This is a genomic window from Pradoshia eiseniae (genome assembly GCF_002946355.1).
GTDB lineage: Bacteria > Bacillota > Bacilli > Bacillales > Pradoshiaceae > Pradoshia > Pradoshia eiseniae.
The window spans coordinates 57,672-105,731 of record NZ_PKOZ01000010.1 but is presented as its reverse complement, the minus strand read 5'-3'; the positions used below and the strand labels follow the sequence as shown (position 1 = coordinate 105,731).

General features: G+C 42.1%; 48 protein-coding genes, 1 pseudogene and 1 riboswitch (1 of these 50 cut by a window edge). Of the genes and pseudogenes, 43 read left to right on the top strand and 6 right to left on the bottom strand.

The genetic code is table 11. From position 1 onward, the window contains the following. Window positions 1-174: 174 nt before the first annotated feature. Entirely contained in the window at window positions 175-816 is a 642-nt protein-coding gene (locus CYL18_RS14730) for a 3-oxoacid CoA-transferase subunit B (protein ID WP_104850290.1), read from the bottom strand. After that, on the bottom strand, window positions 813-1,499 hold the full coding sequence (locus CYL18_RS14725) for a CoA transferase subunit A (protein ID WP_104850289.1): 687 nt from the start codon (window positions 1,497-1,499) through the stop codon (window positions 813-815). Before CYL18_RS14725 ends, CYL18_RS14730 begins: the two co-directional genes overlap by 4 nt. 267 nt (window positions 1,500-1,766) lie before the next feature. On the opposite strand from CYL18_RS14725, the gene araB reads away from it, so the two are divergent. The 17 genes from araB (at window position 1,767) to CYL18_RS14640 (ending at window position 16,484) form a co-directional block, all read left to right on the top strand. Next, entirely contained in the window at window positions 1,767-3,452 is a 1,686-nt protein-coding gene (gene araB / locus CYL18_RS14720) for a ribulokinase (protein WP_104850288.1), read from the top strand. A 29-nt stretch (window positions 3,453-3,481) separates the two neighbouring features. Next, entirely contained in the window at window positions 3,482-4,189 is a 708-nt protein-coding gene (gene araD, locus CYL18_RS14715) for an L-ribulose-5-phosphate 4-epimerase (RefSeq protein WP_104850287.1), read from the top strand. 26 nt (window positions 4,190-4,215) lie between these two features. Then, window positions 4,216-5,700 carry an L-arabinose isomerase gene (gene araA / locus CYL18_RS14710; RefSeq protein WP_104850286.1) on the top strand — a complete coding sequence of 495 codons (1,485 nt, stop codon included), beginning with the start codon at window positions 4,216-4,218 and terminating at the stop codon, window positions 5,698-5,700. A 156-nt stretch (window positions 5,701-5,856) separates the two neighbouring features. Then, entirely contained in the window at window positions 5,857-6,174 is a 318-nt protein-coding gene (locus CYL18_RS14705; protein ID WP_236636493.1) for a hypothetical protein, read from the top strand. Window positions 6,175-6,233: 59 nt separating this feature from the next. Continuing rightward, window positions 6,234-6,920, top strand: coding sequence for a VOC family protein (locus CYL18_RS14700; RefSeq protein ID WP_161497149.1), 687 nt, complete (start codon window positions 6,234-6,236; stop codon window positions 6,918-6,920). A gap of 216 nt (window positions 6,921-7,136) precedes the next feature. Then, window positions 7,137-7,559 carry a hypothetical protein gene (locus CYL18_RS14695; RefSeq protein WP_104850284.1) on the top strand — a complete coding sequence of 141 codons (423 nt, stop codon included), beginning with the start codon at window positions 7,137-7,139 and terminating at the stop codon, window positions 7,557-7,559. Window positions 7,560-7,740: 181 nt separating this feature from the next. Continuing rightward, complete coding sequence (locus CYL18_RS14690; protein ID WP_104850283.1) at window positions 7,741-8,361, top strand: histidine phosphatase family protein; 621 nt, start codon at window positions 7,741-7,743, stop codon at window positions 8,359-8,361. A gap of 123 nt (window positions 8,362-8,484) precedes the next feature. Beyond that, on the top strand, window positions 8,485-8,619 hold the full coding sequence (locus CYL18_RS19630; RefSeq protein WP_269089197.1) for a hypothetical protein: 135 nt from the start codon (window positions 8,485-8,487) through the stop codon (window positions 8,617-8,619). A 216-nt stretch (window positions 8,620-8,835) separates the two neighbouring features. Further along, window positions 8,836-9,429, top strand: coding sequence for a DUF2441 domain-containing protein (locus tag CYL18_RS14685; RefSeq protein ID WP_104850282.1), 594 nt, complete (start codon window positions 8,836-8,838; stop codon window positions 9,427-9,429). Between the two features lie 132 nt (window positions 9,430-9,561). Further along, on the top strand, window positions 9,562-10,053 hold the full coding sequence (locus CYL18_RS14680) for a DUF5662 family protein (protein ID WP_104850281.1): 492 nt from the start codon (window positions 9,562-9,564) through the stop codon (window positions 10,051-10,053). A gap of 659 nt (window positions 10,054-10,712) precedes the next feature. Next, entirely contained in the window at window positions 10,713-11,048 is a 336-nt protein-coding gene (locus tag CYL18_RS14675; protein ID WP_104850295.1) for a PadR family transcriptional regulator, read from the top strand. Between the two features lie 19 nt (window positions 11,049-11,067). Then, the gene (locus CYL18_RS14670) at window positions 11,068-11,820 is read left to right on the top strand and encodes an HAAS domain-containing protein (protein ID WP_104850280.1); all 753 of its coding nucleotides are present in this window, start codon (window positions 11,068-11,070) and stop codon (window positions 11,818-11,820) included. A gap of 660 nt (window positions 11,821-12,480) precedes the next feature. Beyond that, a complete protein-coding gene (locus CYL18_RS14660) occupies window positions 12,481-13,158 on the top strand; it encodes a DUF1919 domain-containing protein (RefSeq protein WP_104850278.1) in 678 nt (225 codons plus the stop codon). A gap of 403 nt (window positions 13,159-13,561) precedes the next feature. Then, window positions 13,562-14,362: a hypothetical protein gene (locus CYL18_RS14655; RefSeq protein WP_104850277.1), complete on the top strand. Its 801-nt coding sequence runs from the start codon at window positions 13,562-13,564 to the stop codon at window positions 14,360-14,362. Window positions 14,363-14,386: 24 nt separating this feature from the next. Next, window positions 14,387-15,466 (top strand): toxic anion resistance protein, encoded by a 1,080-nt coding sequence (locus CYL18_RS14650; protein ID WP_236636492.1) that lies wholly within the window; start codon window positions 14,387-14,389, stop codon window positions 15,464-15,466. A gap of 14 nt (window positions 15,467-15,480) precedes the next feature. Further along, the gene (locus tag CYL18_RS14645; RefSeq protein ID WP_104850276.1) at window positions 15,481-15,849 is read left to right on the top strand and encodes a hypothetical protein; all 369 of its coding nucleotides are present in this window, start codon (window positions 15,481-15,483) and stop codon (window positions 15,847-15,849) included. 182 nt (window positions 15,850-16,031) lie between these two features. Further along, window positions 16,032-16,484: a hypothetical protein gene (locus tag CYL18_RS14640; RefSeq protein ID WP_104850275.1), complete on the top strand. Its 453-nt coding sequence runs from the start codon at window positions 16,032-16,034 to the stop codon at window positions 16,482-16,484. A 380-nt stretch (window positions 16,485-16,864) separates the two neighbouring features. Here CYL18_RS14640 and CYL18_RS19125 read toward each other — a convergent pair whose 3' ends face one another. Next, window positions 16,865-17,080 carry a hypothetical protein gene (locus CYL18_RS19125; RefSeq protein WP_146102850.1) on the bottom strand — a complete coding sequence of 72 codons (216 nt, stop codon included), beginning with the start codon at window positions 17,078-17,080 and terminating at the stop codon, window positions 16,865-16,867. Window positions 17,081-17,329: 249 nt separating this feature from the next. On the opposite strand from CYL18_RS19125, the gene CYL18_RS14630 reads away from it, so the two are divergent. The 11 genes and pseudogenes from CYL18_RS14630 (at window position 17,330) to CYL18_RS14585 (ending at window position 28,423) form a co-directional block, all read left to right on the top strand. Continuing rightward, on the top strand, window positions 17,330-17,605 hold the full coding sequence (locus tag CYL18_RS14630; protein WP_104850273.1) for a hypothetical protein: 276 nt from the start codon (window positions 17,330-17,332) through the stop codon (window positions 17,603-17,605). 498 nt (window positions 17,606-18,103) lie between these two features. Continuing rightward, window positions 18,104-18,520, top strand: coding sequence for a hypothetical protein (locus CYL18_RS14625; protein ID WP_104850272.1), 417 nt, complete (start codon window positions 18,104-18,106; stop codon window positions 18,518-18,520). Between the two features lie 138 nt (window positions 18,521-18,658). Next, window positions 18,659-19,078: a YndM family protein gene (locus CYL18_RS14620; RefSeq protein WP_104850271.1), complete on the top strand. Its 420-nt coding sequence runs from the start codon at window positions 18,659-18,661 to the stop codon at window positions 19,076-19,078. 706 nt (window positions 19,079-19,784) lie between these two features. Next, window positions 19,785-20,621 (top strand): AhlS family quorum-quenching N-acyl homoserine lactonase, encoded by an 837-nt coding sequence (ahlS, locus tag CYL18_RS14615; RefSeq protein ID WP_104850270.1) that lies wholly within the window; start codon window positions 19,785-19,787, stop codon window positions 20,619-20,621. 57 nt (window positions 20,622-20,678) lie between these two features. Then, window positions 20,679-22,103: an aldehyde dehydrogenase family protein gene (locus tag CYL18_RS14610; RefSeq protein ID WP_407984563.1), complete on the top strand. Its 1,425-nt coding sequence runs from the start codon at window positions 20,679-20,681 to the stop codon at window positions 22,101-22,103. 14 nt (window positions 22,104-22,117) lie between these two features. After that, window positions 22,118-23,245, top strand: a complete 1,128-nt coding sequence (locus CYL18_RS14605; RefSeq protein ID WP_104850268.1) for a zinc-dependent alcohol dehydrogenase family protein — start codon at window positions 22,118-22,120, stop codon at window positions 23,243-23,245. A 382-nt stretch (window positions 23,246-23,627) separates the two neighbouring features. Then, window positions 23,628-24,962, top strand: coding sequence for a hemolysin family protein (locus tag CYL18_RS14600; RefSeq protein WP_104850267.1), 1,335 nt, complete (start codon window positions 23,628-23,630; stop codon window positions 24,960-24,962). Window positions 24,963-25,086: 124 nt separating this feature from the next. Further along, window positions 25,087-25,767 (top strand): annotated as a pseudogene (locus CYL18_RS19535) (Type 1 glutamine amidotransferase-like domain-containing protein); the annotation flags it as partial. 33 nt (window positions 25,768-25,800) lie between these two features. Then, entirely contained in the window at window positions 25,801-26,289 is a 489-nt protein-coding gene (locus CYL18_RS19530) for a GNAT family N-acetyltransferase (protein WP_269089196.1), read from the top strand. Window positions 26,290-26,351: 62 nt separating this feature from the next. Next, window positions 26,352-27,503 (top strand): acyl-CoA dehydrogenase family protein, encoded by a 1,152-nt coding sequence (locus tag CYL18_RS14590; protein ID WP_104850293.1) that lies wholly within the window; start codon window positions 26,352-26,354, stop codon window positions 27,501-27,503. Further along, complete coding sequence (locus tag CYL18_RS14585; protein WP_104850265.1) at window positions 27,500-28,423, top strand: nucleoside hydrolase; 924 nt, start codon at window positions 27,500-27,502, stop codon at window positions 28,421-28,423. Before CYL18_RS14590 ends, CYL18_RS14585 begins: the two co-directional genes overlap by 4 nt. Window positions 28,424-28,443: 20 nt before the next feature. Here CYL18_RS14585 and CYL18_RS14580 read toward each other — a convergent pair whose 3' ends face one another. Further along, on the bottom strand, window positions 28,444-28,626 hold the full coding sequence (locus CYL18_RS14580) for an alternative ribosome rescue factor ArfA (protein WP_104850264.1): 183 nt from the start codon (window positions 28,624-28,626) through the stop codon (window positions 28,444-28,446). Between the two features lie 766 nt (window positions 28,627-29,392). Between CYL18_RS14580 and CYL18_RS14575 the strand changes: the two genes are divergently transcribed. Beyond that, window positions 29,393-30,058, top strand: coding sequence for a nucleotidyltransferase domain-containing protein (locus CYL18_RS14575; protein WP_104850263.1), 666 nt, complete (start codon window positions 29,393-29,395; stop codon window positions 30,056-30,058). A gap of 138 nt (window positions 30,059-30,196) precedes the next feature. Here the strand turns inward: CYL18_RS14575 and CYL18_RS14570 are convergent, their stop codons facing one another. Beyond that, the gene (locus tag CYL18_RS14570) at window positions 30,197-30,547 is read right to left on the bottom strand and encodes a VOC family protein (RefSeq protein WP_104850262.1); all 351 of its coding nucleotides are present in this window, start codon (window positions 30,545-30,547) and stop codon (window positions 30,197-30,199) included. Between the two features lie 141 nt (window positions 30,548-30,688). Between CYL18_RS14570 and CYL18_RS14565 the strand changes: the two genes are divergently transcribed. The 4 genes from CYL18_RS14565 to CYL18_RS14550 all read left to right on the top strand — a co-directional run bounded on the left by CYL18_RS14565 (window position 30,689) and on the right by CYL18_RS14550 (window position 33,010). After that, window positions 30,689-30,868, top strand: coding sequence for a hypothetical protein (locus CYL18_RS14565; protein WP_104850261.1), 180 nt, complete (start codon window positions 30,689-30,691; stop codon window positions 30,866-30,868). A gap of 242 nt (window positions 30,869-31,110) precedes the next feature. Then, entirely contained in the window at window positions 31,111-31,548 is a 438-nt protein-coding gene (locus CYL18_RS14560; protein WP_104850260.1) for a helix-turn-helix domain-containing protein, read from the top strand. Then, entirely contained in the window at window positions 31,548-32,282 is a 735-nt protein-coding gene (locus CYL18_RS14555) for an ABC transporter ATP-binding protein (RefSeq protein WP_104850259.1), read from the top strand. The genes CYL18_RS14560 and CYL18_RS14555 overlap by 1 nt, the downstream gene beginning before the upstream one ends. Continuing rightward, window positions 32,279-33,010, top strand: a complete 732-nt coding sequence (locus tag CYL18_RS14550; protein ID WP_104850258.1) for an ABC transporter permease — start codon at window positions 32,279-32,281, stop codon at window positions 33,008-33,010. Before CYL18_RS14555 ends, CYL18_RS14550 begins: the two co-directional genes overlap by 4 nt. A gap of 95 nt (window positions 33,011-33,105) precedes the next feature. Here the strand turns inward: CYL18_RS14550 and CYL18_RS14545 are convergent, their stop codons facing one another. Further along, the gene (locus CYL18_RS14545; protein ID WP_104850257.1) at window positions 33,106-34,275 is read right to left on the bottom strand and encodes a pyridoxal phosphate-dependent aminotransferase; all 1,170 of its coding nucleotides are present in this window, start codon (window positions 34,273-34,275) and stop codon (window positions 33,106-33,108) included. 98 nt (window positions 34,276-34,373) lie between these two features. On the opposite strand from CYL18_RS14545, the gene CYL18_RS14540 reads away from it, so the two are divergent. The 10 genes from CYL18_RS14540 to CYL18_RS14495 all read left to right on the top strand — a co-directional run. Next, window positions 34,374-35,156: a carbon-nitrogen family hydrolase gene (locus tag CYL18_RS14540; RefSeq protein ID WP_104850256.1), complete on the top strand. Its 783-nt coding sequence runs from the start codon at window positions 34,374-34,376 to the stop codon at window positions 35,154-35,156. A 124-nt stretch (window positions 35,157-35,280) separates the two neighbouring features. Further along, window positions 35,281-35,389: riboswitch (SAM riboswitch) on the top strand. A gap of 83 nt (window positions 35,390-35,472) precedes the next feature. Continuing rightward, a complete protein-coding gene (locus CYL18_RS14535; protein WP_104850255.1) occupies window positions 35,473-36,486 on the top strand; it encodes a methionine ABC transporter ATP-binding protein in 1,014 nt (337 codons plus the stop codon). Next, on the top strand, window positions 36,476-37,147 hold the full coding sequence (locus CYL18_RS14530; RefSeq protein WP_104850254.1) for a methionine ABC transporter permease: 672 nt from the start codon (window positions 36,476-36,478) through the stop codon (window positions 37,145-37,147). Before CYL18_RS14535 ends, CYL18_RS14530 begins: the two co-directional genes overlap by 11 nt. Window positions 37,148-37,168: 21 nt before the next feature. Next, window positions 37,169-37,993: a MetQ/NlpA family ABC transporter substrate-binding protein gene (locus tag CYL18_RS14525; RefSeq protein WP_104850253.1), complete on the top strand. Its 825-nt coding sequence runs from the start codon at window positions 37,169-37,171 to the stop codon at window positions 37,991-37,993. 119 nt (window positions 37,994-38,112) lie between these two features. Further along, window positions 38,113-39,213 (top strand): iron-containing alcohol dehydrogenase family protein, encoded by a 1,101-nt coding sequence (locus tag CYL18_RS14520; protein ID WP_104850252.1) that lies wholly within the window; start codon window positions 38,113-38,115, stop codon window positions 39,211-39,213. An 84-nt stretch (window positions 39,214-39,297) separates the two neighbouring features. Further along, complete coding sequence (locus CYL18_RS14515) at window positions 39,298-40,263, top strand: bile acid:sodium symporter family protein (RefSeq protein WP_104850292.1); 966 nt, start codon at window positions 39,298-39,300, stop codon at window positions 40,261-40,263. A 503-nt stretch (window positions 40,264-40,766) separates the two neighbouring features. Further along, a complete protein-coding gene (locus tag CYL18_RS14510; protein WP_161497148.1) occupies window positions 40,767-42,257 on the top strand; it encodes a TIGR02677 family protein in 1,491 nt (496 codons plus the stop codon). A 4-nt stretch (window positions 42,258-42,261) separates the two neighbouring features. Beyond that, a complete protein-coding gene (locus CYL18_RS14505) occupies window positions 42,262-43,656 on the top strand; it encodes a TIGR02678 family protein (RefSeq protein ID WP_104850250.1) in 1,395 nt (464 codons plus the stop codon). 4 nt (window positions 43,657-43,660) lie between these two features. Then, window positions 43,661-47,899: a TIGR02680 family protein gene (locus CYL18_RS14500; protein WP_104850249.1), complete on the top strand. Its 4,239-nt coding sequence runs from the start codon at window positions 43,661-43,663 to the stop codon at window positions 47,897-47,899. A 20-nt stretch (window positions 47,900-47,919) separates the two neighbouring features. Beyond that, window positions 47,920-48,060 carry the 5' portion of a TIGR02679 domain-containing protein gene (locus CYL18_RS14495; protein WP_104850248.1) on the top strand. It continues 1,188 nt past the right edge of the window, so only the first 141 of its 1,329 coding nucleotides appear in the window; it begins with the start codon at window positions 47,920-47,922; its stop codon lies off the right edge, out of view.

Genomic DNA, 48,060 nt, shown 5'->3' with positions numbered 1-48,060 from the left:
CCTCTTCAGTGAATTTAGCCAAAAGAAAAGCACCTCCAAATGTTAGATGATTTGTCTAACATTTGGGGTGCACTTCATGTTCAGCTCTTTTTCTATGTTGAATTCCTAATTAGGATATTAATCAAAAGTCTAAAAATAGCCTATCCCAGTTTTTTAGGCTGGGAGAGGGGAACCTCAATCCCCAGCCAAATCAACCGTAAAATCTGCTTCGGTTTTATTCTGTACGTGTTCTAAATCAACGTCTGGCATCAGCTCAATCAGATGCAAGCTTTCTTCTTTCACGGCGAACACCGCCAAATCCGTAATGATCAAATCAGCATTCCGCCGTCCGCTGAGCGGATAATTACATTCCTTCACGAGCTTGCTGGCCCCATTCTTGGCGGTGTGGGTCATCGTGACGATCACGGACTTGGCCCCAGCAAGCAAATCCATCGCACCGCCTACGCCCAAGATGCTTTGGCCTGGTACTGCCCAATTCGCAATCCGCCCGCATTGGTCGACCTGCAAGGCACCTAATACAGCGACATCGACATGTCCGCCCCGAATCATCCCGAAGGAATCCGCGCTGTGGAAGAAGCTTGAACCAATTCCTTCACCTACAGGCAGCTTGCCCGCATTCACTAGATTCGGATCGATTTGGTCAGCATCAACCTTCGTCACACCAAGCAGCCCGTTTTCGGTATGTAGACAAACAGCATCATCATCTAAGTAGTCCGCAACTAGAGTGGGAATCCCAATCCCGAGGTTCACGATTCTGCTCCCGGCTAATGCCATGGCGGCGCGCTTGGCAATCATCTCATAGGTCTTGTTCTTCATTTAATCATGACTCCTTCCTTCGTGAGGATATGGCGGGCGAGGATAATCGCATCCACATAAAGGTGAGGGGTGATGATGGCTTCTGGGTCAAGAACCCCAGCAGGCACCATTTCATCCACCTCGGCGATGACATACTTGGCAGCCGTGGCCATGATCGGATTAAAATTGCGGGCGGTTTTATAATAGGTCAGGTTACCGAGCGTGTCAGCCTTATGAGCACGGATGAAGGCGATATCCCCGCGAAGAGCCTTTTCGAAGATATAGTGTTTGCCATCAATGATCCGTTCTTCCTTTCCTTCTGCGAGCTTCGTGCCTACCGCTGTCGGAGTATAGTAGCCGCCCAGTCCGGCGCCGCCGGCACGGATCGATTCAGATAAGGTGCCCTGCGGAAGAAGCTCGACCTCTAATTCTCCCTTCAAGAATTTCTCTCCGACATCTCGATTGCTCGTGAAATAGGAGCCGATGGCTTTTTTGATTTTCCCCTGATTAAGGACAATTCCAAGTCCCTTGCCGGATTCGCCGAGATTATTGCTGATGATTGTTAGGTTTTGGACATTTGTTTTTGTAAGCTCGTTGATGAGTGTAAGCGGAGCCCCGATTAATCCGAATCCGCCGACGAGGATGGTTTGCCCGGATTGCAGGGGCTTAAGCGCTTCTTTAGCGCTCAGGTTTAGTTTAGACATAGCATTCATTGCTCCTTTCCTTTTAACTATATGCAAGCCATAGTAAAAGTAGATTTAAGAAACTTGTATGTATAAGTTGTGGCGCTATTTTGATAAAAGTTTTGAGAAAACATAGATTTCTCTTGAAAATTTGTTAGATAATGCTAAAATTTAGTTGTGGTTATACGGATAAGTTGGAAATTTTTTTATCATTATGCAGGAGATATACGCAAATATCCGGTTTGCTTGTACGGATAATTTGCCATAAATAAGGAGTGGATGAGGACAATGGCTAAGTATTCAATTGGAGTGGATTACGGTACACAGTCAGGAAGAGCGGTATTGGTGGAAATCGGGACAGGCCGTGAAGTGGCGACTTCTGTGAAAGCGTATTCACACGGGGTGATGGATGAATTTCTGCCGGATGGCGTGACACGATTAGAGCATGACTGGGCCTTGCAGCATCCAACGGATTATATCGAAGTGTTGGAATACACGATTCCCGCTGTATTGAATGATGCCGGGGTGGCAGCAGATGATGTGATTGGAATCGGAATTGATTTCACGGCATGCACGGTCCTGCCGATTGATGGGAACGGAACGCCTCTTTGTTTCTCGGAAAAATACCAGCAAAATCCTCATGCATACGTAAAGCTATGGAAACACCATGCGGCCCAGGAGGAGGCCAATCGTTTAAATGAAATCGCGGAAAAACGAGGGGATGCATTCCTGCCAAGATATGGCGGCAAGATTTCCTCCGAATGGCTCTTCCCTAAGCTTTGGCAGATTGCCAATGAGGCGCCGGATGTTTATGAGGAAATGGATCAATTCGTAGAAGCGACCGATTGGGTCATCTCTCAATTGACGGGTCAATTGAAGCGGAACAGCTGTACGGCCGGATACAAGGCCATCTGGCATAAGCAGGACGGGTATCCATCGAAGGATTTCTTCAGGAGTCTTGATGAAAGGCTTGAGAATGTCGTTGAGGAGAAGCTGTCAGGCGATATTTATGCAATCGGCGATAAGGCTGGTGAGCTAACAGAATGGGCAGCTGCCTTAACGGGCTTGAAACCGGGAACGGCTGTGGCTGTGGCTAATGTGGATGCTCATGTGGCGGTGCCGGCTGTAGGTATTACGGAACCAGGCAAGCTATTGATGATCATGGGGACATCGACGTGCCATATCCTGCTTGGAGATGAGGAGAAGATGGTGCCAGGCATGTGCGGCGTGGTAGAGGATGGCGTCATTCCAGGCTTCATGGGCTATGAGGCAGGTCAGTCATGTGTCGGCGACCATTTTGAATGGTTCACGAAAAATGCGGTTCCGAAGGCTTATCATGAGGAAGCAGAAGTTCGCGGAGTCAATATCCATCAGTTACTAACGGAAAAAGCAAGCCGTTTGGCTGTCGGTGAAAGCGGTTTATTGGCACTTGATTGGTGGAATGGCAATCGTTCAACATTGGTGGATGCTGATCTGACCGGTGTGCTGCTCGGCGCGACCCTGCAGACAAAGCCGGAGGAAATCTATCGTGCGCTAATCGAGGCGACTGCCTATGGCACAAGAACGATCGTTGAAGCCTTCCGAGCCAGCGGCGTACCTATCCATGAGGTGTATGCATGCGGGGGAATCGCTGAGAAGAATGCTTTGATGATGCAAATCTATGCGGATGTGCTCGATATGGAGATCCGCATCTCGGCATCCTCCCAAACCCCAGCGCTTGGGTCCGCGATGTTCGGTGCGGTCGCTGCGGGGAAAGAGCGGGGCGGCTATGATGACATAAAAGACGCAGCCAAGGAGATGGCGCGATTGAAGGATGTCGTCTATCGTCCAAGAAAAGAGGAGGCAGAGGTTTATGACTTGCTGTTTGCGGAATACACCCGCCTTTATGATTATTTTGGCCGCGGGGAAAATAATGTGATGAAAAACCTGAAGGCCATCAAAAAAGCGAGCCGTAAACCGATTGTGACAATGTAAGAGATTAAGAGGGGAAGGGAGAGAGGTATATGCTCGATTCATTGAAGCAGCAAGTGCTTAAGGCGAATCTTTTACTGCCGGAGTATAAGATGGTCACCTTCACATGGGGAAATGTGAGCGGGATTGACCGGGAGGAAGGATTGGTAGTCATCAAGCCGAGCGGTGTTCCCTATGAGGAGCTGAAGGCGGAGGACCTTGTTGTCGTCAGCCTGGAAGGGGAAGTGGTGGAAGGGGACTTGCGTCCATCATCTGATACGGCGACCCATCTCGAGCTCTATAAGGCATTTCCCGATATCGGCGGCATCGTTCATACGCATTCGCCATGGGCAACAAGCTGGGCCCAGGCTGCGCGCCCGATCCCGCCGCTTGGCACGACACATGCCGATTATTATTATGGGGAGATACCGTGCACGCGTGTCTTGACCGAGCGTGAGATTGCGAGCGGCTATGAGCTTGAGACAGGGAAGGTGATCATTGAGACCTTCACCAACAAAGGGCTAGACCCTGTCGCCATGCCTGGGGTGCTCGTCTCAGGGCATGCTCCATTTGCCTGGGGGAAGGATGCGATGCAGGCCGTTCATAATGCGGTTGTGCTCGAGGAAGTGGCAAAAATGGCGCTGCAGACGTACCAATTAAACCCGGATGCAGAGCCGATTGATCAATATTTGCTCGATAAGCATTATTTGAGGAAGCATGGAAAGAACGCCTATTACGGGCAAAAGGCAACAAGGAACTAACATTTTACTAGTATGGGGGAATGAATATGTTAACAGTGAAGCCTTATGAATTCTGGTTTGTAACCGGGAGCCAAAACTTGTACGGGGAAGAGACATTAAGAGAGGTAGAAGCGAACACGAGGACGATAGTGGAATCACTTGATAAGGATTCAGCATTATCCTACCGCATCATTTTCAAGGATGTATTGAAGGAGTCAGACTCCATTCTGCGCCTGGTCAGGGAAGCGAATGCGGATGAAAACTGCGCGGGAATCGTGACATGGATGCACACATTCAGCCCGGCTAAAATGTGGATCGCAGGCCTTTCTGCTTTGCAAAAGCCGCTGCTGCACCTTCACACGCAATTCAACCGTGACATCCCGTGGGACGGGATTGACATGGATTTCATGAACACCAATCAATCGGCGCATGGCGACCGTGAATTTGGTTTCATGGGCAGCCGCCTTCAAATCAAACGCAAGGTCGTTGTCGGCCATTGGGATAGCGAGGACGTGAAAGCCAAAATCGGGGGCTGGATGAGAACGGCGGTCGCTTTCTCAGAAAGCAAGCAACTCAAGGTTGCCCGCTTTGGCGATAATATGCGTAATGTAGCCGTAACCGAGGGTGATAAGGTCGAGGCGCAAATCAAGCTTGGCTGGACGGTTGATGGCTATGGAATCGGTGATTTGGTTGACAGCATGAATGAGGTTACCGAAGGGCAAGTAGACGAGCTCATGAGCGAATATGAAGAAACCTACACAATCGTTCCGGAGGGGCAGGAAGACGGAGAAGTCAGAGACTCCATCCGTTACCAGGCGAAGATTGAGCTAGGCTTGAAAGCCTTCCTCGAGAAAGGCAATTACACTGCGTTCACGACGACGTTTGAGGACCTGCATGGCATGAAGCAGCTGCCAGGGCTCGCTGTGCAAAGATTGATGGCTCAGGGCTACGGCTTTGCCGGTGAAGGGGACTGGAAAACGGCCGCACTCGTACGTTTGGGGAAAATCATTGCCGATGGGGAAGATACATCCTTCATGGAGGACTATACGTATCATTTCGAACCAGGTAAGGAGATGGTCCTTGGGGCCCATATGCTTGAAGTATGCCCAACCATTTCAGCGACCAAGCCGACGATTGCTGTACACCCGCTTGGCATTGGCGGCAAGGAAGACCCTGCCCGCTTGATTTTCAACGGAAAGAGCGGGGCAGCTTTGAATGCTTCCATCGTGGACCTTGGCCATCGTTTCCGCATCATCATCAACGAAGTAGATGCCATCGAGCCTGAGATTGATATGCCGAACCTGCCAGTGGCACGCGTCCTATGGCGCCCGCAGCCTTCCTTGAATGAAGGGGCAGAGAACTGGATCCTTGCCGGCGGCGCGCATCATACGCTCTTCTCCTATAAGGTAACAACTGAGGAGCTGCGTGACTTTGCGGAGCTTGTCGGAATGGAATGTGTCATCATTAATAATGACACGAACAAGCATGCATTTGTGAATGAACTAAGATGGAATGACGTTGTGTATAAATAGGTATCAGAAGTGCAGTGGTCCATGGTGACCACTGCTTTTTTTTATTGAACCTGTTTCGATAAAGCTGACAAGACATTGAAGGAATAATGCCTTTTTATGTTGAACTTCTTATTTAGGCAAAATGAAGGATGAAAAGTGATGAGAGGAGGTATAAAGTTGATAAGAAGACTATTGATAAACGGCTTGCTGGCGGTATTAGCGATCATTATACTTCCTCCTATATTAGGACCCTTCATACATAATGATCATTCGCCAAGGTCTGCGATAAGAGAAGACATATTAAAAGATGGGCATCCTTATCAAAGTTTTTTTGCAATCATAACGAAGAAGGATTTTATCGATCCTGAATTAGGACAGCTATACGATGTATATTGGTTTGACCATGATAATCCGACTGGAATGACACCAACCTTGTGTTACGCACCAAAGACAAAAAGTAAAAAGCATGAGGTTTCCTGTGGGACAGGTCCATGATTGCATGGGGGAAAATAGATATTCATTATACATAGAAAGTTAAAGGGGGAGGTTGTTTTATGGAAATTAAAAAGCTTACGTTACAAACAGATAAATTACATACACTGAAGTATTTTTATACAAAAGTATTAGGATTTTCCCTCGATGATGAGCATCATGACCGTTTTCAGATCAAAGCGGGAAGCAGTATCATAGAGTTTACGGATAAAGATGTTGCAGGAAGCCCCTTTTACCACTTTGCCCTAAATATTCCGTCCAACCAATTTCGAGAAGCAAAGGAATGGCTGAAAGAGAAATTAACCCTTTTAGTAGAAGAAGGGAAAGACGAAGCGGATTTCTCGTTTTGGCCTGCGCATTCCTGCTATTTTGAAGACCCGGCAGGAAACATTGTTGAACTCGTAGCCCGATATAAGGAAAATCCCATAAACCATGCACCATTTTCAGTAAATAGTATATTAAATATAAGTGAAATTGGCCTGGTTGTGAAGGATGCCAAAAAGGTCGGCGAACAACTCGAGGAAATCGGAATCCTCGCAAGTGAAGGAGACCACATTAGCAATTCATCGCTAAATTTTATGCAAGAAAATAAAAACGGCGTCTTTATTCTTTTGACCAACACAGGAAGACGTTGGCTGTTTTCAGACAAGGAATCGGAAATCTTCCCGCTAAAGATAACGCTGGATAAGGATATTGTTTTAGGAGTAGATGAAGGGTTGGAGTTTTTTATTGAAAGAATAATAGAATGACTCGTCAATTCAATGAGTTGATGGAATGAAATAAAAAAGCCACAATCTAAACAGAAACAACTTAAAGAAAAAGAATGTGTTCGCACCGATTGTTGCTAAGAATTAAAAGAGATTTATATTCATTTTGCTGTCCCATACAGAGAAGATGAATTACTCAACTAAAGAAGCGGCATAAGTGACATCCAGCTCCATGAAGGGGTGGGCGGCATTCAAAAGGTGACTGAAATATTCCTTGATGAAGAAATAGATAAACAAGAATTTGTAGATATGATTAATGCTCTTTATAAGCAAGACTGTTATATATATACAATTATTCCTGAGTGGGAAATAGATTTGTTAAACCAACTTTCAGATGATTTTATTTTAATAAAAAAGGTTAAATTCCCTTTAATTCGGATTTTCCCAAGAACTACGGGGTTCGTAGGATTTGTGAAGGATAGTAAAAAACAATATATTTTTGAGTTTTATTTAAGGTCTACAACAATGGACTTTTTAATTTTTTCAGAGGTAGATGTAGGTCAACATTTAAATAAAATAAACAAGAAAAATATTGATATATATCAAATTTTTGAAGCAAATAAAATTCCTCACATAACAATAGGCCCTGATGGACAATGGCTAAATATAATAGAGTATTGAAATCGACCTCTATGAGCTTACAGTGGCTTTGATCTAAGAATGATTAACGCTCTTTTTGCTGAAGTCCTTATTGGACCAACGGGTAGTTTAGCTGAATAAGGATTAATAACCTTTTCTGTTGAATTATGGGATTATATTAAGAGGTACTCAATGTGCAATATCCTTGTGGGAGGAGAATATAATGAGCAACATTATTTTGATACAACATTGTCAATCAGAGCATCATATTAATAATATGTCAGGTGGATGGACAGACACTCCTTTAACCGAATTAGGCAGAAAACAAGCAGAAATTATAGGTGAAAAATTAATAAACTATGTGGGTTATAACGACTATGTCTTATATTCTTCTGACCTATTGAGAGCGTCACAAACAGCTGAAATCATTGGGACAAAATTAAGTTTAAAGGTGATTCAGGATAAAGGACTACGAGAAATAAATACGGGTGTTGCGGCTGGGAAAACAAAAGAATGGGCAAGAGCGAATAGGCAGCCTCAAGCAAGAAGTGGATTTGATTTAGATTATCAGGAATTTCAAAATGGAGAGAGCTGGAGAGAATTTTATAATCGAGTTTGTGATTGCATGGATCGGATATATGAATTGGAAAAGAATAAAAATTTGCTAATTGTCACACACGGAGGAACTTTAAGTAACATACTCGCTTGGTGGATGAAGTTTGAGTTACATATGATTGGTAATGCGTACTTTTCCTCTTCACCAGGGGGTATTTCAGTTCTTAGCCAAAATAGTATTCAGCAAAATATTGTCAATAAATTCAATGACACCTCTTATTTTGATTGATTACTATAACAAAGGCATTTGCAGAAAATCAAGACCTTCAAATAGACGTTCTTTTTTCATGTACGCTCGCAATTTCCTGTATATGATGAGAACCAAGGGGATAAAACAAAGGGGATTAGGCTTGTGATGATCTTTATTATTGTGATTTTATTCGTATATCTCTTTGATTTCGTAAAACTAAGAAAGCAAAATGAAACCATGATTGCACAGAACGAAAAAATTATTGCTCTTTTGGAGGAAATCAAAAACAAAAAGTGATGGGTTAGAGGGGCATAAACGAATATGCCCTTTTGTTATGCCGCTAATGCTTTGCATATAAAGGGAGGTTAGCGGAAGAAGGATTAATGGCCTTTTTGTTGAACTATTCTATTAGTAACGTAACAGGATCTAGAACATTGAAACAACTATTCTTAATGGATTGAAGGATGGTTTCATTATAGACCTAACTTATATGGTTTAACTGGAGGCAGATTTATGAAGGGGACGGAGTTTTATGCTTATCACATTGTTACAAATAAAGAAATGACTATCGGACAGATCATTAACTTTGATAGGAACCAAAAAAACACCTTATATCGTTTCTTTTTTGAAAGAGAAATCGTTAATTCTAGAGACGAAGATATTATCCAAATTTTATCCAGTCATTTCTCAAATGATGGACTGCACTTGGAGAAAGAGGATGCTAAGACAGTTGCAGATTATACGGATCAAACAATTAGAGCTATCAGAGAAGTGATAACAGAGTTGGTTAGGCTTCAAGAATATCCTGAATATCCGTCAAGATTATCGTGCTTATACGCAGCCAAAAGCTATGAAGAAGCTCTGAAATGGAAAGAATTATTTGATACTTACAATCGAAAAGTTATTCAGATTGTAAAGCTAAGAGTAATAGGAAGTTATTTCGAGGGTGATGGAGAGCTTTTACCAAAAGCAGATGGCGTTTCTTTTTCTAGAAAAATGGAGCAAGCCAGAGAATATTGGAAAGGTAATGTGAAAAATGAGCTTCCTGAACTATTGATTAACGGAAAAATTGAAGTTGTAGAAATTATATACGACTACGTAAATTAGTAGAGATAACAAGAGAAGTTCAGGGGAATATTCTTTCAAATCTAGGCTGTTAAATTGATGGTCTATTCTATGCTGCTAGAAGCTTTAAAGGTTTATATGATTGATATTACCTTGGATTAAGGGGGAATTTAGATGTTGAAGGCATACTGGAAGAATATTATATACATACTGAACCATAAAATTAATGTCCTTGTTGAATGCTGGAAAGAGGGTTTATACCTGCAAGGAATCAGCCACGATTTATCAAAACTATCCCCAAAAGAATTTTCTCCGTATGCAAAGAAATTTTTCTCAAGTAAACAACTAAGTGAAGACGATGAATTAAGATGGAAATATGCGTGGCTGAATCATCAACGCAAAAACAAACATCATTGGGAATATTGGGTTGTTGATCCGAACAAGAAACTAGCCTTACCAATGCCAAAAAAGTATTTACTTGAAATGGTTTGTGATTGGCGTTCTTTATCGAGAAATTGGGGCAGGAAGGTAAAACCAGCATCATTCAATCTGACTGATAGGATAATCCTGCATCCTGAAACGAAGAAAGAGCTAGAAAGCATTTTGAAGAACAGAAGGAAGGGTGACTCTAAGGACACTTCATTATTATCAAAGAAGGTAACATGATTTTTAAACAGGTGGAGTGTATAAACCAAGGAAGGATTAACGCACTTTTATGTTGAACTCCTTTTGGTACAAAAATCTATGCCTTTATATATTGAATTTCTTAAGGAAGTAATGGAGGGGTAGCTGAATAAAATGGTTTAAATTAAGGAGGAAAAAGCAATTGGAATTCTTTTACCCGATTGGAGAAGACCCTGAAAACGCCCCACTCCTAACCGAGTTACCATGGACGGCTTTCCTGAAGGAGAGATAAGATTATTAGAAGATAAGTGGGAAGAACTCATTATGAAACAGGCTCAAATTAGCAAAAAGAATGATCTAATTTTTGCTAAGGAATCTAGCCATTTTATCTATATTGATAGGCCAGACATAATAATAACGGCGATAGATAGCTTGAATCAAAATACATCAAAGTGAATGCAAAAGGCTAGCATATATACAGAGTTAGCTTTCTTGTTATGCGAAAGGGCGGTTTAGGTGAAGAGTGTTGTTTATCCGGTGTTCAACAATCGGATATATTAATAGAATATTTTGCATAAAATGGATAATATACCTTGTATTACAAGATTAATATGATTATACTATATTGTATATCATGTAATGCAAGTTATCCTTAACGACATAACCCTTGTATTGCAAGTTATTAAATGGGGGGTGAAATCATATTGTCGACAACTCAAATGTTAAAAGGAATACTTGATGGTTGCTTGCTGGCGATTATTAAAGATAAAGAAGTATATGGATATGAGCTGGCCGAGAAACTTGAAAGCTATGGTTTTCATTCCTTTAGCGAGGGGACAATTTATCCATTGTTAATCAGGATGCAAAAGGAAGAATTGGTTACTTCAACATTGAAAAAATCAACAGCGGGACCAAAAAGAAAATATTACTCGCTTACACCAAAGGGTGAGGCGGAATTAGTGTTGTTCATTGAACGGTGGAGTTATCTGCAAACCAACGTAAATAGAGTTTTACATCTTGAGTCAGATACAAAATGATCAAAAGGAGATGGTAAGGTTGAATGAGGGAAATCTATCTAATAAAAGTAAAGAATTTTTGCAAGATTTACGACTATACTTATTTTCCAGTGGTAAGAACTCGGAGGAAATTGAAGAAATTGCGGATGAATTGGAAGTCCATTTATCCGAAGCTGAAAAAAACGGGAAGTCCATTGATAAAATTATAGGAAAATCACCAAAAGAATATATGGAGATGGTATCTAAGGAAATGCTCATTGACTATCGCACGTGGATCAAATACATATGTCTAATTGTTTTTGGATCATTTTCATTTACAATCTTCACTGATTTACTGGAAGGAAACCTTTCGTATTCTGTTTTGGAAATGGTCGGGCATGTTGTGATTGGAGCAATATTTATTACTTCTATCATTACAGGCTTTAAATATATTTCCACAACAAATAAATCCGTTAAAATACAAGGATTAATAATACTTATCATCATGTTACTGCAAATTACCTTATTTATTGGTTTGATATACTTGAATAGAGCTATTGATACTCCTATTATTCATTTTGGCAATACGGGAAGCCTGATTATCGGTGTTGTTGCAGGATTATTTATTATTGGCATGTCTCTTTGGGCTAAAACATGGATTTTAATCATCATTGTAGCATTGTTTACAGTACCTGATTATTTATTAGGCTTGACACCTTTAAAAAACGAAACACAATTAATTATTAGCCCTTGGATAACCTTTGGCGGGTTTGCTATATACCTTTGGGCATCATATAAGTTAGAAAAGAAATAAGAGATTTTCAACAATAGGGAGCGATTGTTGAAGAAGCTTCACTTTTCTTGTTCAACTAACAGGAGCTATAGCGAAACAAGGAGAAAGTAAAAGCAGTCGCTCATTTTATCAAATAGCTACAATAATGACCAAAAGAGCCAAAAAAGCAGGAAAATACTCATTTGGACAGAATAGTATATCCAGAATGCTTTTTGTCCAAGGGAGTGTAAAAGTCAAAATGAACATCAATCGCAAAATCTTCAAGGGGTGCATCAGCTACCCGGTTTTATTTTTTGTCCTTAAAATGGTGATACAGTATTACTACGATAGGGATGTCAGATGGATGGAAAACACGATCATTAGTGTAATGATGGTCTTTGGCATTATGTTCGTGAATTGGACGGATATCCCGTATAAATGGAAAAAACGCACGGATAAAGCTCATACATAATATGCGACGGCTGCCGCTTGGAGGCAGTTTTTTTTATTTAGACAGATTAATCCAGGTTTACCACTAAAAATAGTCATTCTATTTCAAATTCAAGATTAATTTTTTGTATAATAAGGGTAGTATTCTATATATTCAGATTATTTGCGCCCTCCTGCATCATTTTTTAAACAGTTTGTGCAGGGTGCGCATATTATAGGTTAAAAGCTTCGTACGGAGAAGAGGTGGTTCAGATGGCTAGGAACAAGAAGGGATTCTTTCAGAAAGCCTCGAGTGCGCTTTTTCATTCCCGTTTAAGAAGAGAGGTGGCCAATCGTGATTTCACGATTATTTCCAACAATGAATGGGGAGAGAAGGTCTATCGAGATTTAGGAATGGAGTACAGGAGCCCATTTATCGGGATGCATATCTATGCACCTGATTATTTGCGGCTGCTTGAGAACTTTGAGTTTTATATGGGCCAGCGGCTGAAATTCACCCTGCATTCTAAATACGGATGGCGGGAGAAGAACTATCCGATTGGGCTCCTTGGTGAGGATGTGGAGATTCACTTCCATCAATATAAATACAGACAGGAAGCGCTGGAGAAATGGAATGAACGGGTGGAGAGGATTAATTGGGATAATCTTTTCTTTAAGCTCGGCGACCAGTACCGCTGCACCGCCGAATGCATAGAGCGTTTTGATGAGCTCCCATTGAAGAATAAAGTATGCTTCACAGCGAAGCCGTATGGGCATTTAAAGAGTGTCGTTTATTTCAGTGAACAAAAGGTTGCGGGCGACCTTGAGAATGAGCAAGGAGATTATCAGAAATATTTTGATTTGGCCAAGTGGCTAAACAGTGGTGAAGTCGTTAAAAAGACGCCGGATGAGGGTGTAGCGTTTTGGTATTCTGAAAGAACGTCATCCTGAGATGGTGCCCATGCATCAAGCGATGGGCACCTTTTTTTAGTCTGTCTAAAAGCCATCTGACTCAATCCATTTAATCAGCTTGCTATGAGAATAATATGCATGTCCGTTATAGTCGATATGCGGATGGGGAAGGGAATTTGGCGAAGAACGCATCGTTATCCTCTTTATGGATGCTTTTGTAATTATGCTGATCTTGCTGGTTTAAAGTGGGGCAGGCCATTCCTGATAAAATAAACGAATGCAGCATGACAACTCCTTTCTATATTAATATCGGACTACACCTGTAAGCAGGAGGGATGATAAGTTTCAATACGCAAGACTTTCCAGTGATATTTTGAAACCAATGAGGTGTTTGAACGTATAGATAGTATGATAAAATAAGCCTTAGAAAGGGGTGACTCTGATGTTTTATGTTATCCTTCTCGGTTTGGTTGGGGCAACGACCGTCGTATTGCTTCAGGACGCTAAAACGAGTGAGCCGAAGCAGGACCGAATCGCGAATGTCATGAAGAAACTAGTGAAAAAGAGTGAAAAGGATCAATTTGTGTGTACGCAGCTTGATGAACGGTATGCGCATTATGTATATGAGTCCGGACCGAATGCGATTAATGTTCTGGCAGGTCCTGATTATATAACAATCAGCGCCCAAAGGCAGAAAACCCATCAGCCTTTGCTCGATGTCCGCTTTGATACAAGGACGCGTCTTTTTACAGAGAAAAAGATATCAGAGAGCTTAATTAAGAATGAAAAGGATAGGGAAAGCATTGAACAATTCCTGAAATGGGCGATTGTCAACTTCCAGCCGGAAAAAACGACGAAGGTCTACTTAGACAATGTGGCTTTCACGTCCTTGATTGATGAATTAGAGGAGGCGAGAAGGCAGAATCGCTTAACTTCGCCGATCGACCATGCTTTTACACAAATCATTCCTGGACTGGCCTATCTGATTGAGCATTACGAGGAAATCAGTGATGTGGACTATCTATTCCAGGTCAGAGAAACGATTATCCGTGACCTTCGCAAGCTCCTGGATGATTTTGCTGAGCTAGAGCGCAGACAGCAGGAGAAATACGAGCATGATACGTTAAATAGCCTGATTACCGTACAGGAGCGGATTACCCAGATTCGCCGCCATATTGATACATCGAGAGAATTCGATTTGAAGAAGACGCTGACAACGATTGATGAACGATATGATCAATAATCTAGAATCAGAGGAGTAGAAGGTATGAGTGAACAAACAAGAGGTATGGATGAAGTAGTGCTTGAATCCGTCATCAAACCAGAGGACATGGCGAAGCTGAATGAAGAGGCAAACAATGTCGTCAAACGAATCAATGATACCGATTCTAGCCAAGTGGATTCATTGCTTGAGCAATTGAGTAACTTCGGCGGCAACGAACAGCGCCTTGCCGGTGAATCATTGAACAGTCTTCGCCGTCCTGTTAAGGATATGATGGATAGTGATAATAACCATGGTATTCCGGATAACTTGCTCAAGCTTCGGCAAGCGGTTAATGAACTGAACCCGAATTCGCTTGAAGCGAAAGGCTTGGCGAAGATTATGCCAAAGTTCATGCGCAAGAAATCAACGGACAAGTACGTGGCGAAATATCAATCCGTCGAGAAGAATATCGATGAGATTGTTCAAAGCTTATTGCGCGGGCGCGATATGCTCCAGGAGGACAATGCCGAGCTTGAAGTCATCAAGAAGGATGTCCATGAGAAGATTTACCTGCTAGAGAAACAGATTTTCATGGGCAAAAATCTCTTCCAGATGATTGAGGATAAACGCAATGATCCAGAGTGGCAGGGAAAAACGCAGCTGGTGAACGAATCCCAGGAGAAAATCATCGTTCGCACGAAAAACATGAGCTCCATGGTGAACGTGCTCCAGCAATCACTTGCATCCGTTGATATTATCAAGAAGAACAATGACAAACTGAAGGAAGCCATCCGCAACGCCATTGATACGACGAAAAACCTGGCGCCAGTTACATCTGCGATCCATCTGGCCCTTCAAAACCAAGAAAAAATCATCACAGCTATTAATGATGTGAATGAAGCAACAGAAAACATGATCATGGCCAATGCGCAAATGCTCAAGGACAACACGGAGAAAACGACGAAATTGCTCGAGAACCCATCTGTTTCCATCGAGAAATTGCAAAAGGCCTACCAAGATATTTACTCGGCGATTGAAACCCAAGAGGCTTCTAGCCGAAGAATCATTTCAAGCAGCAGGGAATTTGTCGCAAAACTCGATGACATGAATAGAGAAATGCGGACCAAGCTGCTTAACCAATAAGGGGGCAGAGCTCCATGAAATATGTCAAATACTCGTTCATGCTGCTAGGGTGCTATTTCACCCTTGTCTTCCTTGGTACTCTCCCTGTCATGTTCTATGAGAACTGGGCCATGTTCATGGCAAGCTACAGCATCATGGTGCTAAGCATCACGATTCTGATGATCGGCCTGTTCTTTTTGAACATTAAGGAAAGCCATCAACTGAAGACGCGGCTGTTCGTGATTCATACATTCGCATATCTATTATTCCATTTCAGCTTTTACGATTATGCAAACTACAGCTCACTCGTGTTCGTCTATCCGGTTGCAACGATAGCAACACTTGTGGCCTATAATAAGCATGATCAGAAGAAAAACCTGAATGAGAAGAAGGTTTACTATTAAAGGCAAAACGCATCCGGATTAAGTTCGGATGCGTTTTTTATTTTGCTAACAACAAGAATTCTCTATGACCATATACCCATATTTTATTGTAAAATAGAATTATCCTAATACTTTGTCATTTATATCATTTGCCATTTAGAAACAGCGAGAGTGTCTGAAATAAATGCAAGGGAGAGGTCAACATGGAAGATAAAAAAGGTATGTCATCAGGTGAGAATGTGGAATTAGTGGATAAGGATGGAGCGATAGAACATCTGAAAAAGGGTCTAGGCAAGGCTGTCTCTGGAGCTGCCGTATTGGTTGATAAGGCGACTGAAACGGTCAGGACGATGCTCGATAGGGTTTTGGCGAGTTCTAATAAAGCAGATAACGAAGCGATGAAGATTTATCGTGAAGCCATTAAAGCAATGGAGGAGGATATTGCGAAGGAGCTAGCCAAGGATTCACCGAATTATGAATTCGTCATCATGATGCAAGATAAAAAGCAGGAAGCCTTGGATAGTGTTCAGGTGACACATGATAAAATTGGAAAGAGGGATGTAGAGCTTTTCAAAGTAGGCACAACGACAGTCATGGTCATATCTGCTATGGTGTTAAAAGGTTTAGAAATGTGGTTAAAAGAAAGAAAATCATAAATCGAAAAACGTCCACGGGGATAAGTTCGGTACTGTGCCGGAATGATCTTCAGCCACCTCCTATGATAGAGGTGGCATTTTTACGTTAAACGAGAGAATAACAACTTTTTAACCAATCTAGTAACATCTATAAGCTGCTATGCTCGATGTAGGGAAAGAGGAGAACGTAAAGGAAGGGAATAGGAACCCTGTCGTGTTGCCAAATGCATTTGCTGTTAGCACCCACATCATTATGATCTGTCCATTTCTCAAGCGCATGATGGTCCAGCGGCGATCACAGCCCACACCTAAAGTCGTGGCTCCTCCAGTCCCCGCCCAATTACCGGGTGTCAGGAAATTTTGAGTTTGAGACGGGTTTTGCGTGAGATATTGAAACGTACTTATTGCATTCTGTGAAGGGGGAGGAGCAGATCCGCTGCCTGGCTGACCAGTGCCAGGCGTGCTTGTTGGCGGTGCGGGAAATCCAGTATTGCTACCTGGCGATCCAGCAGGCAGCCCGCCAGGCCAGCCTGAAGGGAAACCTGGCAAATTGGGGCCGCCACCGCCTGGAATAGGAAAGATATTCGGTAACCCAGGAATTTGTCGATAAAAATCATTCATGTTTATACCCACCTTGTTTATCGCGAATTTATAGACTAATGGCAGTATAGTGGTTTCGTTAGGCAACGGTGTGGTCATTAGCCCAATTATAAATATTTTTTATCCCTTTTATGTAAAAGCAGCATCGTTAGGGATCGATTGCACAGATGAAAGTGAGGTTTGGAAAAGGGATACTGTCATTTTTATCGAATATAGATATATTCGGAATCATATGAAAATCGTTTTTGATGTATGGGGGCAATGAGATGAATTCCTTTCTAGAAAGAATGATAAAAGTATTCTTTGAAGATGAAGAACGTACAGTGAAGCCGCTTATGTATGCTCAAATAATTTTATTTATAAGTGCGCCATTTGCCTGGAACCATTTTGCGGTGATGTATTTTTTGCTAGGCACTGGTTTTTTATTGACAGGAATAGAATCTTTTATTATTAAAGGGAAAAAGCGCAAGGACTACTTAATTTGGGTCTTTAGCGGTCTCCTGTTTTATTGGATCGCTATTGATAATTATTTCCTATACTAGAGACGACCTAAGGGTGAAGTAGTGCGCAGTTTGGATGAAAATAATGAATGAAAGATGGATTGCCTTATGGCGATTGATTTTCTTAAGAAAAACAGTTTGTAAAAAAGGGGGTATTTATGACAGAAGAAGAAAAGGAATTAAACCATATACTAGACCGTATTGAAAAACAGCATACAATTAAAGTTTCCACAGATGACAAACAACCCATGAAGTTTTGGAAATGATAGAGGATTAACAATAGATTAACCAAGGATTCAATCTATTCAATAATTATGTTGTATATAAATCAAATGGTATAAAGATAAAGGTTGGTGAAATGAAGATACAGCTCTGAATGTCAGAGCGCAAAATGACGCAATTATAAAGAGTATTTAGCTTTTGTAAACATTCCGTTAGAGGCGTATAATTCTGAAAAACTTGTGATAAAATGAGTAACAAATGAATAAATGGATAAATATGGGCGCTTGTTAGTAGAACGTCAACAAGGGGGATGCCAATTTGGATGCAGTGGCGAAGGTCAAGCTTGTATTCTATGCCTTGTTAATGGTTGTCATTAATATCTCTGCCGTCTATTATGCGTTCGTTTATGAGGGAGGGAGCTGGATATTTGCTGATAAAGGGCAATACTCATTTGGCGAGCGAGCTACGGCCGCTGACAATAAGGTTCCTGTGACGCTTCATATCACCAGTAAAGATAATAAGCCGGTTGAGAATCTAAAGGTCAGCCTAAAGAGTATGTCGAATGGAAAGGCTTCTTTGCCTCAGAAGACGAATGAGAAGGGAATCGTCCAGTGGACAGTCAGCCAAGGGGTGTATACGGTTGTCATCTATCTGAATGACCAGGTTATAAAAGAGAAAAATGTCGCAATCAATCAAAAGAAAAAGGTGACAATCCAATTGAATCTCGATATCTAGGGCAGGAAGCCGGAGCGAATAGGAAGCTCGGCTTTTTATTTTTGCTCAAATAAGAGAATCAGGATAAACCCAGGCAATGGTGTTTACTGGAAAATGAGTGTGGTAAAAGGTATAGAGTCGATATAAGGAGGTGAGATAATGGAACATCTTAAGGCTTTGCTCATTAAGTTTGTTATGCTGACAGCTGTCTTATGGATTGTGCTCACAGTAGCCTTTGGAGTTAGTTTGTTAAATACCTTGCTAGTGAGTGCGGTCCTAACAGCGGCTGCCTATGTATTAGGGGATTTATTGATATTCCGGAAGTCAGGGAAGGATCAGGAGCATCAGAAACGAAACTTGATTGCTACCTTTTCTGATATGGTCTTGGCATTTGCCGTCATTTGGTTAATGGGAGAAGCTTTATTCTCCAATGATACCAACATCCTATCAGCTTCCTTAATCTCCGCAATCCTTATTGCCGGGGGCGAATGGTACTTCCATAAATATATTGATAAGAATGTATTTTACGTTAAGGAATCAGGCGAATCAATCACTGGAAACGCTGATTATACGTCTTAAAGATAATGGCCCGTTTCATATGGAAGCGGGTTTTTATTTTGGATATTTTCTACATATGTTTCACATGAAAGACGAACTTAGGTTGGTTTGAGTCCTTAATAGGTATTGGTAATCACCATGAAATTAAGAGGAATCATATGGAGAGAGTGAACTCATTCGAAAGTCAGGTTGAATATGCCCAGCAGCATTTGGGGATGAACACACATATTTAGTATGGAGTGGAACAGCGATGTGCATTGTGTAGGCGTATTTTGTTGCGTGCTAGGTAAAATAGTGAATTAACGATAAATTAAGCTTAAGTGTATGGATATAAGTTTGTGTTAGGTCTAATGAAGTTTAAATATTAAAATAAATGGAAGAATTTTCTAAATATTCCGTTTACATTTAAAGAAGGATTTGCTATTTTATAGGAAGATGTATATGTAAATTATTTGAAATAATGAATTGGAGTGATGAATATTGTATGAATAAGCGAATAAGGTAAGCTGCAGAAATGACTATGCCCACTTCACTCGAAATCAAAATGTATCCCCTTTTAAAACATTCCTAGATTCCCAACTCACACTCAATGATATATAAATAGTTTTGGAAAAATATGAATAAGAAAAGTCACACCTGCTACAATTGTTCCGTCCATAATGGGACGACTTGTGCCAAATAAATAATGCAACAAGTAAATGGATTATTATAAATAGGAGGATGGACAATGTGTAATTCAAAAAAAGTGTACGTGTTAGATACTGGTACAATGAAAATGGATAAAAACTATATGATATCTATGCATAACCCGGCTAGCATTCATAACCCTAATCCCCCATCAGAGTTTGTTGAATTCCCTGTTTATGCAGTACTAATCGATCATCCTGAAGGGAAAATTCTATTTGATACAGGCTGTAATCCAGATGGCATGGGTAAAGAGGGAAGGTGGCCTGAGGGTGTGCAAAGTTTGTTTCCTGCCTTTCAAAGTGAAGAATGTTATTTAATTAACCGTTTGGAACAATTAAAAGTAAGCCCGAAAGATATTAAATATGTCGTGGCATCACATCTTCATCTTGACCATGCGGGTTGTTTGGAACTCTTTACTAATGCCGAAATTATTGTTCATGACTCCGAATTAACCAATGTTATGAAAGCGTTTGCAATCACCCGTGATATGGGTGCTTATATTTGGGGAGATGTAATGGCTTGGATTAAAAGTGAATTGCGCTGGCGCACAATAAAACCGAATGAAAAGGAAGTACCGCTTGTGGATGGCATCAAAATCATTAATTTTGGACCTGGTCATGCATATGGAATGCTCGGCCTTCACATTGACTTGCCTGGACATGGAAATGTGTTGATCGCTTCAGACGCATTGTATACATCAGAAAGCCTTGGACCACCAGTTAAACCACCAGGTATTTTATATGATTCAGTCGGTTACCATGCGACTGTCGAACGGATCAGAGAGTATGCAGCCAGGACTAATGCGGAAATTTGGTTTGGCCATGATGCAAATCAGTTTGAAACGATGATTAAATCTACGGATGGGTATTACGAATAAATACTTCAAATATGAATGACTTTGAGGGAGATAGAGGGAGGATGAACATTGAGACAAATCGGCACGTTAATCAGGGAGCATCACAATATTGATCAGTCAGCCAAGGCTATCGAAGTCATTAATCCCTATAATCAGGAGCTATTAGCTACTGTTTATAGCTCGTCTCCAGAGGAGGTAGAAGAAGCGGTCACGGTTGCGCATGAAATGTTTGAGCAAACCATGCGCCATATGCCAGCCCATGAACGCAGCAAAATACTGCGTCTCGCTGCTAGTTTGCTAGAAGAGCGAAGCGAAGAATTTGCCAAAGTGATTAGTGAAGAAGCGGGCAAACCCATTGTGGAAGCGAGAGGAGAGGTTTTTCGGGGGATTCAAGTCCTGCAGTTTTCGAGTGAGGCTGCAAAAAACTTAAATGGGGAACAAATTGTGATGGACAGCGCCATCGGTGGAGAGAACCAAATTGGCTTCTCTAAGCGTGTGCCATTAGGAGTTATTGCAGCCATCACCCCATTTAACTTCCCTTTGAACTTAGCTTTGCATAAAATTGCCCCTGCCATTGCCGTCGGTAATACGATCGTGCTGAAGCCGGCAGAGAAAACGCCCATCTCCTCTGTATTATTGCATGAGTTGCTGCTGGAAGCGGGGTTACCGGCAGGTGCTTTTAATATGGTGAATGGATATGGCTCTGATCTAGTTGAACCGCTTGTCACTCATCCAAAAGTGAAAAAGATGACGTTTACCGGAAGTGGAAAAGTCGGTTGGCATATTAATGCACTTGCCAAGAATAAGCCAGTAACGTTAGAGCTTGGTTCTAATGCCCCCAATATCATTTTTGATGATGCCAACATTGGAAATGCGGCCTCGTCAATCGCGATGGGAGGCTATACATTTGCGGGACAGGCTTGTGTATCAGCACAGCGTGTTTTTGTTCACGAAAATGTGTATGAAGAATTCACGAAATTATTAAGGGCTAAGATTGAACAGTTGAAGATGGGTAACCCTGCCGAAGAAGCTACACAATTGGGGCCAATGATCACAGAAGAAGCAGCCATTCGTGCAGAAGAATGGATTAATCAGGCGGTAGACGAAGGTGCAACAATCTGCACCGGAGGAAAACGCAATGGTACCTTCTTGGAAGCTACTATTTTAGAAAATGTAAAACCAGCTATGAACGTTATTTGTATGGAAGTGTTTGCACCGATTGTGGCGATTATCCCATTCACTGATGAAGAAGAGGTTGTGGAACAAGCAAATGATACAGAATACGGTTTACAGGCAGGCGTCTTTACGAGCGATATTAATCGTGCTTTCAGAATCGCTGACAAATTGGAGATGGGCGGTGTATGGATCAATGAAGTTTCCGTTCGCAGATATGACCATATCCCATATGGGGGCGTTAAACAGAGCGGATTAGGCAAAGAGGGCGTTCGATATGCTATTGAAGGAATGTCCGACGTGAAATTTATCGGGGTGAAAATTATTTAAAGGTAGGAGATTGTATGAAAATCCGATCAGCTATTTTGCGTTCTTCGGGTGTGCAGCAACCATATGCAGACAGCAACCCGATTCAGATAGAAGAAATTGAATTAGATCCCCCTCAAGCCGGGGAAGTTCTTATTAGAATTAAAGCAGCCAGTCTTTGCCATTCAGATTTATCCGTTATTAACGGAAGTCGGCCTCGTCCGCTCCCAATGGCTTTAGGGCATGAAGCGGCTGGTATTGTAGAGGAAGTCGGTAACGGAGTAACAAATTTCAAAAAGGGAGATAAAGTTATTTGTGTGTTTGTGCCAAGCTGCGGCCATTGTATACCATGTGCTGAAGGTCGTCCTGCCTTGTGTGAACCGGGTGCAAGAGCCAACGGGGATGGCACATTGATCAATGGAGGAATCCGGTTGCATGCAGGCGAAGAAAAAATCGGGCATCATGTAGGAGTTTCTGCATTCTCTGAATATGCTGTTGTTTCTCAAAATTCATTAGTGAAAGTTGAAGAGGATATCCCCTATGAGAAACTCGCCTTATTTGGATGTGCTGTTATTACAGGTGTGGGGGCAGTGGTGAATACAGCTAAAGTTCAATTAGGATCGACAGTGGCAGTTGTAGGCCTGGGGGGCATCGGTTTAAGTGCTCTACTTGGTGCTATTGCAGCAGGTGCTAGGGAAGTGATTGCCATCGATATTAATGAAAACAAGCTAAAGCAAGCTACTTCACTTGGAGCTACTGCCGTTTTTAATTCAAAAGATTCAAATGTAGTTGACCAGGTAAAGGAGCATACTGGGGGCGGAGTTGATTATGCCTTTGAAACAGCAGGTGTGGTCCCAGCATTGGAAGTGGCTTATTCGATTACAAAAAGAGGCGGTACAACAACTACAACCGGTCTTCCACATCCTAATCATACGTTTTCGTTCCCGTATTTGACATTAACCGCCGAGGAAAAAACAATGAAAGGGTCTTATGTAGGAAGCTGTGTCCCATTAAGGGATATTCCTCATTATATCCATATGATGAAAACGAATAGATTACCGGTTGATAAGCTGCTGTCAAAAATCATTTCGTTGGATGAAATTAATGAAGGTTTTGATTTGCTCGCGGCTGGTGATCATTCAAGAATAATTATTAACATGAATTAGGTTTATAAAGGCATTAGTAAAAGTAGATGAATAAATAATAGAATTTTATAGTCGTATAGCGATACATGTAAAGGTACTGCTTGTTAATCAGTGTAAATGATAGCAAATTATGTAGTCGCAAGAAACATCTCTTCTATTTTGGTAGTATAGAACATTTACTACCCCAAATGTTGAGATGTTTTTTATTTAACCATAATCTAACCATATTCTTTTAAAAGTAATCGTATGTATGGTCAGATAAGTCGCCATTTGCTGGCTGGAAAGTCATCTCATCGATTTATTCTTAGGTGTTTAGCATGAAGTTTTTTCGGCAAGATAGGGCATATTGTATGATATAATTTAAAGTATTAAGTGAAACATTACTTACTAAATAGAAGGAACGGTGAAGAGTTTTTTGGACAGTCTATGGACCTCAGTTATCATTGTGTTAATCCTTATTGTGGCGAATGGTATTTTTGCCATGACCGAGATTGCGATTGTTACGTCAAAAAAGAACAGACTGGAGAAATTGCGCGATGAAGGGAATTCCAGTGCGCGCTATGCGTTGTTATTAGCGGAGGATCCGAATCAGTTATTGTCGACGATTCAGATTGGCATTACCTTAATTGGCGTCATCACAGGTGCCTTTGGCGGGGCTACCATTGCTGGTCAGGTAGCCGTGTATGTAGAACAAATTGACGCTCTTGCTCCATTCAGCTATGAGCTAAGCTTTATTATGGTTGTTGGACTTTCCACTTACCTGTCATTGATTATTGGTGAGCTGGTTCCAAAACGGATTGGGATGGGGAATCCTGAAAGAGTGGCCTGTGCCGTGGCAAAGCCGATGTTTTATTTTTCGAAAATAGGCCGGCCGGTCATCTGGTTTTTAAGTAAATCAACTGAATTTGTCTTGAAATTATTGCGAATAAAACCGAACCAGGAGCCGGATGTGACCGAAGAGGAAATCACGCAATTAATTGCACAGGGCGTTCACAGCGGTGTCGTGGAAGAGATAGAGCAGGATATCGTTGAACAGATTTTCTATTTAGGCGACAAACGTTTGAGTGATATTTTAACCCCTCGAACCCAGCTTGTTTGCCTTGATTTAGAGGAACCATTTGAAGAGAATATGGAAATCATCAATCAAAGCCATTACTCTAAATTTCCTGTCGGGCTAGGAAGCTTGGATAATTTCCAAGGCATCCTCCATAAGAAAGACCTTGTTTCCAAAATTGTGGCAGGGGGGACCTTCTCATTAGCTGACTGTGTCAAAGACACACTCGTCTTGCCGGAGCAAATGAAGGTGTTTCGCGCATTGGAATTGCTGAAGAAATCGGGTCAGCATGAGGCGATGATCATTGATGAGTATGGCGGAATAGAAGGCTTTGTCACGCTCCATGATATTATGGAGAATATCGTGGGCGAAATCCCGGGAAGAGATGACGAGGACGACCCGAGAATTATCAAGAGAGACGAAAATTCCTGGTTAGCCGATGGTCTTGTTTCGATGGATACCTTTGTCAGATATTTTGATTTAGAGGAGTATACAGCCCTTCTTAAAGATAATAAGAATTTCCACACATTAGGCGGGCTTGTGATCAATGAAATGGGCTATATCCCGAAAGAGAAGGACACCATTCAAGTCGGTGATTTGAGAATTGAAGTGGTGGACATGGACCGCGCACGAGTGGATAAGCTATTAATTACAAGGGTCAAAATAGAGACAATTGAAGAATGAATATACATAAAGATGGCCAAATTTAATGGTCATCTTTTTTATTTATGATTCTTTTCTACCTGAAAATTATCGAAATATTCATTCTTCTGTGATAATCTGAGAAAAAAGCATAGGGGTGAGCGGGTTGAAACAGATAATCGCGCTAGGCGGAGGGGGATTCTCGATGGAGCCAGAGAATCCGTTGTTGGATGAATACATATTAAGGCAGTCAGCTGCTCGGGTACCGAAGATTTGCTTTATCGGAACGGCGAGCGGGGATGCGGAAGGCTATATTGAACGGTTTTATCAGTTTTTCAATCAGTATGACTGTGAGCCAGCTCATCTCTCTCTTTTCAAGCCGCCATCCAGGGATTTAGAGAGCTTCGTGTTAGCGCAGGACATCATTTATGTCGGCGGCGGGAGCACGAAGAATTTGATGGCGCTCTGGAAGGAGTGGGGGCTCATCGACATCCTGAAGAAGGCCTATGAGCAAGGAGTTCTATTATGCGGCATTAGTGCCGGCGCCATTTGCTGGTATGAGATGGGGGTGACTGATTCATACGGCGGGGAGCTTGAGCCGGTGAAGGGTACCGGGATTCTTCAAGGCAGCCATTCACCTCATTATGATGAGGAGAAGAAGAGGCGCCCTGCCTACCAGCGCATGATCAAGGAAGGTGTGCTGAAGGGCGGGATGGCGGCAAGTGACGGCACAGCCCTTCATTACGTTAATGGGGAATTGAAGCACATCGTCAGCTCACGTCCGGAAGCGAGGGCCTATGAGGTGACGACAGAAGGCGAGAGGGAAATCAAGCCCTATTATTTAGGTCTTGATTATATCCGAACAGGGGAACGCCTTACCTTGAAGCCGTTCAAGGAAGATGCATTTCCGCTGCTCATGAAGTGGATTGAGAGTGAAGAACAAGTGACCCTCTGGTCTGGCTCGACTTTTACCTTCCCTCTGACCGAGAAGCAATTAATCGCCTATCAGGCTGATAAAAGTCAAATCGCCTTCAGCGCTTTCTCGAATGAAACAGGGGAATGCATCGGTCATATTGCGATCGGCAGGATAAACAATCGCCATCAATCAGCACGTATCGGCAAGGTGTTAATTGGAGATCCTGCGATGCGCGGCAAGGGGTTTGGGGAAGAAATGGTGAGGGAGGCGGTCCGTTTTGCCTTTCAGCATTTGCGGGTCCATAAAATAACCCTTGGCGTGTATGAGCAAAACGCGAGAGCCATTGCCTGCTATGAGAGGATTGGCTTTAAGAAGGAGGGGCTTCTGAAGGACCATGCGAGAGTGGGGGATGGCTATTGGAATATGTGGGAGATGGGCTTGCTAGAGGTTTAATTTTCCTCTTAAAGGTTACTAAATGATAGTGGTTTCGTTTTAGAAAGGGTGATAGATTTATGATGGGACATACGGAAATAGAGCAGCTGGAGGTCATGAAGCGCCTGAAAAGCGCGGTCCAGACATTTGGGCATAGGGCACCTCAATATGAAGAAAATCATGCCTTTCCATTTGAGAATATAGAGGATTTGAAGGAGATTGGCTATACGAAGCTGACCCTGCCGAAGGAATATGGCGGATATGGGGAAGGACTAGAGGCATTCCTGTACGGGCAGGAATTAATCGCGAGTGCCTGCGGCTCCACCTCGCTTGCGATTGGCTGGCATAATATGACCGTCTTAGAGATTCTCGAGAACAAGCAATGGGAACCGGCGAAAAAGGAGGAGTTATTCCGCGCAATCGCCAATGGGGCCCTTGTGAACAGGGCAGCCTCTGAGCCGGCAACAGGAAGCCCGACAAGAGGCGGACGACCGCAAACGACCGCCGAGAGAACCACGGATGGCTGGATATTGAATGGCCGCAAAACGTTCACCTCGCTCGCTCCTGCATTGGACTTGTTTCTAGTCAGTGCCTGGGTGCCGGAAGAGGAGGCGGTCGGCTGGTTCCTGGTACATAAGGATATCAATGGCGTTTCGATTGATGAGACATGGGATTTGATTGCCATGGAAGGCACAGGCAGCCATGATCTCGTCCTGGAAAACGTCCTCGTTAAATCAGATGATTATGTCGAGAAAGCGACACCAAAGAAAGCAACCGGCTGGTTATTGCATATTCCTGCCTGTTATATCGGGATTGCTCTAGGTGCGCGGAATTACGCCGTGCAATTTGCGAAAAGCTATACGCCGAACAGCCTGCGCGAGCCAATTGCCAGCCTGCCTCATATCCAGGACAAGATTGGCCATATTGAGCTTGAGCTCATGCAGGCCCGCCATTTCCTCTACTCGGTCGCAAGAAAATGGGACGCGGCACCAAATGAGCGCGAGACACAGGGGAGAGAGCTTGCAGCCGTAAAGCATGCGGTCACGAATGCAGCCATCTCCATCGTCGATAAGTCGATGCGAATCGTTGGCGCGCAGAGCTTAAAGAAATTCAATCCCCTCCAGCGCTATTTCCGCGACGTAAGGGCAGGGCTCCATAATCCGCCGATGGATGATGCGGTCATTACCTTACTTGCAAAAGGTATACTTGAGGAAGAAGAGGAGAGAACAACATGAAGTCAATCATATTAGATGTGGATACAGGAATTGACGATTCCTTGGCGATCGCCTATGCGGTCCACTCCCCAGAACTAGAGATTCTCGGTCTCACAACCTGCTTCGGGAATGTGAGTGTGGAGAAGGCGACACGGAACTCACGGCTTGTCCTTGAGAAGCTTGGCCGAACAGACATCCCTGTGTATGCAGGTGCCGGAGAAACGCTAAAGCGTGGACTAAACGGGGACTATCCGCGTGTCGTTCATGGAGATGATGGGCTCGGGAACTTGATTGACGCAGAACCAACACCAGAAATGGCGACAAGCGAGCAGCATGCCGTTGATTTTCTCATCGAGCAGGTGAAAAGTAAGCCTGGCAAGGTTACGTATATTTGTGTAGGACCGCTGACGAATCTGGCACTTGCCCTCCAAAAGGCACCTGAAATCACGGCTCTATTGGAAGAGGTCATCATCATGGGCGGTGCGGTCTACACGAAGGGGAATATCACCCCGCATGCGGAGGCGAATATCCACCGCGACCCGGATGCGGCTGACTTTGTCTTCCGCTCCAATTTGCCGCTTTACCTCGTCGGGCTGGATGTCACCATGCAAACGCTGCTCCCGACAGAAGAGCTGGCTATCTGGCGCGAGCAGAAGGGAGAAGTCGGCTCCTTCTTCGCGGACATGACCGAGTTCTACATTGATTTCTATAAGAAAACGAACCCCGGCATCAAGGGCTGTGCCTTGCATGACCCGCTGGCTGTCGGTGTGGCGATCGACAAGAGCTTTGTTAAATTGAAGCCAGAGCGCCTCTGGGTCGAGCTAGAAGGAGAAAAAGAAGGAAAGACCAATCCGAACGCCCAAGGCAGACCGCTTGTGAATGTATGCGCGGACGTGGATGAGGAGCGTTTTGTGAAGCATTTCTTGGGCAGAGTGCTCTAAATAGAATGGCTCAGCTGTCTTTAGTAAGATGGCTGGGCTATTTTTGTGCATGAAAAAAGCTCCCCATCTCCACGATTTTTGAATTTCGTGCGACTGTAGGAGCCTTTCCCTTTCTTATTCTTCACGACCCGTGTGGTTGGGTTGATTGACCATGTCATGCGGCTGTTTGACATCTCGCCGATGGTTTTCTTCTTTTTCTTCATAATGTGTTTCCTCCTCGGATATTAGTGTGGTCTTCTAGCGGCAGGTTTGCTGCAGGCAACAAGAAGCAAAAAGCCACCCCGTGCATCAGCAAGAAGGGTGGCCATTCGCCAACAGAGAGGTACCAGCTCTCTATTGTACTGTCTATGATTACCATAATATACCCGTTGGCTCAGTTAATCAACAAATAATGGTGGGAAGAGCAAACTATTTTATTCATGAGGGAAAACTTGATGAATAATAGAATAGGTATTAGTCAGGGAAGTTTTCTTTTATGCTTATTTGGTTTTCGTACTATTGCCATGAATGAGCTTTCTTACTAGATATATAATCCCCGCTAAAGCACCCAATGTTATTATACTTCCTATAAAGCTAAAACTGCTTAGCATGAACATCCTCCTTTTTGACAGATATTTTGGTTCTACTGTGAAACTTCCATCCCTATAGATAAAAACAATCAGAGATCCTTAAAATAACAAAACCATACTAACACACGAAAGAATAGTTTTCGTTCATTTCTCCATTTTTGAATAAAATGACCTATGGATTTCTACTAAAAATAATAAAAGAACGAATAATCTTATTTTGTTAAACATTGGAGGAAACAAAAAAACTGGCTCTTTGGCATTAGCAGCATTCCTTACGAAAACAGCCTTATAAAAGTTTACGATGCTTCTCTTTTAGATTTCTTTCAGTAACTGATATCTTATGCTAGAATAACAAAACCTACTGCATTTACCGCGGCGAATATAGAAAGGTTGATGCAAAATGAACAAATGGTTACAACAATTTAAGGAAACATTACTCAATGAATTCGGAGAGAGTATCCAATTCATTGGCTTACAAGGCAGTCGCGCTCGCAATGAAGCAACTGAAGACAGCGATATTGATGTAGTTGTTATTTTCGATACACTAACTATTGATAAATTAAAAAGATACGAAGCAGTCGTTCAAACGATGCCTGACCGTCATTTACTTTGTGGCTTTGTAGGGGGGATGGATGACTTAAATATTTGGGATAAAGCAGATTTATTTACGTTTATCTATGATACAAAAACTATCTATGGGCAGCTAGCTATTTCGAAAACAGCCATTACAACAGCTCATGTGAAAAAGTTTGTCCGTTCAACAGCTGGAAACATTTATCACATGACCCTGCACAATTATTTACATGGAAAATCTACTGAAATGATTCATGATTTATTTAAAAATGCTCGCTTTGCGATTCAAGGGAATGTTTTTTTACAACATACTGAATTCATCTCCCAACTAAATGAATTATCAACAGTTACAAAGGGTTACGACACGGATGTTATAACACGTCTCATTTCTTTAAAAAATCATGCACAAGTCGATTTGGACAAGGATACAGAACTTTTATTAGCTTGGTCAAAAGAAATATTGCAAGCTGTAAAAGACGAAACAGTGAGTTAATCTTTAGGGAAATATTGAATTAACAACAGCGTTAAAAATGAAAGAATACGAATTTGAAGCCTCCTGATAAGTGGGAATCCAGTGGAATTAGCTCGCTAGATGTGGCTGTAAACCGTATTCTTTTTAAGCTTGCATTCTCTAATCCTCAAACTGACAGAACCCAAGCACATGTCCATCCGGATCCTTGAAGTCAAAGGTGCGTATATCTGGGTAATTCCCGATATCCTCTGCCTCTACATGATTTTCAATCAGGAACGTATGCACATCATCAATATTGGTTGTAAAGAAGTTAAAAGGGGAGTGGTTGGAGGGCTGGACATTGGCCGATTGCACAAGGGTCAGGGAGGTTTCGCCGACCGTGAATGCGGCATAGCCATTTCGATTCCACCTTAAGGTTAACCCTAGTATCTCTGAATACCATTTAATCGAGCGGTCCATATCACTTACCTCGACAAATACCGTGTCAATTCTGTGTACTAAGCCTTTCATTGTTCCTCTCCTTTCGATTGCTCAATGAGAAAGATATTCGACAAGATTATGGTTATTCCTTCTCATAAGGAGGACTTAGCGTGTTTTTAGTGAATTGGTTTAATATAGGGTAGCAAGAGATTCCGGCAAAAGGAGGTAAACATGGATTTTTTATTTTGGCTGGCTATTGGTTTCATCATCCTTGGATTTTGTGCGATTATGGTAATCAAGCTGGTGATGAAAGAACCTACGGAAAAAAATCTGATTTGGTTCATCTGCGGGACCGGGGTTTGGGGAGCAGTGAGCGTCTTGCTTGTTCCTTGGCTGTTTGGAAGACTTTAAGGTAGAGAAAAGGGAATGTCGGTTGAACAAGGTGGAATCGTCCTGGCTAATAAATAGCTTCATTTTTATAGATTGAAAAGCATGATTGATAATCCATAGGGAAATAAGGGACACTACACAGAATGCTGTATAGTGTCCCTTATTTTATTTGATATGCTACGAATATTAACATCACTGTTATTGATTGTTGGTGGATAACATTGTGATAATCATGAATAATGAATATAGGAGGTATGAAAAGTATGATAAGTACGAATCTGAAGAAACTGCGGTTGCATCATAAATTAACACAGGAGGAAGTTGCTTTCAGGATTAATGTGTCAAGACAGGTGATTGCCAAATGGGAAAAGGGGGAATCTACACCTGATCTAGGTCATTGTCAGGCGTTAGCGAAATTGTATAATGTATCAATTGATAATTTAGTGAATTTTAACGGAGAGGATATGAATGTAATCATACCCATACCGCCGAAGGGAAAGCACTTTTTTGGCGTTGCCAAAATGGGAGAACGCGGGCAAATCGTTATTCCTAAAAAAGCACGTGATGTATTTCAAATAGAACCAGGGGACACCCTTGTTATTTTAGGAGATGAAGATAGAGGCCTTGCTATTGTTCCAGAAAAGATGATGCATGCCTTCTTTAATCTTGTGCAAACACCGTTTCAAAAGGAGGATGAATGATGGATCAGGCTATTTCAATTGATCAGTTAACCAAAAAATACAATGAAAAAACGGCTGTAGACAATGTATCCTTTTCAATCCAAAAGGGAGAGTTGTTTGGTTTATTAGGGGTAAATGGAGCAGGGAAAACAACGTTAATTAAAATGCTGTGCTGCTTAACAGCGCCTACAAACGGGTGTGCATCTATACTGGGATATGATATTGAAGAAAACCAAAAACAAGTGAAGGAAATCATCGCAGTCTCTCCTCAGGAAACGGCGATTGCGCCCAATTTGACTGTTCGTGAAAACTTAGAATTAATGGCTGGCATTCATGGATACTCAAAAATGGAGGTCAAAGAAAAAACAGCTCATATGATTGCTGCGTTTTCATTACAACCATATGAAAATCAAAAAAGTAAAACGTTATCCGGCGGTTGGCAACGGAAACTCAGCATTGCTCTTGCGCTTATTTCAGAACCGAAAATATTATTTTTAGATGAGCCTACATTAGGCTTGGATATTATAGGACGGCGTGAATTATGGGCTCTCATTGAAAAATTGAAAGAAAAAACAACCATTGTTTTAACCACTCATTATTTAGAAGAAGCAGAAGCGTTGTGTGATCGTATTTGTGTCATGAAAGATGGGAAAGTAAAAGCCATCGGAACAGTCAAAGAGCTCCTATCTATGACAAACACAGGGAATTTCGAGGATGCCTTTGTGAAAATAGTAACAAAGGAGGAGTTAGGATGAAAACGATGATTTTTGCTAATCGAGTAATGAAAGAAATTATCAGGGATCCTATTTCAATGTTCTTTGGTGTGGCCTTTCCTCTTATTTTACTAATCCTTTTATCAGCGATTAATAGCAGTATCCCTGTGGACTTATTCGATATTTCTTCATTAGCTCCTGGCATAGCCGTGTTTGGTCTTTCCTTTATGGCATTGTTTGCGGCTCAAGTAGTAGCAAAGGATCGTGCTAGTTCGTTTTTAACGAGATTATTTACAACACCGATGACCGCTCACAATTTTATTTTAGGATATATGTTACCTCTGGTGATCATGTCAGTTATACAAGTCGCTGTGTGCCTGTTTGCCGCCTTATTTCTAGGGCTTGATTTTACGATGACGATTTTTGCGGTAATGGTGGCATTGATACCTATGGCATTAATCTATATTGGTCTTGGTCTTATTTGCGGAACATTGTTTAGCGAAAAGGCTGCAACAGGAATTTGTGGCGCTCTCCTTACGAATTTTGCGGCATGGCTATCGGGCGTTTGGTTTGATTTAGAGTTAGTGGGAGGGATTTTTAAGGATATCGCTCATGCACTGCCATTTTTCCATGCGGTTGAAGTGGGGAAAGCTGTATTAAATGGAACTTATGAAGCCATGCTTCCACATCTCTGGTGGGTATTGGCCTATGCGGTCATCATCATCGTTATTTCCATCTTTGTCTTTAAAAAGAAAACGCAAGAAGTCTAGTGTATGAAAATAGTAATTAGATAAGCTATTCTTTTGAATAAGCATAGGGAAAGAGCCTTTCTACACTTTTGTAGAAGGCTCTTTTATCTCCTGAATCATGAATTGAATAGCCCTAACTTTCCAATCCGATCAACCGCTTCGATAAGCCGGTCTTCATCAACCAACAGACCGACACGAATATAGCCTTCGCCATATTCACCAAACCCTTTGCCCGCTGCAACGGCTACATCCGCTTTTTCTAGCAAAAAGTCAGCGAAACTTTCGCTCGTGAAGCCGGAAGGGACCGGAAGCCAGGCAAAGAAGGAGCCGGTTGGCGCATCGACTTCCCAGCCGATTTTTTGGCAGGCAGAAATGAAGGCATTCCGTCGCTGTTCATAACGGGCGACAAGTTCGTCAACGCAGGATTGATCCCCGGTTAAGGCAGCGATGGCCGCTTTTTGCACAGCAGGGAAGAGACTGACGTACAGATGGTCCTGAATGAGATTGAGCGCATCGATGATGGCTGGATTTCCGACCGCAAAGCCCACACGCCAGCCTGCCATATTGTACGTTTTCGATAAGGTGTACATTTCAATGCCGACATCCTTTGCGCCTTCCGCTTCAAGGAAGCTGACCGGCCTTTGTCCATCAAAGCCAATCGCGCCATAGGCGAAATCATGCAGGACGTTAATCTTATGTTCTTTGGCAAAGGCGACTGTTTTTTCAAAAAAGGCTAGATCCGCCGTAGCGCCTGTTGGATTGTTCGGATAGTTTAAATACATGAGCTTTGCCTCGTTCCGTTGTTCGAAAGGGATGCCCTCATAATCGGGCAAAAATTGATTGTCCTTTGTGAGCGGGAATGTTTCGACATTGACGTTTGCGAGTACTGCCCCGGATAAATAGTCAGGATAGCCTGGGTTTGGCAGAAGCATGAGCTCGCCATCGTTGAGCAGGCACATTGGCAGCTCAACTAGCCCGGCCTTCGTTCCAAAAAGGATGGCAACCTCTTGTTTAGGATCGATTTTGACTCCGTATTGCTTTTGATAAAATTCCGCGGCCGCTTCCTTCAATTCCTCTAAGCCGCGGAATGGAGAATATTTATGCGTTTGTGCGTCCTCAGCCGCTGCCTGCAGGGCTTTCACGATATGCGGAGGGGTAGGCTGATCGGGATTTCCTTGCCCGAGATTAATAATATCTCTCCCTTCAGCCATGGCACGGCTAACCTTTTGAACAAGTGCGGCAAAAAACTGGTCTGGCAATTTCTTTAAGCGTTCTGAATAGGTCATATTATTCACCCTTAATAAGGAAATAGTTTCTAAGATTGCAATAATTATTAAAATTCTATAACCTTTAATTAAAAATGTCTACAGTGAGGTGATTGGTCATGAAAATAGCGGTTGTACAAATGGATGTGGCTTTTGCTGATCCAGACAGAAATTTTGGGCAAGTGGAAGGGTTCATTGAAGAGGCTGCGAAGGCAGGGACAGAGGTGATTGTTCTCCCGGAAATGTGGAATGCGGGCTATGCCTTAAAGGAGCTTGAACGATTAGCAGATGTTAATGGGGAGCGAACGAAGAAATTCCTTAGCCGCCTGGCGACAAAGCATCACGTCCATATTGTCGGCGGTTCGGTTGCGACAAAGAAGAACGGCAGGTTTTATAATACGATGTATGTCGTTGATCAATCCGGTGATATCGTCTCTGAATATGATAAAGCCCATCTTTTCAAGCTGATGGATGAGCATAAGTTTATGAGTGCAGGGGAGAAGGCGAATGTTTTCACCTTGGCTGGGGTGACGTGCGGGGGGATCATTTGCTATGATTTGCGCTTTCCGGAATGGACGCGGACCCATGCATTGAAGGGGGCGGCGGTTATGTTCATCCCTGCCCAGTGGCCAAAGCCGCGAATTGATCATTGGCAGCTATTGCTTCAGGCTAGAGCGATTGAGAATCAATGCTATATCGTGGCGGTCAACCGTGTCGGTGAAGATCCGAATAATGAGTTCAATGGTCATTCGATGGTCATCGCGCCGTGGGGAGAGCTGCTTTTGAGCGGGGAAGCGGGGGAAGGAATCTTTTATACAGAGCTTGATTTCCAGGAAGTGAAGCGTGTCAGAAAAGCCATTCCTGTTTTTGATGATAGGAGAACCCATTTATATGAGCTGTGAAAAAAATTTTCGGGATATTGATTGATTTAGCAAGGAGTAAAGCGTTTTCACAAATTTTATCAAAAAAGATTATCGTTGACAGAATGTTTAGAACTCTGTAATATCATAATCAAATTAAATACATTGCTTATCGAGAGTGACCGAGGGACTTGGCCCTATGACGTCCGGCAACCCCCTTTATTGAGGGAAGGTGCCAATTCCAGCAGAATGGATGACATTCTGAAAGATAAGTCGAGATAGATGTTTATTTCGATGCCCCTTTCAGATGAGAGGGGCATTTTTATTGTAGAAAATGTACAGGGATAGAGGTTGGCATATGATTAGTATTCAGAATCTTAACAAAATTTATAAAACGAAAAGCGGCGTAGTCAATGGTGTCGATAATGTATCCCTAGAGGTTAAAAAAGGCGAGATATTCGGGATCGTCGGATACTCAGGAGCAGGGAAAAGCTCGCTGCTTCGCTGCATTAATTTGCTGGAGCGTCCAACCTCGGGCAGGATCACGGTTGATGGACTGGACCTGACGAAGCTGAGAAGGGAAAATTTGCGGCAGGCACGCTTGAAAATCGGGATGATCTTTCAGCACTTTTATCTGATCAGCCAGAAAACAGTATTTGAGAATATTGCGTTTGCTTTGAAGGCAGCCAATATGCCGCAGGCAAAGCGAAAAAAACGAGTGGAAGAGCTGCTGAAAATGGTCGGATTAGCCGACAAGCGTGATGTGTATCCTTCCCAGCTGAGCGGGGGACAGAAGCAGCGTGTCGCGATTGCCAGGGCGTTAGCGAATAACCCGACCGTCCTTCTCTGTGATGAGGCGACCTCAGCACTCGACCCAACAACGACGAAGTCTATCTTGAATCTATTGAAAAAAATCAATCAGGAGCTCAACATCACAATTGTCTTGATTACGCATGAGATGAATGTCGTGAAGGAAATTTGTCACCGGATGGCGATCATGCAGGATGGCAGGGTCATCGAGGAAGGCTCGGTGTATGAAATTTTCGCTAAACCGCAGACCGATCTGACAAAGGAATTCATCAGTAGTGTGGTCTCGTTCGACATACCCGAAGCCATTTACAAGGAATGCGAGGGTCCGATTGTCAAGGTGACATTCAGGGGGACGGTTGCTGGGGAGGGCGTCATCTCAGATACGCTTCAGCAATTCCAAGTGAAGGGCAATTTCTTACATGGCTCGATTGAATACATACAGGATTTGCCGCTCGGTATTTTTATCATGGAGCTTCGCGGACAGAAGGAAGAGATTCATAAAGCCATCTCTTATATAAAAAATCGCGAAGCAGAAGTGGAGGTGATCCAGCATGGGCTTTGATTTCAACCACTTTGTTGAGCTGATTCCAGAGATCAACACGGCGTTTCTGCAGACGATTTACATGATTACAATTTCCCTCGCTGTTGCGATTGTGATTGGCTTGCCCGTCGGGATTATTCTTTATGTAACAGATAAGGGTCTGTTTTGGGAAAACAAAACGGTACAGACGATTCTAGGATTTTTCGTCAATCTCATCCGCAGTATCCCGTTTATTATTTTGTTGGTTGCTCTCATCCCGTTGACCGACTTGATTGTCAATACGACGATTGGACCGGCAGCAGCGAGTGTATCGCTATCTGTGGCGGCGATTCCGTTTTTTGCGAGAATCGTTGAAACGTCATTGCGGGAGATTGATAAGGGTGTCATCGAAGCCGCGATTGCAGCTGGTGCAACACCGTGGATGATTATAAAAGATGTCCTCTTGCTTGAAGCGAGATCCGGAATCATCTCAGGTATTACTCTGACATTGATCAGCTTGATTGGTTTCTCTGCCATGGCCGGAACGGTCGGGGGCGGCGGGATTGGCGATTTGGCGATTCGCTACGGCTATTACCGCTATGATAATACCATCATGATTGCAACCGTCATTATATTGATTGTTTTAGTTCAGGTTATCCAATTTGCTGGTGATTTCATCGCAAAGGTTATCGATAAAAGATAAATAGAAAAGGGGAAATGGTTCATGAAAAAGGGGTTAACAGCATTTATTTTATTAGTAGTTATAAGTGTACTGGCAGCGTGCGGAGGCAATGAAAGCAGCGGGGACGCAAGCACGGAGTCGAAGGATATTAAAATTGGCGCCACGTCCGGTCCTTATAGCGATATGGTCACAAAAGCCATTAAGCCAGGCTTGGAGGAATTGGGCTATAAGGTAGAGGTAGTGGAATTCAGTGATTATATCCAGCCGAACAAAGCACTTGATACGGGTGATATTGATGCGAACCTATTCCAGCATACGATTTACCTAGAAAACTTTGAAAAAGAGAACAGCATGGATTTATCCGCTTTAATTACCGTACCGACGGCGCCGATGGGCATTTATTCAAACACCTACAAATCATTCGATGAAGTGAAGGATGGCGCGACCATCACCATTCCGAATGACCCGGTCAATGCAGCCCGTGCATTCACGACGCTTCAGGATGAAGGATTACTCGTCGTGGATGAAAAGGCGGATCCGCTTAAGGTATCTGAAAAGGATATCGTTGAGAACAAGAAAAACCTGAAATTCCAGCCGCTTGAATCAGGCCAGCTTCCTCGCTCTGTTGACAGCGCCGACCTCGCCGCTGTCCCAGGAAACTTCGCACTCGCTGCAAAGATGGATTTATTAAGTGCATTAGCACTTGAGAATATGGCTGATCAGTACCGCAATGTAGTAGCTGTCAAGGCAGATAAGGAAGATTCACAGCTTGCTAAGGATCTATTAAAAGTCGTCGAGGCAGATGCATTCGAGAAAGTGATTGATGAGGAATTTGAAGGGTTTGGCAAGCCTGAATGGATGAAATAAAATCTTGAACCATCCAAAACAAAGAGGTTAGATAGAAAGTAAATAATTGGATGGCACTCCCTGCTTTTTTTATAAAAAGGCAGGGTTTTACCCTACAACGATAGAAATGAGTGATGAAAATGACCGTATTTTCCGTTCATGCAGCACCAAGTGAATATATCTTGAAAGAGAATGCCTTAGATTTATTGGAAGCAAAGCTATTGGAACGTAATCTCCGTAAGGTACTGGTCGTTCATGGAGAAAAATCGTGGGAGGCAGCTAAGTCGTATTGGCCGCAAATGGAAGAGGTACAAGCTGAGGAATATACATACGGAGGAGACTGCACATTATCCGAAATCGAAGCGGTGGCCGGGCTGGTCAAGCAGCATTCCTTGGATGCGGTCATCGGCGTCGGAGGCGGAAAGGTGCTCGATCTTGTGAAGGCGGTGTGCGATGAGACTGGGAGGCAGGCAATTCTCATCCCGACCTTGGCATCGAATTGTTCGCCATGGACGCCATTGAGTGTAATCTATGATGAATCAGGTGCCTTCATTCGTTATGACATCTATCCGGTTTGTACCAGTCTCGTGCTGGTGGAGCCGCGAATTTTAGCTGAGGCTCCAGTTAGGATGCTCATTGCCGGCATTGGAGACACCTTAGCTAAATGGTATGAAGCCGATGTGCAGATAGCGGACATTGATCCTAAGCCTGTACCTCTGCAAATCGCCCATTTTGCCGCAAGACAATGTAAGGACCTGCTGCTTCAATCAGCCCGTGGAGCGGTGGCTGCTGCAAAGGCAGGGGAAGTGAATGAAGACTTCATCCAAGTAGCGGAGACGATCATGATGTATGGCGGCATGGTGGGCGGCTATGGGGATCATTACGGTCGGATTGCTGGTGCGCATTCGATTCACAACGGGTTAACGGCACTGGAGGAAACCCATCATGCCTTGCATGGGGATAAGGTGGCTTATGGCATTTTGGTTCAGCTTGTGCTCGAGGACAAATGGATGGAAATTGTCGAGCTTCAACCGTTTTATGAGGAGCTGGGTCTTCCTTTATCATTAATTGATTTAGGGGTGGAGGATGTAACAAAAGCGATAATGGAAGAAATCGCTAAAAAGGCGACACTGGCGAGTGAGTCCATTCATGTCATGAAAGTCGGTCCGATTACAGCAGAGAGAGTGGCGGGCGCCATTCGGAGACTGGAGCAATTTATGGAGTGTGAGGAATGCGGCTGATGGATGGTCATTCCTGTAATAGGGCCTAACTCCTACAGCGAGAATTCTTCTATTAAACAAAATAAAAAATCAGTGGGGTGGACGATGAAAGCATTAGAACGTTTCAGTCAATTTGTCAGCAGTACATTTGCGGTATGGGTGCTTATCTTTGCGGCGCTAGCTTTCTTTATTCCGAGCGGTTTTTCATGGATTGCCGCCTATATTACGATTTTGCTAGGGATAGTCATGTTCGGGATGGGATTGACCATTTCAGCGGCTGATTTTAAGGAAGTACTGACAAGGCCGAAGGATGTTCTCGTTGGGGTAGCCGGTCAGTTCATCATTATGCCGACATTGGCCTTTTTGCTGGTTAAGCTATTTGATCTTCCGCCGGAAATCGCTATCGGTGTCATTTTAGTTGGCTGCTGCCCAGGCGGAACAGCCTCGAATGTAATGACCTTCCTGTCAAAAGGCGATGTTGCTTTATCGGTCACGATTACATCTGTCACGACCTTGCTCGCTCCATTTGTCACACCTGCACTCATCTTTTTATTTGCGAGTGAATACATCGATGTGGCGCCTGCGAGTCTTTTCATGTCCATCGTGAAGGTCATTGTCATCCCAATCGCCCTTGGTTTTATCGTTCAAAAGCTGTTTAATAAACAGGCAAAAGCAAGTGTGAAAGTCATGCCGCTTGTGTCTGTTGTGGCGATTGTGGCAATTGTCGCAGCTGTCGTGGCAGCAAATCAGCAGCAGATTGCTGAGACAGGATTGCTCATCTTCGCTGTCGTCGTCCTGCATAATGGCTTAGGCTATTTAATCGGCTACTTATTCGGCAAACTATTCGGCATGAATCTGTCGAAAAAGAAAGCCGTTGCGATTGAAGTCGGCATGCAAAACTCAGGATTGGGTGCCTCCTTGGCGGTCGCGCATTTCTCGCCTCTAGCAGCAGTCCCAAGTGCGATCTTTAGTGTATGGCATAATATATCCGGGCCGATATTGGCGACGATTTTCAGTCGGATGAAGGATAAGGATGGGCTGGTTGAGGAAGATAAGACACAATCGATTTAAGGGGAATGCTCCGCAAAGTGATGGCTTTGCGGAGTTTTTTTGATTAAGGCATTAATAATAATTCATACGATAAGGGAGTATATAAAAGGCAACTGTAAAAGACAAATTTTTAAAAAGAAATTGAAAAAGGGGAGAGATGACCAAGAAAACGAATAGGTATTTGTATTGCTCCCTTTCTTCTTATTCCTAATATTTTTAAGTGTGATATTATAAAAATATATTAATCATTTAAAGGGTTTATCGGTTAGTCATCTAGACAAATGATTACATCATAGCAGGTTTACCAGTTGCCTATAATGATTGTGGTTATTAAATACAGTCAATAAACCTAAGTATAAGGATGGAATTACTTAGAAAAACCCTTTGTGTACGTTATACAATAAAAAATGTAAAGTGAAATTCAACTCAAGGATTCATGCCCTATGTATGATTCCTTTTTTACTAGAACTTATAAAAATGACCCCTGTCGAAAGAGATAGAACCTTAAATGAGGAGAAATGTCGATGAAATATCCGCTAGATACCGTCAATTTGCTGAAGTATGCAACTACGGAGAATTCTTATAGATATAGGCCGATTATTCGGTTCTTATATGAACAATATGAACGATTCAAATATTATAGCAGGACAGAAGAAATTTTCCGCTTTTTAAAAGAAAACAAGCTTGTAGAAGATACATACAAAGAGAGTGACCTATATGAAGATTTAAGAAGATTAGAAGCTTGGGAATGTGTAATTTCTCGTCGGGACAAAGAACTAATCTTCTATACCATAGAAGAATTTAAAAACAAGAGACTGAAATATCAGATAACACAGCCGGTATTTGAAATTGAAAATACCCTGAAAAAGTTAGATGAATTGGAAGATGAATTAACTGGTGCTCTGGAAAGTCGTGAATTTGAAAGAATCTTGAAGGGCGTTAATAAGCTGATGGAAGTTGATCTTGATAACGCCAGTAATGAGATTCTATATGAGAACTGGATGGTGTTAATGAATAGCTTAGAAAACCTAAAACGTAACTCTGCTAACTATTTATCTTATCTAAAGAGCGAAAAAGCCGAGCAATTATTCAAAACCGAAGAATTCCTGTTATTCAAAGAAAAGTTTGTGGATTACCTATCTAAGTTCATCTTAACAATGAACCGAAATAAACATAAAATCGCCAAAATGATTAGTGGCATTGAGCAAAGTTATATAGACCGATACATACAACGATTAGTTGATTATTTTGCTTCCATTCCAACGTTAGATGGGCAAAAGTTCAACAGAGAAAAAAGCACAAGATTACAAACGGAAAGATGGCTAGAATTAAGAAACTGGTTCATCAGTTCAGGCGACAATGTGCGTGATGTAGATGTTTTACTTAAAGAGACTGAAGTTAGTATCCAAATGATCAGTCGATATGCTTTGAGACTTTCCGAAATGAAAGGAAACAATAAAAACAGAAAAGACGATTACCTTGCACTAGCAACTATGTTCAATCAGTGTGAGCACATAGATGACGCCCATCATTTAGCGGCCGCCTGCTTTGGTGTTCACCATACGAAACATCTCTTTGGGATTGAAAAATTGACCGATACTCAAAATGAAGAGATTTGGGAACAGAATCAACCGACTTTTGTTACCGCTCCCAAGAGCAAAGCATATCAAAGAAACAAAAGAATTAAATCCTATGTAAAAGCATCTACAGAAGAAAAACAAATCAAAAAAGAACAGGTTAGGGATAATCGCAAAAAAGAACGCCAAATGATTGCATCCTTAATCGTTGACCAAAAAATTGTACTGAAGGACCTTGGAATTGTTGAACCTTTTGTGCGGAAATCCATTCTTACCTGGATATCCAGGGGAGCTCAAAATAAGAGACGTACAGGCAAAACAGACTTCGGTGAAAGTTTCAGCTTTTATAAGGCAAGCGACCAAAAAATTAAACTAAAGTGTACAGACGGTGTAATGGAAATGCCTGACTTGATATTTGAATTTGAAACGGGAGATTGAGACTATGTCAGACAAAGAACAATTTAGAGCGGGCGTAACAGCCCTGCTTGAGAACTTTTGGATTCAGAAACGGACACACCCCGCTGAATATATGAACATTAAGCGAAATCAAAAAGCCATCCAAAAATACTTTGTAGAGAACTTCGGATATCGACTTTACGCAGGAATCGATTTATATAAGTTGGAGAAGATTCCTTACCGTACTGAGAAGTGGATGGGGATACAAGGGGATACACTAGGGTTTAAAGAACCGATGGACTATTCAATTTTTGCCGCGATTCTTGCTTATTTAGAAGATAAAGCAAAAGACGATTTATTTTTAGTAAGTACGTTGGTTGAAAACGTGAAAAACTTTTTCGATGACCAAATAGAAGTAAGATGGGAGAACTATCAGCATCGTTTATCCTTCTGCAGAGCAATGAAATACGCCCAAGCAATGGACCTTGTGGAATGCTTAGAAGGAGAGATAGATAAATACAAAACGGACGGAAAAGAGGAAATTTTGTATCGGCCGACGATGAATTCAAAATACTTTATGCGGTATTTCTCCAAACCTGTCCAAGAATTTCAGAATGTGAACGAAATGTTGGAGGATAGTTGGAAGATACCTGGCGAAGAGCCTACCGCAAGGATGAATTTACAAGCATTAAACAGACGATTATTCTTCTCCCCGGTGGTCTATAGACACGAACTAACGGACGAGGAAAAGAGATATCTATCTTTACAGACTCATCGTATGGTTGAAAACATACCGGAAAATACCCATTTTGAATTAGAAGTTTATAAGAATGAATTATTGCTAGTCTCCAAAGAGAAGAACCTCACAGGACAGCAGCACCCTAACCTTAAAACCATCTCAGATGTCGTCTTACAATTCTCTGCTTTGCTCAAAGCAAAGGTGAAGGAACTAGGCGATGAACAACTTCCAGACTTCGAATATTCGATAGGGAAGGAAGTATTCGAAAAATGGATTGAGGAATTACAAGACGAGTTTGGTCACGGTTGGAGCAAAAACTACAGAGAGCAGGAACCAGTTGAGCTCGCGGAAAGCGTGTTGGATTACTTAATTGATTGGAAGTTTGCCGATTACGATAAACAAACCTATTCGGTCATTCTCTATCCGCCAGCGGTACGAATTGGAGGAACATTCCCACGGGACTACCTATTCCAACGATACTTTGTAAGAAGAATTAAGGAGATGGGTTTCTTTGTGGAAGGAGACCATTACCTATCAATGGACCTATTCAGAGAAATCGTGGACACGTTTAACAAGGACAACAAAGATTCTAAAATGACTGTTAAAACCTCATTGGATGCAATCGAAAAGTATGTCTTATCGAAAGATGATGATTTTATAGCATTGGACGAAGAAAAAATAGTAACAACAAAAGGAGCATAAACAGATGAAAGGATATCAAACGGAAACGAATAAATGGCAAATGAATTTAGCAGGCGTACTGAATTATTGGTATTACACATATGAACTATTCCCTTTTGAAAATGGACATCTACTTATCAGAGGTTCCAATGGTTCAGGAAAGTCCGTTACAACCCAGAGCTTCTTACCTTTATTATTAGATGGTAATAAGGAACCAAGCCGGTTAGACCCTTTTGGTTCTCGCTCCAGGAAAATGATCGATTACATTTTCGGTGAGAATCCAGATGTATCCGAAAAAACAAGCTATCTATTTTTAGAATATAAAAAGAAACACACTGAAGAATACATAACTACAGGTATCGGCTTTAACGCCAAAAAAGACAGCGACGATTATAAGAGTTGGTATTTTGTTATCAAGAATAAGCGCGTGGGCAAAGACTTCAACCTGTTCAAATATCAACTTGACGAGAGCGGCGAAAAAGTAATGGTCCCATTTAGCCAGAAAGAACTAGAAAACTATGTAGACCGAGAAAAATGCGGGTATGTAAAAGTCAAGCAACGTGAATATGCAGAGTTGGTCAATAAGTACATATACAAGTTCGAGTCATTAGAAGATTACTTAGAAATGATTAACCTAGTGGTGAGAATCCGTACTCCCAAACTATCGAACGATTTAGAGCCGAATAAAATCTATCAAATTCTAGAGAGTTCTCTGCCGGAATTGACGCTAAATGACTTACGTTCCTTAACAGAGACCATTCAAAATATCGACTTACATAATCAACGCTTGGAAAAGCTCAAGGAAGACCATCAGCTAATAAAACGACTGACCAATAAATATCAAGAATATAACCGTTCCGTGCTAACCTTCAGAGCGACAGATTATGCTAGAACTATAGACAAACAGAAGAATGCTGAACAAGAACATAAGAAAGCAGAGAAGGAATTAGAGAAAACCAAAAAACAATTAAGCGGCATCTTAGAGGAAATTCATTCCTTAGAATTGGAACAAAAGAAGTTGAAAGAAAGACTTAAAACCTTTGAAGATAACGATGTACGGAAAGCTCAAAGGAAGCTTAATGAGCTAAAACCCCAGATAGCAGCTAAAGGCGCAGCTTTAGAGAAGCAAAATAACAATTTACTAAATAAAGAGGATGCTCAGAAGCGTTTGGATGCCTCATTAAAAGGTAAAAACGATGAATTATACAGTTTCGAGAAGAAAAATGTACTTTACCTTGAGGAATTGGATGAAATCGCAGAGGAAATTGACTTCAATGGACATCGTTTAAACCGTGATAACTATACACATAAATTTGACATTGGAGAAGACCCGACCCTTGCTGCTGAACAATGGAGAACGAATTTAGACACCCACATCAAGGAAATAAATGGAATTGTAAAACTGCTCCATCAAGAAATCTACCTAAAAAAGAGCTTAGAGGATAGAAAAGCTGCATTAAGCGAACTGGATGAAGATATCAAAGAGTTTGAGAAAAAAATCTCCAAGTTACAAAATGATTTAGAAGAAGAAATCGATCTGTTTAATCAATCCATTATGAAGTGGAATGACACAAACCAGGTGTTCACATTAGAAAAAGAGCAACTGAACCGCTTAATCACCACCTTAAATGGTTTAGAAGAAGATAGCACCCTTTACGATGTTAAGAGTTTAATAGATACCTTTTACAACGAAATCAAGCAGGAATTGTTTCGTACCAAAACCGAGCTTACCTACAAACTCGATTCATTGAAGAAGGAAACCAAAGACAAAAAAGCAGAATTGGAACAAGTGAAAAGCAAACAAGACCCCGAGCCGACTAGAAATGAACAAACTGTAGCAACTCGTAAAGAATTGACCAAACGCAAAATTCCATTTGTACCGTTTTATGAAGCTGTAGAATTCAAAGGTAATATGACGGACGATGAAAAAGAACGCATCGAGTCCTCTTTAGCTGAAATGGGCATTTTAGACGGCTTAATCGTGGCGAATACTTTTGCTGGCGAAGTCACTGAATCAGACTCCATTTTACTTCCTCAAGAGTTAAAAGAGGATGTAAAAACATTAGATGAATACCTTGATATCTGCTTACCGAAAGATATGCAATCGTTACAAGCGGAAGTAGAAGCCATCTTAAAGAGCATTTCCATCGAAGAAGTGTTTGAAGGAACATATGTCACAACGTTTGGTTCATACCAACACGGTGTAGTCAAAGGGTTTGCTGCTTATCAAAAATCAGCTAATTTCATTGGGAAAGAAGCGCGAAAACAATACAAAGAAAAGTTGATTGCTGCCCTTGAAGAAGAAATCGCTTTACTGAACTCCAGACAAGAGGAGCTATTCCTTGCATTAGAGCAGATTGACAATTCAACCAAACAACTGAACAAAGAAAAGTATCAATTCCCTTCTACCAAAGTATTAAAGGGGATATCTGAACAAATTGACTCTTTTACCAGGGAGATAAAGTCAATTAACAATCAAAAAGAGCGCGTTGAAATAACACTTCAAAAGGCGCGTACAGAGTACAACGAAATCTATAGCAATTTAATCAACCAAACAAAGCACCACAAGTTAAAAGCGAACCTTGAAGCTTATGAAACAGCTTCTACGGAATGCAACAACTATTTAAGAACCTTAGAGAATTTGCGGATGAACGGTTTGAATTATGTCTCTAAGAAAAACGAAATCAAGTCAATCAATGAGCAACTTGAGGACCTTGAAATGGATTTAGACAATCTCAGATATTCTTGTAATCAGATTGAGCGCGAGAAACGATTGCTTGAAGAAACAGCCAAACAACTACAAGAATACTTAGACCGAGAAGGCATTGATGATATTGAACGCGAACTCAAGGCCGCAGAAGACCGGTTAGCGGAGATTCCAACGGAAATGACAGGAAAATCCGAGAAAAAAGGTGAATTAAAAAGTTTAATTCCTCAGTTAACCCACGAGGTGTCGGAAAAGTTATCTTCAATTGATTTTTACAAGCAGTTAGTGAAAGTCAGAGGAGATATCTTTGTGGCCGAAGTGAACAAGAAATTCTACGAAGTGTTTGATCGAGAAACATTATCAAACGAGGAAGACATCGACACACTTTGCAATTTGGTGATAGAAGAGTTAGGCAAAAACACGTATCAAGATGTCCACAAACTTCAAGATGAATTGAATGTTGAGCTAAGAGAGACCACCATTAAAGGGTTAGGTGATTTCCATCCTTCTTCCAGAAAAGAAGAGTTTCATTTACCTGACATTCAGGATGAAGGAGTTGAATTATTCGCCAAAGAATTGGATGAACTACAATTAACAAACCAACGGACCATCATTTCCTTGATGTATGACGGAAAGACCACATCCCCAATGGTTGTACAGAACGATATGGTGGAACAAATTGAACTCCTTCAATCTATATTACGTTCAGAAGACGAAAAGATGTACAAGGAAATCATAATGGATAAAATCGGGGAGCGGATTAGAGAACTAATCAGTAAAGCTCAAAAGTGGAAAGCAGAAATTAACCGCTTAATGGGCGAGCGCAACACGTCCAACGACTTAAGATTGTCTGTCGAATGGAAACCGAAAGAAGCGAAGGAAACGGACGAGATGAAAACGTCTCAACTTATCAATCTTCTCCAAAGGGATCCTGATACGTTAAAGGACACCGATTATAGAAGACTAACGAAGCATTTCACTTCCAAAATTCAAACTGCTAAAGACATTTATGAGCAAAACGAAGATGGAAAGAAATCATTGGAATCAGTAATCAAGGAAGTTCTCGACTATCGTAAATGGTTCGAATTTAAGCTGTTCTATAAAAAGGGAGAAGATGACCGAAAAGAACTGACGAAGAACCGCTACAACGCCCTTAGCGGTGGGGAACGCGCCTTATCAATGTATATCCCACTATTATCCGCTCTGTTCTCGAAATATGGTTCTGCATCCAAAGAAGCACCTTATGTTATTTCAATGGACGAAGCCTTTGCAGGCGTAGACGATAAAAACATTCGGGATATGTTTAAGCTAATGGAAGATTTACAACTGAATTATATCTTGAACTCTCAAGCTCTATGGGGTGATTACGACACAGTAGATAGCCTGTCTATTGCTGAAATCTTGAGAGAAAAGAATTCAAAAGACGTTATTGTAATGTTGTATAAGTGGGACGGAGAACGTCGAACAGAAGTGGAACTAGACGAACCAGAACAAAAAGAGCAGGAAGATGTCATTGAACCATCTTCTGAACAAGTTGAACTATTTGAACTGCTATAAGCAAGAGAGGAGAAAGAAAAGTGTCACCTACAGAAGAAGCCATTAGCTACTTTAAAGGGAGAGCGGGATTTTCCCGCCTCTTTTTGAAATTCGCTGACAGAATCGAAAGCCTAGGAGGTGTTGGTGGAACTGTCGCACTAACCAACCTAACCGAACAAGAA

What these genes read in the sequence shown, in the direction of transcription:
- CYL18_RS14730 (WP_104850290.1), bottom strand. Translation starts at nt 816, where the DNA reads ATGAAGAACAAGACCTATGAGATGATTGCCAAGCGCGCCGCCATGGCA.
- CYL18_RS14725 (WP_104850289.1), bottom strand. Translation starts at nt 1,499, where the DNA reads ATGTCTAAACTAAACCTGAGCGCTAAAGAAGCGCTTAAGCCCCTGCAA.
- araB (WP_104850288.1), top strand. Translation starts at nt 1,767, where the DNA reads ATGGCTAAGTATTCAATTGGAGTGGATTACGGTACACAGTCAGGAAGA.
- araD (WP_104850287.1), top strand. Translation starts at nt 3,482, where the DNA reads ATGCTCGATTCATTGAAGCAGCAAGTGCTTAAGGCGAATCTTTTACTG.
- araA (WP_104850286.1), top strand. Translation starts at nt 4,216, where the DNA reads ATGTTAACAGTGAAGCCTTATGAATTCTGGTTTGTAACCGGGAGCCAA.
- CYL18_RS14700 (WP_161497149.1), top strand. Translation starts at nt 6,234, where the DNA reads ATGGAAATTAAAAAGCTTACGTTACAAACAGATAAATTACATACACTG.
- CYL18_RS14690 (WP_104850283.1), top strand. Translation starts at nt 7,741, where the DNA reads ATGAGCAACATTATTTTGATACAACATTGTCAATCAGAGCATCATATT.
- CYL18_RS14685 (WP_104850282.1), top strand. Translation starts at nt 8,836, where the DNA reads ATGAAGGGGACGGAGTTTTATGCTTATCACATTGTTACAAATAAAGAA.
- CYL18_RS14680 (WP_104850281.1), top strand. Translation starts at nt 9,562, where the DNA reads ATGTTGAAGGCATACTGGAAGAATATTATATACATACTGAACCATAAA.
- CYL18_RS14660 (WP_104850278.1), top strand. Translation starts at nt 12,481, where the DNA reads ATGGCTAGGAACAAGAAGGGATTCTTTCAGAAAGCCTCGAGTGCGCTT.
- CYL18_RS14655 (WP_104850277.1), top strand. Translation starts at nt 13,562, where the DNA reads ATGTTTTATGTTATCCTTCTCGGTTTGGTTGGGGCAACGACCGTCGTA.
- CYL18_RS14650 (WP_236636492.1), top strand. Translation starts at nt 14,387, where the DNA reads ATGAGTGAACAAACAAGAGGTATGGATGAAGTAGTGCTTGAATCCGTC.
- CYL18_RS14645 (WP_104850276.1), top strand. Translation starts at nt 15,481, where the DNA reads ATGAAATATGTCAAATACTCGTTCATGCTGCTAGGGTGCTATTTCACC.
- CYL18_RS14640 (WP_104850275.1), top strand. Translation starts at nt 16,032, where the DNA reads ATGGAAGATAAAAAAGGTATGTCATCAGGTGAGAATGTGGAATTAGTG.
- CYL18_RS19125 (WP_146102850.1), bottom strand. Translation starts at nt 17,080, where the DNA reads ATGATTTTTATCGACAAATTCCTGGGTTACCGAATATCTTTCCTATTC.
- CYL18_RS14630 (WP_104850273.1), top strand. Translation starts at nt 17,330, where the DNA reads ATGAATTCCTTTCTAGAAAGAATGATAAAAGTATTCTTTGAAGATGAA.
- CYL18_RS14620 (WP_104850271.1), top strand. Translation starts at nt 18,659, where the DNA reads ATGGAACATCTTAAGGCTTTGCTCATTAAGTTTGTTATGCTGACAGCT.
- ahlS (WP_104850270.1), top strand. Translation starts at nt 19,785, where the DNA reads ATGTGTAATTCAAAAAAAGTGTACGTGTTAGATACTGGTACAATGAAA.
- CYL18_RS14605 (WP_104850268.1), top strand. Translation starts at nt 22,118, where the DNA reads ATGAAAATCCGATCAGCTATTTTGCGTTCTTCGGGTGTGCAGCAACCA.
- CYL18_RS14590 (WP_104850293.1), top strand. Translation starts at nt 26,352, where the DNA reads ATGGGACATACGGAAATAGAGCAGCTGGAGGTCATGAAGCGCCTGAAA.
- CYL18_RS14585 (WP_104850265.1), top strand. Translation starts at nt 27,500, where the DNA reads ATGAAGTCAATCATATTAGATGTGGATACAGGAATTGACGATTCCTTG.
- CYL18_RS14580 (WP_104850264.1), bottom strand. Translation starts at nt 28,626, where the DNA reads ATGAAGAAAAAGAAGAAAACCATCGGCGAGATGTCAAACAGCCGCATG.
- CYL18_RS14575 (WP_104850263.1), top strand. Translation starts at nt 29,393, where the DNA reads ATGAACAAATGGTTACAACAATTTAAGGAAACATTACTCAATGAATTC.
- CYL18_RS14570 (WP_104850262.1), bottom strand. Translation starts at nt 30,547, where the DNA reads ATGAAAGGCTTAGTACACAGAATTGACACGGTATTTGTCGAGGTAAGT.
- CYL18_RS14565 (WP_104850261.1), top strand. Translation starts at nt 30,689, where the DNA reads ATGGATTTTTTATTTTGGCTGGCTATTGGTTTCATCATCCTTGGATTT.
- CYL18_RS14560 (WP_104850260.1), top strand. Translation starts at nt 31,111, where the DNA reads ATGATAAGTACGAATCTGAAGAAACTGCGGTTGCATCATAAATTAACA.
- CYL18_RS14555 (WP_104850259.1), top strand. Translation starts at nt 31,548, where the DNA reads ATGGATCAGGCTATTTCAATTGATCAGTTAACCAAAAAATACAATGAA.
- CYL18_RS14550 (WP_104850258.1), top strand. Translation starts at nt 32,279, where the DNA reads ATGAAAACGATGATTTTTGCTAATCGAGTAATGAAAGAAATTATCAGG.
- CYL18_RS14545 (WP_104850257.1), bottom strand. Translation starts at nt 34,275, where the DNA reads ATGACCTATTCAGAACGCTTAAAGAAATTGCCAGACCAGTTTTTTGCC.
- CYL18_RS14540 (WP_104850256.1), top strand. Translation starts at nt 34,374, where the DNA reads ATGAAAATAGCGGTTGTACAAATGGATGTGGCTTTTGCTGATCCAGAC.
- CYL18_RS14535 (WP_104850255.1), top strand. Translation starts at nt 35,473, where the DNA reads ATGATTAGTATTCAGAATCTTAACAAAATTTATAAAACGAAAAGCGGC.
- CYL18_RS14530 (WP_104850254.1), top strand. Translation starts at nt 36,476, where the DNA reads ATGGGCTTTGATTTCAACCACTTTGTTGAGCTGATTCCAGAGATCAAC.
- CYL18_RS14525 (WP_104850253.1), top strand. Translation starts at nt 37,169, where the DNA reads ATGAAAAAGGGGTTAACAGCATTTATTTTATTAGTAGTTATAAGTGTA.
- CYL18_RS14520 (WP_104850252.1), top strand. Translation starts at nt 38,113, where the DNA reads ATGACCGTATTTTCCGTTCATGCAGCACCAAGTGAATATATCTTGAAA.
- CYL18_RS14515 (WP_104850292.1), top strand. Translation starts at nt 39,298, where the DNA reads ATGAAAGCATTAGAACGTTTCAGTCAATTTGTCAGCAGTACATTTGCG.
- CYL18_RS14510 (WP_161497148.1), top strand. Translation starts at nt 40,767, where the DNA reads ATGAAATATCCGCTAGATACCGTCAATTTGCTGAAGTATGCAACTACG.
- CYL18_RS14505 (WP_104850250.1), top strand. Translation starts at nt 42,262, where the DNA reads ATGTCAGACAAAGAACAATTTAGAGCGGGCGTAACAGCCCTGCTTGAG.
- CYL18_RS14500 (WP_104850249.1), top strand. Translation starts at nt 43,661, where the DNA reads ATGAAAGGATATCAAACGGAAACGAATAAATGGCAAATGAATTTAGCA.